The sequence below is a fragment of the Methylophilus sp. QUAN genome (assembly GCF_015354445.1).
In the GTDB taxonomy this organism is placed as follows: domain Bacteria; phylum Pseudomonadota; class Gammaproteobacteria; order Burkholderiales; family Methylophilaceae; genus Methylophilus.
Genome location: NZ_JADKYT010000002.1, coordinates 576,715 through 634,385, shown reverse-complemented (window position 1 = coordinate 634,385; position 57,671 = coordinate 576,715). Strand labels below are relative to the sequence as shown.

Sequence of the window (57,671 nt, the reverse complement as noted above, 5' to 3'; positions counted from 1 at the left end):
GCCACCACGGCGCTGGGCGCGGTATTCATCCAGTGGCTGTGATTTGACATAGCCGGTGTGCGATAGCGTCACTACTACATCTTGCGGTGTAATCAGGTCTTCTAGCGACAAATCTTGCGTGTTTTGCTCAATTTCGGAACGGCGTTTATCACCAAACTGTTTCTGGATTTCGTTCAACTCTTCGACAATAATCGCGGTCACGCGCTCTGGCTTGGCCAGGATATCCAGCAAGTCAGCAATGATATCCATCACTTCTTTATACTCATTGACGATCTTGTCCTGTTCCAGGCCAGTCAGGCGTTGCAAGCGCATTTGCAGGATTTCCTGCGCCTGCACATCAGACAACTTGTAGCCTTTGGGCGTCATGCCAAAGTCCACTGACAAACCTTCAGGACGTGAGGCTTCCATGGCCGCACGTTTAAGCATTTCCTCAACCACTGGTGAGTTCCAGCTACGCGCCATCAATTCTTTTTTCGCTTCTGGCGGCGTTGGCGCAGCTTTGATGATGGCAATCATCTCGTCCACGTTCGCCAGCGCCACAGCCAGGCCTTCCAGCACATGGCCGCGGTCACGCGCCTTGCGCAGTTCGAACACCGTCCGGCGTGTCACCACTTCACGGCGGTGGCGCAAGAAGGCTTCCAGCATCTGTTTCAGATTGAGCAAGCGTGGCTGGCCATCCATCAGCGCCACCATGTTCATGCCGAAGGTATCTTGCAGCTGCGTCTGCTTGTAGAGGTTGTTTAAAATGACCTCTGGCACTTCGCCGCGCTTGAGTTCAATGACCACACGCATGCCTGATTTGTCAGACTCGTCACGCAGGTCAGAAATACCTTCAATTTTCTTCTCGTTAACCAGTTCAGCGATTTTTTCAATCAGTGTTTTCTTGTTAACCTGATACGGTAACTCATCAATAATGATGGACTGGCGGCCGCCTTTTTCCAGGTCTTCAAAGTGGGTGCGGCCACGCATCACGACACGGCCACGACCAGTGCGGTAGCCCTCTTTGACGCCTACCGTGCCATAAATAATGCCTGCGGTCGGAAAGTCTGGCGCCGGGATAAACTCAATCAGTTCATCGACGCTGATTTCAGGGTTTTTCAGCAGCGCAAAACAGGCGTTCAGCACTTCATTGAGGTTGTGTGGCGGAATGTTAGTCGCCATCCCCACCGCGATGCCTGAGCTACCGTTAATCAGCAGGTTAGGAATACGCGTTGGCATGATCAGCGGTTCTTGCTCACTGCCATCGTAGTTAGGGCCAAAATCAACGGTTTCTTTTTCGATATCCGCCAGCAATTCATGTGCAATCTTGGACATGCGGATTTCTGTATACCGCATCGCCGCCGCATTGTCGCCATCCACAGAACCAAAGTTACCCTGGCCATCAACCAGCATATAACGCAATGAGAAGTCCTGCGCCATACGCACAATCGTGTCATACACCGCGGTATCGCCGTGCGGATGGTACTTACCGATCACGTCACCGACAATACGGGCAGATTTTTTATAAGGCTTGTTGTAGTCATTAGACAGCTCGTGCATGGCGAACAGTACGCGTCTGTGCACAGGCTTTAAACCATCACGCACATCGGGAAGCGCACGCCCCACAATCACGCTCATGGCGTAATCGAGGTAGCTGCGACGCATCTCGTCTTCTAAGCTGATAGGCAGGGTTTCTTTAGCAAATTGATCTGGAGACTGACTCATTCTTGACCCAATTTATAGTTAAAAGTTATCACGCGATTTTAGCATATCTAGCGTAATCTGGCTTGCCAAATCGCGGCTGCCAGGCCAATTAACCACACAGCGCCAACATATGAGCCGCCAGAAAAAACAATGGGGAGCAAAATTGCTCCCCATGCAGTGATGATTGCCGTCAACGATGCGGCATTAAGCGCGCGTCAACAGCTGCAAGTCTGCCTTCAGGTCCTCTACATGTTCCAGGCCAACAGCAATCCTGACCAGATTATCTTTAATGCCAGCCTCAACCCTGGCTTCGGCGCTCACGCGACTATGCGTGGTCGTTGCCGGATGCGTGATGGTAGATTTTGCATCACCCAGGTTGGCCGTGATCGAAATCAGGCGCGTGGCATCAATTAACGCCCATGCCGCCTCTTGCGCCGTTTGGCCCGCCTTTGGTTTAACCTCAAAGGTGACAATGCCGCCACCCAAGCGCTGCTGTTTTTGTGCCAGCGCATATTGCGGATGTGACGGTAAACCCGGGTAATAGACGCGCTCAACGCCAGGCTGCTGCTCCAGCCACTGCGCCAATGCCAGTGCACGCGCGGCATGGGCCTCCATACGCACTTGCAAGGTTTCCAGCCCCTTGACGAACACCCAGGCATTAAAGGCGCTCATGGTGACACCTGCCGTACGCAAGAAGCCATAGACCGGCTCAATCAATGCTTTGCTACCCAGCACCGCACCGCCCAGCACTCTGCCCTGGCCATCGATATACTTGGTCGCAGAATGAATCACAATATCCGCCCCCAACTTAAGTGGCTGTTGCAAGGCCGGTGTACAAAAGCAGTTATCCACCGCGAGGTAGGCACCTGCGGCATGCGCCACTTCTGCCAGCCTGGCAATGTCGCCCACTTCAGTCAGTGGGTTAGAAGGGGTTTCTGCAAAAAATAATTTTGTATTTGGCTTGGCAGCGGCTTTCCATGCCTCCACATCGGTGAGTGACACCAGGGTCACTTCCAGCCCCCAGCGTTTGAGAATATTGGTAAACAGCTGCACGGTGGTGCCAAAAATGCTGCGGGAGGCCACAATATGGTCGCCTGCGCTGCAAATGCCCATAATGCAAGCCAGGATCGCAGACATGCCACTGGCAGTCGCCACGCACTGCTCGGCCCCTTCCAAGGCAGCCAGTTTATCCTGAAACATGGTGACCGTCGGATTGGTAAAACGCGAGTAAATATTACCTGGCTCGGTGCCACCAAAACGCGCTGCCGCCTGTGCCGCACTATTAAAGCGAAAACTGGAGTTTAAAAACAAGGCTTCAGAGTTTTCACCAAACTCGGTGGTGAGTGTACCAGCGCGCACCGCCAGCGTTTCCAAATGGTATTGGTCGTTCATGTTTCCTCAATCTTCTGTCCGGGATACGGACGGCAATAAAAAACCCGTTTCAGCATTGCGCTAAAACGGGTCTTTGGGGCTCTCGCTTTAGCGGTATTTATAATGCGCTCGCAAGCTGAGTTTGGCTTCGTTTAAAGTTCGCCACTCAAATCAGCGCAATTTCATTAAACGCCTTTTGCCGGCGCCTGTCAACTTCTAATCGGCCCCTACCAGGTCTGTAGATAACAGGTTTAAATCCAATTGCGTGGTCGAATTTGGCGGCAATTGCTTTTTATTCATATCACTGCGCGCAGACTCAATGCGGTTCAAATAAGCCGCATCAATATCGCCAGTGACATATTTACCATCAAAGCAGCTGCAGTCAAACTCAGTCATGTGCGGATTAGACTTGGTGATGCTTTCACGCAAGGCATCCAGGTCCTGGTAAATCAGCGCATCAGCACCAATTTCAGCACAAATTTCCTCATCAGTACGATTGGTCGCCAACAACTCATGACGGCTAGGCATATCAATGCCATACACATTCGGGTAACGCACCGGTGGCGCCGCAGAAGCGAAGTAAACCTTGTTCGCACCGGCATCGCGGGCCATTTGCACGATTTGTTGCGAAGTCGTGCCACGCACAATCGAGTCATCGACCAGCAGCACATTCTTGCCTTTGAACTCAATGCCGATTGGGTTCAGCTTCTGGCGTACGGATTTTTTACGCAATGCCTGACCAGGCATAATAAAAGTACGGCCGATATAACGGTTTTTGATAAAGCCTTCACGGTAATCCAGGCCCAAAGCAATACCCAACTGCAATGCACTTGGACGGCTGGTGTCCGGGATAGGAATCACCACATCAATCTGTTTATCGGCCCATTCACGCTTGATTTTTTCAGCCAGCAATGTACCCATATCCAGGCGTGTCTGGTATACCGATACACCGTCAATCACAGAGTCAGGACGTGCCAGGTAAACGTATTCAAAAATACAGGAAGTCAGTTTTGGATTGGTCGCACATTGACGGCTGAACAGGTTACCGTCCATATCGATAAATACCGCTTCACCAGGCTCCACATCACGCAACATGGTAAAGCCCAATACATCCAGCGCCACGCTTTCAGAGGCGACAATATATTCGGTGCCCTTGTCAGTCTCCTGCTTGCCGATCACCAAAGGACGAATACCATGTGGATCACGGAAGGCCAGCAAACCGAAGTTGGCGATCATCGCCACCACGGCATAAGCACCTTTACAACGTCTGTGCACACCAGCCACGGCATCAAACACCATGTCACTGTTAAGCAAGGCATTTTTAGAGGTGCTTTCGATTTCATGTGCCAACACGTTCAACAACACTTCAGAATCAGAGTTGGTATTGATGTGACGTAAATCTTGCCTGAACATTTCAGACTTGAGTTGCTCGGAATTGGTCAAGTTACCGTTATGGCCCAACACAATACCAAATGGTGAGTTTACGTAGAACGGCTGCGCTTCAGCCGCGCTGGAGGAGCCGGCGGTCGGATAACGTACATGGGCAATACCCACATTGCCGATCAGGTTACGCATATGGCGGGTGTGAAATACATCTTTCACCAGGCCATTGTTTTTGTGCATGTGGAAAGTGTTGCCATCACAAGTGACGATACCAGCGGCATCCTGACCACGGTGCTGTAATACCAGCAATCCGTCATACAACAACTGATTCACCGGGTTCTTGCCTACAATACCGATAATTCCACACATAGCGACATCCTATCAAACACTTGATTACAAATTAAATGGCAGACTCATCTACCCGCTGATGATCCAAATGCACGTGCCTTGCAATACTAGATGGCATCCACGGCAATAATTTCAAGACCAACGCTTCTACTGGCGCACTGAATGTTGCGTTCGTCCAGCGCGGATCCTTGGGTAAATCGGTCATGGCAGCCAGCATCACCAGGATACACACTACCAATACCCCTTTCACAATCCCGGCCAAACCGCCCAACACCCGGTTAAGTCCACCCAAGCCCACTGCCTTGATTAAAGTGGTCAGCAACAAGGCCAGCAAGGTGCTCACGAACAGTACCAGTAAAAAAACCACTAAAAAAGCTGCCATGGCTTTCACTGCATCGCCAGGTATCTGCTCAGGCATATAACTGATGACTTCGCCATTAAAGCGGTTTGCCAGGTAAAAAGCCAGCACCCAGCCCAGCACAGAAAACAACTCACGAATGGCGCCACGCATCAGCCCGACCAAAATGGAAAAGCCGATAATGCCCAATACCAGATAATCAAAAAACGTCATGGCCGACATCAGGACTTGCTGGCGACAATACCGCTAAACCCGGCCGCTTCCAGTTTTTTCAATGCGGCAGCGGCATCATTACGTGTGGCATAAGTACGTGTGCGCAAGCGTAATTTCTGGCCAGCCGCATCCACTTTTTCAGTGGCCGATTCAAACCCAGCCTGCTTCAGCTTGCCTTGCAGGTTTTCCAGGTTCTTCGGGTCAGAAAACACACCAAACTGCACAAAGAACTTACCCGTTTTTTTATCGGATGCAACAGACTCTTCTTTAGCCTCAGCCTTGGCTGCCGCAACTTTGGGTTCAACTTTGGGTTCAACTTTGGGTTCAACTTTGGGTTCAACTTTGGGTTCAACTTTGGGTTCAACTGGTTTCACCGGGGTTGGTGCGATAACAGGTTTGGCTGGCTCTGCCTTGGCCAATTTTTGCGGTGCGGCAGGGGCTGCGGGGGCAGTAGCAGTAGCCTCTTCAATGTTAGCCTCAGGCACTTCCTGGGCGTTGGTTTCTGGGGTGTTGGCAGCCGGGGCGGCCTCATTGTCCAACACCACTTCATCGTCAGGCAATTCAAGAATAGGCTCGCGATTAGCCTGGCGGTTGACGACTGTAATTTCTACGTTATCGTGGCTGGATTCGACTACTCTGTCCTTGAGCACGAAGGGCAATATGATTAACATCAGCACCACCAGCGTGATCGCACCTACCAACCGTCTGCGGGCCGTTTTCTTGAGCAACAGTTCGTTGTCTGTCAAAGCATCTCTCGCCATAATGTTTTGAAGTTCTCACTCAGTTCTATGTATACGCCAGGAGCGCAATTACGCAGCCCATTGATCAGGCGTTAATTCCAGTATCGCAGCTACAGTGAAGAATGAGCCGAACACAATAATTTTATCATTTTTTGCTGCTTTTTTATAAGCTGTCCGCAATGCGGTTGGCAAATCTGCATGCAGGTGAATATGTGTCTGCGGCACTTTCTGGCTTAAACAGGTATGCAAATAATCAAGCTCTGCTGCTCGCGGATGCTGGATAGGGGCAATATGCCAGGTATCAATCACGGGGTGCAGGATATCCACCACACTGGCAATATCTTTATCAGACAGCATGGAGAAGACGGCAACCACCTGGCCACCATCGGCACTCAGGCGTTGCAAATTATCGCGCAGTGCACGTGCGGCATGTGGGTTATGCGCGACGTCCAGTATCAGATCAGGCGCTTGCTGTATATATTGAAAGCGGCCTGTGACTTCTGTCCCGGTTAATGCCTGCAATAGCTGATCTTCCGTGACTGGCAATGTTGCCTGTAAGGCACGTACGGCAAAGATGACGCTGGCGGCATTATTCCACTGGTAATGGCCGAACAGGCGCAAGGTGCCGATATCCAGCCGCCCCAGACTATCCCGGTAGTGCGCGTGTTGCGCATCGGAAACATCCATCTGGTAGTCCACGCCAAAACGGTTTAACTTGACGCCCAGTGATTCGGCATAGGCCAGCAAGGAGGCTGGCGGAGCCACGTCGCCGCAAATGGCAATCTGTGGCTGGCGGTAAATACCGGCTTTTTCGTGGCCGATTAACTCGCGGGTATCGCCAAGAAACTCCATATGGTCGAGATCGACATTGGTCACGATGGCACAATCGGCATCTACAATATTCACCGCATCCAGGCGGCCGCCCAAGCCAACTTCGAGAATAACGACATCCAGCGGTTGCTGTTCAAATGCCCACAACGCCGCCAACGTGCCCATTTCAAAATAGGTCAGCGTGATATCACCACGCGCCTGCTCCACGGCAGCAAAGGCGTCACAGAGCATGGCATCGGTAATCACATTGGCATTGAAGCGAACACGCTCCTGATAGTGCACCAAATGGGGAGATGTGTAACATCCGACCTGGTAACCGGCAGTGCTGTAGATACGCTCCAGCATGGCACAAGTAGACCCTTTGCCATTGGTGCCGCCGACGGTGATCACGGTAAACGGAAATTGTAGCTGCAGACGTGCTGCCACTGTTTGCACCCTGCCCAAGCCCATCTCGATGGATTTGGGGTGCAGGGATTCAATGTAGCCGAGCCAATCCTCAACGGTTTGGGGAAGCTCGGGTATCACAGGCGGCATCAGGCAGCTTTGGTAATATGCAGGAAATTGGACAACAACTGGCTCAGCTTGGCGCGCATTTCACGACGGTCAATAATCATATCAATGGCACCGTGCGTCAGCAGAAACTCTGCACGCTGGAAGCCTTCAGGCAAAGTTTCGCGTACGGTCTGCTCAATCACGCGAGGACCGGCAAAACCGATCAAGGCATTTGGCTCAGCCACAATCACATCACCCAGCATGGCAAAGCTGGCAGATACCCCACCCATGGTCGGATCCGTCAACACAGAGACATATGGCAGGCCCGCTTCAGACAGTTTGGTCAACGCAGCACTGGTTTTAGCCATTTGCATCAATGACAGCAAGCCCTCTTGCATACGAGCACCACCGCTGGCAGAGATACAGATAAACGCAGCTTTGTGCTGGATGGCGTCTTGTACACCACGTACAAAGCGCTCGCCCACCACTGAGCCCATGGAACCGCCCATAAACTTGAATTCAAACACGGCCGCCACGACCGGCACGCCTTCAATCGCGCCGCGCATCACAATTAGCGCATCTTTTTCCTTGACGTCACGCTGGGCAGATTTCATGCGCTCGGCGTAAGATTTGCTGTCTTTAAATTTCAATGCATCCACTGGCGTGACATCGGCACCAATTTCAACGCGGCCTTCTGCATCCAGCAGCACATTCAGGCGGTCACGCGCACCAAGGCGGTGATGGTGGCCGCACTGTGGGCACACTTCCAGGTTGGCATCCAGGTCAGTACGGTAAAGTACCGTCTGGCAGGCATCACATTTATGCCACAGGCCTTCTGGCACGTTGCGCTTTTGTACTGAGCCAACAGCCCGTTTAATTTTTTGTGGAATCTTGTCTAACCAGCTCATAGTTTCTCCTGCTTTTATATTGCGATATTCTGAAGACATGAATAAACAGTCCTATACAGAGTCAATCGCAGTACGTAATTCTTTGGTTAATGCCTGCACATTGGCAATCAGGTTAGTGGCGTCAGAGCTTTCAATCGCCAGCACCATGCGGCTACCGACCACAACAGCATCCGCAATCGCCGCCACTTCACGCGCTGTAGCTGCATCCTTCACGCCAAAGCCAACGCCAATCGGCAAGCTGGTTTGTTGACGTATCTCTGCCACGCGTTTTTTGACCTCGACAATATCCAGGTTAGCCGCACCTGTCACGCCTTTGAGTGACACATAATACAGGAAGCCTGTTGCCTGCTTCACGATCAACTCGGTACGTGAAGGCTCGGTGGTCGGGGACAACAGAAAAATACTGTCGATATCGGCGCTGGCCAACTCCTGGTTAAAGCTTTCGCACTCTTCAGGTGGATAATCCACAGTCAGCACGCCATCGACCCCAGCCTCTTTCGCCAAGGCAACAAACTGGCTGCTACCCATGGCTTCAATCGGATTGGCATAGCCCATCAGGACGATAGGCGTTGTTTGATTGCTGGCGCGAAACTCTTTAACCATGCCAAGTACTTTGCGCAGACCCATTTTGTGTACCAGCGCACGCTCACTGGCGCGCTGAATTACCGGACCATCCGCCATCGGGTCAGAAAACGGCACACCGAGTTCAATCATGTCGGCACCGGCCTCTACCAAGGCGTGCAACAAAGGCACAGTATGGTCAGGATGCGGATCACCGGCTGTAATGTAGGGAATCAGTGCCTTTTTACCTTGCGCCTTGAGTGTGGCGAATACAGATTGAATGCGGGACATAAGAATGCTTTTTTAATTAATTCAAATAATGACAGTGGATTTGCAAGGCATGACTATGCGTATAAAGTCGACAAGCGCAGTCATGCTAGCCAAGGTCACAGAGTAATATTCGCCAACCGTGCCACGGTGTTAATATCTTTATCACCACGGCCAGAGAGATTCACCAGCACGACTTGGTCAGGAGACATGGTTTTAGCCAGTTTTTCCGCATGCGCCAAGGCATGGCTGGACTCCATCGCCGGGATAATGCCTTCAGTACGGCACAGGTTATGGAAAGCCGTCATGGCTTCCTCATCCGTGATCGCCACATATTCGGCGCGCTTGATATCTTTTAACCAGGCATGCTCAGGGCCCACGCCTGGGTAATCCAGGCCTGCAGAAATAGAGTGCGTTTCAATGATATTGCCATCTTCATCTTGCATCAGGTAAGTACGGTTGCCGTGCAGTACGCCAATCGGGCTATTTGCGGTTAAAGGGGCCGCATGCTGGCCAGTGCTCAAGCCGTGACCGCCCGCCTCAACCCCAATCAGGCGCACACCCTCAACGTCGATGTATGGGTAGAAAATGCCCATGGCATTGGAGCCGCCGCCGACACAGGCAACGATGGCATCTGGCTGACGCCCTATCATTTCCTGCATTTGATCTTTCGCTTCGATACCAATCACTGCCTGGAAATCGCGCACCATCATTGGATAAGGATGTGGACCGGCCACGGTGCCGATAATGTAGAAAGTATTGGAGATATTGGTCACCCAGTCACGCATGGCTTCATTCAATGCGTCTTTCAGGGTTTTTGAGCCACTTTCGACGGGCACCACAGTGGCACCTAACAGTTTCATGCGGAACACATTTGGTGCCTGACGCTTGACATCCTCAGCGCCCATATAGACCACGCACTCCAGGCCCAGGCGGGCAGCAATCGTCGCGGTCGCTACGCCATGTTGCCCCGCACCGGTTTCCGCAATCACGCGTGGCTTACCCATGCGCTTGGCCAGTAAGGCCTGGCCAATCGTGTTATTGATTTTGTGCGCGCCGGTATGGTTTAAATCTTCGCGCTTGAGATAAATTTGTGCGCCACCGACTTTATCAGACAGACGTTTAGCATGATAAATCGGGCTTGGGCGGCCAACGAAGTGCTTCAGGTCATAAGCAAATTCAGCCAGGAACTCAGGATCGTGACGATATTTCTCATACATCACCCGCAGTTCTTCCAGGGCTTCCACCAGGGTTTCTGCGACAAAAACGCCACCAAAAGGGCCAAAATGACCGCGCTCATCTGGCATGTCATACATTTGCATGCGTTACTCCGTCTCTCGTTTGTTACTCTAACCGCCCATGACGTGCAGCATCACACTGCACCACCTGCTGCATGAATGCAGCTATCTTTTGCGGGGACTTAATCCCCTTTTGTGCTTCTACCCCGCCACTCACATCCAGCGCATAAGGACGTACCTGATGCGCGGCCTGTGCAACATTTTCCGGATTCAAACCACCGGCCAATATCACCGGCTTTTGCAAACCAACAGGGATCAGCGACCAGTCAAATGCCTCGCCGGTCCCACCCACTGCTTTTTCAGAGTAAGTATCTAGCAGCAAGGCTGAAGCTGACGCAAAATCAAGCTCGCATTGTACCAAATTTACCCCTGGTTTGACGCGGATTGCTTTGTAATATGGCAGATTAAATTGCGCGCAATAGTCTGCTGACTCATCTCCATGAAACTGTAGACAATCCAGGTCTGTGCTCGCGATCACTTGTTGCACGTCTTCAGCTGACGCATTCACAAACAGGCCGACTTTACTCACAAAGGGTGGCAGTGCCGCCATGATTACTTGCGCCTGCATCGCCGTCACCGCACGCGGGCTAGGCGCATAAAACACAAAGCCCAACGCATCCGCGCCTGCAGCAATCGCTGCCAATGCATCTTCCAGGCGGGTGATCCCGCAAATTTTTACCCTGGTTCTTGTCATATGATTAATTACTCTCTTCAACCCCAGTGCGCCTCACACACTGGCAATTGCCAGCTGTCGTCGTACTCTACACCGGTAAAATACAACCCATCCGGCATAAACGTAGGCGGTGACAGGCGCCTGTCTTTATATTGCAGCAAGTCAGCAAATGCAGCCGGACTTAACTTGCCCTGACCGACATACACTAAGGCGCCCACCATATTGCGAATCTGGTGCTGTAAAAAGGCGTTGGCCTTGAAACTGAAAATGATGTATCGCCCATGTTGCGCGATGTCAGCGCGATGCATCGTCCGTATCGGCGTACTGGCCTGGCATTCACTGGCACGAAAAGCGCTGAAATCATGCTCGCCAATCAAGCCAGGCATGGCTTGTTGCATTAAGGCGATATCCAGTGGCCTATGGTACCAACCTACTCGCCCGTGTTGACTGGCGGGCGCCACAGCATGATTGTGCAACACATATTGATAACTACGCGCACGCGCACTAAACCGCGCATGAAAGTCTGCAGCTACTTCAGTGGCCCACAATATACGCACCCAGGCAGGCAGGTGCGCATTGGTGCCACGCACCCAGGCGCTCAATGGTCTGACAACTGAAGTTTCAAAATGTGCCACTTGCATCAATGCATGCACGCCTGAATCCGTACGGCCAGCAGCATGCAAGCGAACTGTTTCGCCACCCACCTGCTTAATGGCATGCTCAATAGCATCCTGTACGCCTGCGGCATTTGGCTGACTTTGCCACCCTTGAAAATAGGCGCCGTGATATTCAATGCCAATCGCAATTTTCATGGCGCCTAGTATAAGGGCTGTCTGTCATTACGCCAAATCAGGCTACACTGCCAACGAGGGACAGTTGAAATGAACAAGGCCGGGAACCCGGCCTTGATTTATGCTAATTTTGTCAATAATTCACTGGCTCGTTGCCGCTGACGCTCACCGCCTTCTGCGATGACCTCATCAATCAACTCCTTGGCACCGACCAGGTCTTCCATGTCGATATAGGCCTGAATCAGGTCGAGCTTGGTATTCACCTCTTCCGGCTCATCTGTTATCGCCTCGGTACTGACTGAGGCACTATCGGCCATATCCAGGGAGATTTCAGGGAAAGCAACATTATCGGCCGCCGCTTCTACGGCTGGTGCTTCATTCAATGCCTTGTCAGCAGAGCCCAGGCTGATTTCTTCGATTTCCAGCGCATCATCTGCCGCTTGTTCACCAATCGCATCATTCGGGCCACCCAACTCCAGTGACAACTCAGGCAATGACTCAAACACAGCATCCTCGCTGGATAAAGTTTGCTCACCGGTCGTTGTTGACAATGGCTTGTTGCCGGCAACATCTACCCCTTGCGCGCCCTCATCCAGGTTCAGCGATGGCAAATCTAATGCTTTAGGTGTCAATGCAAGATCAGCATCCCCATTTAAAGCATCACTGCCCTGATCTTCCACTGAATCGGGCTCTACCACAGAGGCTGGCTCCACCTCAAAACGCAAGACATCCGCATCGCTCACTGGCTCTGCGGAGAATGCAAGGCTGGCGTCACCCACCTCTGGCAGCGTTGACTCCGCCACTGGGGTATCTATCTGCAATGTATCAGTATCGCTGATCACAGGCGATACGTCCGCACTGGATTCAATTGTGATTTCTTCTGTCGCGGTACGCACTGAGCTTTCAGTAGACACTACTGGCTCACTACTCGCCGCTGCCACCGCTTCAGACGCACCGTCAAACTCCAATGCCGGCGCCTCAAAGTTAAAGTGATAGGCATCCTCTTCATTCTGCGTTTCTGTCACTGGCAATACGCTTGACTCGGTTGCAGCCGCAATCTCATTGGCAGCGACTGGCGTGCCTTGGTAAAGCGTATTGTCTGGATCCAGCTTTTGCCCCATGGCACTGACTTTTGACCAGGTCGCATCTGCCGTACCAGCTTTGGCATATACCTCACCAGCCAGCGACTCAAACGCAACCTTATTACCGGTGGTCTGATAAATTTCCAGCAACTTCACTTTGAGTTCCTGGCGCTCAGGATCTTTTTGAATCGCATCTTTGAGGATTTCCTCAGCCTGGGCATCACGACCATACGCCATGTATACCTCGGCCTCAGCAATCGGATCCACATCATGCGAATCGATCATGCCACCGACACCACTCTGCGAGAAGTCGGTCAAAAAGGAGGTGTCGCCAGAAGCCGCGGCCTGCGTATCACCGAACACAGTGTTATTTTGCATTTCGGTCGCTGGCGAGGTCACGATCGCATCTTCAAACGTATCAATCTGTTTTTTGCGGCGGATACGGATCAATGCCCAGACACACAGCAGCACCGGCAAAGCAATCAGCGCCAGTGGCAACACCGGGCTGATATTTTTCAGGCGCTCAAACAACACATGCATAAAGGAAGGCTGCTGCACAGGCACATCTGCGGCAGGTTCTTCAACAAGTGCCACCGGCTTGGCTGGTTCTGCCGCAGGCTTCTCTGCAGCCACTGGTGCAGGCGGCACCTTAGCGGCTTCAGCAGGAGTAGCCTCAACAGGTTTTTCTACTGCAGGCGCAGACTCAACTTTTGCTTCGGCTTTAGGCTCGGCAGCGGCTTGCGCAGCATTCTTCTCTGCCTGCGCCATCGCATTGTTCTTCATTTCCATCAGCTTCTTCATGTCCGCGACTTGTTTTTCAAGCGCGGCTGCACGAGACTGTTCTTCTTTGATGGCATTTGCCTTGGCAGTCGCATCTTCTTGCGCTGCGGTTGCGGATGTTTTGGCTGCTGACTTATCAGCTTGTGTTGTTGACTTCTCATCACCAGCCGACAGTTTCAATACATCTTTCCCTGGCTTGGCTTGCGGCGAGGGTTTCGCCCCTGCGGCACCAATCTTGCCTGCGGATTGCTGTGTATTGCCACCACTTTGGCTGGCTGCGCTTTCCTGGACGACTTTAGCCAGTGAATTTTTATAGGCTTGCCAGTTGGTCGCATGTTCCGCGATCAGGCTTTTCGCCTGTGGACGGCTAATGCTATCCAGGGTTGCCTGGTCTGGCATACGCATAATCTTGCCGACCTTGAGGCGGTTCATGTTTTTACCATCAAACGCCTGCTGATTTGTCTGGTAGAGTGCAGCAAGCATTTGTTCAACGCTGACATTATCAGGTTTCATTTGCCTGGCAATGGCATAAAGGGTATCCCCACGCTCAGTGGTCAATGCATTTTCTGCGTTTGTTTCTTCGGCAACCGCTGGTTTAGTCGCAGGCTTTGCAGCCGCTGGTCTGGGTGATGCAGGCTTCCTGGCCTCTGGTACAACAGCCTGGCTAGGTTCGGGCACCACTGCTGCTGGAGGTGTACTTGGCGCAGGCGCTGCCTGACCATTGACTGGCAAACCAGCAGACTCGGATACATAATTAGAGTTAAACCCAGGCGGATCCAGCAACAGGGTGTATTCTTTAACCAGTCGACCAGTCGGCCAATCGACCTGAATCAGCATATCCAGAAAGGCTTCGGTAATCGGCTGGGAGCTGGTCAGCTTGAGGATGGGCTGACCTTTGATGTTATTAGCCACTTCAATCTTGATAAAGGGATAAGAGGCAGGCTTTTCCAGCATCTGGTCCTGATAGACCTGCTCGCTCGCCAATGCTGCCTGGATGCTATTGAGCTCACTTGGCGTGACCGCCAGCAACTCAATTTCCGCATTGAGCGGTTCCCCCAGTTTTGAGCTTGAAACCATGCCCCCCAAACCAGCGGCATGCGCCGAAAGGGCAGTACTCAAACTCAAGGCAAAGGCTATTTTTTTTAATTGAAATTTACTCACCGATTAACCCTTATTCATTCATGGCGTTTGTCAAAATAGCATCATTCAGACAGCCACGCAAGCGCGCCCAGGCGGCTTGTGAGCAATAAATACACCGTTTTGAAGCTATAGTAACCATTAAACAGGATTATATAAAAAGCAAAAGCCCGAAAAGACCATGATTTCATTAATAAATCATGGCTTTACGGGCCGCTATTTAATCAAATACTTAAGCTTCGACCAAAATTCTCAACATACGGCGCAAAGGCTCTGCGGCCCCCCACAACAACTGGTCACCAACAGTAAAGGCCGACAGGTATTCACCGCCCATGGCCAACTTACGCAAACGACCAACCGGGGTCGTCAATGTGCCGGTAATCGCTGCCGGTGTGAGCTCACGCATACTGATTTCACGCTCGTTAGGTACCACTTTGGCCCACTCGTTGGCTTCGGCCAACATTTGGTTGATTTCGTCTAAAGGCACATCCTTGCGCAGCTTGATGGTCAGCGCCTGTGAATGACAGCGCATGGCGCCGATACGCACACACAGTCCATCAATCACGATCGGATTCGCTTCACGGCCTAAAATCTTGTTGGTCTCAACGCCGCCCTTCCACTCTTCCTTGCTTTGGCCATTACCCAGGTCTTTATCAATCCATGGGATCAGGCTGCCAGCCAGTGGCACGCCAAAATTGGATTGTGGTAAATCATCGCTACGGATGGTATCCGCAACGGTTTTATCAATCTGCAAAATCGCAGAAGCCGGATCCGCCAACAAACCAGCGACAGAAGCATTGATCACGCCCATCTGGCTAATCAGCTCACGCATGTTCTGCGCACCCGCACCTGAAGCTGCCTGGTAAGTCATGGATGTTGCCCACTCCACCAGGTCGGCTTTAAACAAACCATTGAGCGCCATCAGCATCAATGACACGGTACAGTTGCCGCCTATCCAGTTTTTACCGCCATTGGCCAAGGCGTCCTTAATCACATGCATGTTCACCGGATCCAAAATGATCACGGAGTCTTGCTCCATGCGCAAGGTAGAGGCCGCATCAATCCAGTGGCCGTTCCAGCCTGTTGCACGCAATTGCGGAAACACTTCGCTGGTGTAGTCACCGCCCTGACAGGTGACAATGACATCCATCTGACGCAATGCATCAATATTTTTGGCATCTTTCAGCGCAGGAGAATCCTTGCCCACCTGAGGTGCAGCGCCACCTGTTTGCGAGGTGGTGAAAAACTGCGGCTCGATATCCGCAAAATCATTTTCCTGCATCATGCGCTGCATCAGCACGGACCCAACCATGCCACGCCAGCCTACAAACCCTACTTTTAACATAGTGACTCGATATTTCAGCCGGTATACCCGGCATTAAAATTGATTATTTGGAAGATTTCTGAACAGCTTCACCCGCTTGTTCAATGTCTTTACCCATACCATTAATGGTGTTGCAACCTGCCAACACCAACACCGTCAATACTAATGTCACCCATTTCGCCATCTTGTTCTCCCAATGACTAATCTCTGAAATTACCGAATTTTAAAGGAAAATCGGTAATACTTTTTTTCACAAACGCTATCGCCTCTTGCAGCACATCGCGCTTGGCGCCATTCACACGCACAGTGTCGCCCTGAATCGTCGCCTGTACCTTCATACCGCTATCTTTAATCAGCTTGGTGATTTTTTTGGCTAGGTCGCTATCAATGCCATCCTGCACACGTAAATCCTGCTTCACCTTATTACCAGAGACCTTCTGCACATCCTTGTGTTCCAGACGTTTGGAAGACTCGGGCTCTTTCTTTTCCATGGATGGCAACAGAATATCTTTCACCTGATCCAGCTGGAAATCGTTATCACCAAACAGGGTGATGACTTTGTCTTTTTCGTTGAAATCAATTTTGGCCGACGTGCCCTTGAAGTCATAACGATTGGTGATCTGCTTACTGGCAGCATCAATCGAGTTCTTCAAGTTCACCATATCGACTTCAGATGTAATATCAAAGCTTGGCATATTTTAGACCTCAAAAGCGACGGCAGGACAAGGCGTAAGCGCGCAGGCAGTACATTCAGTACGACAAGCGCTTGCAACGCGGTCCTGCCGAGCAGTCACATTATTCGAAGTGGCAGACGTAGTCGACTGTTTCTACAACCTCAATGTCAAAACTGGAGTTACCAGGCACCGTGAATTTCTCACCACCCTTATAGGTTGTCCAGTTCTCTTCGTCTTTTTGACGTACTTTGCAGACACCGTCATTAATTTCCATCAGCTCAGGTGAGCCGGTGTTAAAGGTCAGAGTGCTAGGGAAAATCACGCCCACGGTACAGCGCGTACCATTAGGGAACAATACGGTGTGGCTGACACATTTGCCATCGAAATAAACGTTGGCTTTCTTTTTTACGCTGACATTATCAAATTGCGCCATTTTAAATTCCTAATTAATTCCAGTTACTACAATCATAGTTACGACTATATCTTAAAACCAAGCGGACGGCATGCACAGTCATCCGCCCGCGCAGCTAGTGTTACATGGCGGCGACGATCTGGTCACCCATCTCGGAACAGGATACACGCTTAGTGCCCTCTTCATAGATGTCACCCGTGCGGTAGCCAGCAGCCAATACCTTTTTGACTGCGTTTTCAATGCGGGTTGCCGCTGCTTCGTTATCAAAGCTGTAACGCAACATCATGGCAGCCGACAAGATGGTCGCAATCGGGTTCGCCAGATTTTTACCAGCGATATCTGGTGCAGAGCCGTGTGATGGCTCGTACAGGCCTTTTTTGCTTTCATTCAATGAGGCAGATGCCAGCATGCCGATAGAGCCGGTCAACATGGAAGCTTCATCAGACAAGATGTCGCCGAAGATGTTACCGGTCACCATCACGTCAAATTGTTTTGGGTTGCGGATCAACTGCATGGCGGCATTGTCGACATACATATGGCTCAGTTCCACTTCCGGATACTCTTTCGCCACATCAATGACGATTTCTTTCCAGAACTCGGTGGTTTCCAGCACGTTGGCCTTGTCTACGGAACATAGCTTCTTGCCACGTTTCATGGCAATTTCAAATGCCACATGCGCAATACGACGCACTTCAGGCTCGCTGTAAATCATGGTATTAAAGCCTTCGCGTACGCCCTGCTCGTTAGTACGCATGCCACGTGGCTGGCCAAAATACACGTCACCAGTCAATTCACGCACGATCATGATATCCAGGCCTGCCACCACTTCTGGTTTCAAGGTTGAGGCATTTGCAAGCTCGGGGAACAATACGGCTGGACGCAAGTTAGCGAACAACCCCAAATCCTTACGAATCGCCAGCAAGCCACGCTCAGGACGCAAAGGGCGATCCAGAGTATCGTACTGCGGGCCGCCAACTGCGCCTAATAATACGGCATCAGCTTTGCGACAGATGTCCTGCGTAAACTCAGGATATGGATGACCGTATTGATCATACGCCTGGCCGCCCAGTGGCGCTTCAGTAAAGGTCATGTCCAGACCTTCTTTTTTCAAGACTTCGAGCACGCGCAAAGCTTGCGCAATAATTTCCGGGCCGATGCCATCACCAGGCAACACAGCGATATTTAATGCCATTTAAAAATTCCTTTTATGTTTTGATGTGCCCTCTTTAATGTGAGAGGACACGTTCCATTAAGCAAATAACCAGGGCTGGCTTTGTTTGTGCTTTTCTTCAAAAGTATGGATCTTATCTGCATGCTGCAAAGTCAGGCCGATCTCATCCAGGCCGTTGAGCAGGTTGTGCTTACGGGTAGGTGTGATCTCAAAACTGAATGACTGGCCAGAAGGTGTAGTCACCGTTTGTGCGGCCAAATCTATATTCAGCGCATAGCCCTCATTGGCCAGGCACTCTTTGAACAGGCTATCCACTTGTTCAGAAGAGGCTACAATCGGCAAGATGCCATTTTTGTAGCAGTTATTAAAGAAAATATCGGCAAAGCTAGGCGCAATGATCACACGGAAGCCTTGGTCTTCAATCGCCCAAGGTGCATGTTCACGGGAGGAGCCACAGCCAAAATTGTCACGGGCCAGCAACACTTGCGCGCCTTGATAACGCGGCTGGTTGAGCACAAAGTCCTTATTCAATGGGCGTGTGCTGCAATCCATGCCTGGCTCACCATAATTGGTGTAGCGCCACTCATCAAACAGGTAAGGACCAAAACCGGAACGCTTGATCGACTTTAAAAACTGCTTTGGAATAATGGCGTCGGTATCGACGTTAGCGCGGTCAAGCGGGCAAACCAGGCCATTTAAAGTAGTAAATGCTTTCATAGTGTTCTCCTCTTACGCGCTACGCACGTCCACAAAGTGACCGGCAATCGCAGCGGCAGCAGCCATTTCCGGGCTCACCAGGTGCGTACGGCCACCCGGGCCCTGACGGCCTTCAAAGTTACGGTTAGAGGTAGAGGCGCAGCGCTCACCTGGGCTCAAACGGTCTGAGTTCATAGCCAAACACATGGAGCAGCCTGGCTCACGCCATTCAAAACCAGCCTCAATAAAAATCTTGTCCAAGCCTTCGGCTTCGGCCTGGCGTTTTACCTGGCCAGAGCCTGGCACCACCATTGCCAGCTTGATATTGCTGGCGACTTTTTTGCCTTTGGCAACCCCGGCCGCAGCACGCAAATCTTCAATACGTGAATTGGTGCATGAGCCAATAAAAATCTTATCCAGCTGAATCTGGTCAATCGGCGTATTGGCAGTCAGGCCCATATACTTGAGGGCGTTTTCGATACTGGTGCGCTTGGTGGCATCAGCCTCTTGCGCTGGATCAGGCACCGTCGAGCCAATCGGTAACACTTGTTCTGGTGAAGTGCCCCAGGTGACTTGTGGCGCAATCTCAGCACCATTCAAGGTCACCACGGTATCAAACTGTGCATCAGCCTCAGACTTCAGTGTGCTCCAGTAAGCCACGGCTTTGGTCCAGTTGTCACCTTTAGGCGCATGCAAGCGGCCTTCAAGGTAAGCAGATGTTTTTTCGTCCGGCGCCACTAGGCCTGCGCGTGCACCGGCTTCAATCGCCATGTTACACAGCGTCATACGGCCTTCCATGGACAAGCCACGGATCACTTCACCACCAAACTCAATCGCATAGCCAGTACCACCAGCAGTCCCGATTTTGCCGATAATCGCCAGCGCGACGTCTTTCGCTGTCACGCCTTTACCTAACTGGCCATCGACGCGTACCAGCATGCTTTTGGATTTCTTGGCCACCAGTGTTTGTGTCGCCAACACGTGTTCGACTTCTGAGGTACCAATACCATGCGCCAGGGCACCGAAAGCACCATGCGTAGAGGTATGGCTATCGCCACAGACCACGGTCATGCCAGGCAAGGTTGTACCATTTTCAGGCCCGATGACGTGGATAATGCCCTGGTCTTTGTTTTTAAACGGGAAATACACCAAAGCGCCAAACTCTTTGATGTTATTGTCCAGGGTTTCCACCTGCAGACGCGAGATCGGGTCTTCAATGCCTTTATCCCAATCTTTGGTCGGCGTATTGTGGTCAGGGTTCGCCACAATACTGGAGTTACGCCATGGCTTGCGGCCAGCCATGCGCAAGCCTTCAAACGCCTGCGGGCTGGTGACTTCGTGTACCAGGTGACGGTCGATATAAATCAAACAGGTGCCATCAGATTCTTCATGCACCACATGCGATTCCCACAATTTGTCGTACAGCGTTTTGCCTGCCATGACAGTTCCTTTCTTACCACGCAAATATTGATAAAACTCGCGCAGAATACCTAAGTTTTAATACCCTTACAAGAATATAGTTTATACTAGTATTAAGACTAATAGGATAAACAAATCAAATGGATACGAGACGGCAGGAACTGGCGGAATTTCTACAAGCCATGCGTCAGCGTGGCACCCCGGAAGAATTCGGATTCCCTTCTGGCTCACGTCGCCGCACACAAGGTTTACGCCGCGAAGAAGTCGCACAGCTGGCCAGCATCAGTGCGACCTGGTACACCTGGATAGAGCAGGCACGCGACGTCAATGTGTCGGCCGAAGCGCTGGACAGGCTGGCTACTGCGCTCAAACTCAGCAAGTCTGAACGCAGTTATTTGTTCGACATGGCCGATAGGCGTGATCCACAAGCACATCAGAACGAAGTTGATACGGCCCCGGAAACACTGGTTGCCATGCTGGAGCAGATGCAGATTCCCGCCTATGTCATGGGCCGCACCTGGGATATGCTGGCCTGGAACCAACCAGCGCAAGCCTTATTTACCGGCTTGTTGGACATCTCCTGGCCAGCAACTCAGCGCCCTAACCTGCTGCGCTTTGTATTTGCCAGTCCGCAAGCCCGGCAGTTTGTCGTCAATTGGGAGATGCGCGCACGCCGCCTGGTGGCTGAGTTCCGCGCAGACTGTCGCTCAAGGTTAGAGGAACCTGAGGTCAAGCAACTGGTCAGTGAATTAAGTACCGCCAGCGTTGAGTTTACGCAATTCTGGAAACAACACGATGTACTGGAACGACAAGGTGGACAACGTGAGTTTCAACATCCAGTGGATGGATTGATTCACTTTCAACAAGTGACCCTTAAACCCGTAGAGCAAGAACAACTCAAACTAGTGCTTTTGCAACCAACCAGCACGGCCAATTTGTGAGAAAATGTTAATGAAACACTAAATCACCTGAAACGTTATGAAAATATATGCACTTATCTTGATCGGCGCACTCAGCTTACACGCGCATGCGGAAACCGCCATGACAGCGTCGGAAAATAAAGAATCAACAAGCACAGCACCAACAAGTACGGAAACACCCAATACCTGGTTTGGACAACTTAAAAACCATCTGACTGAGGTATGGCAAAAATCCGATCAAACCGACTTATATGTCCCGCTGGTGACCTATCACAACAGAAGCATGTACTCGAAAGAGAAGATCGACTCTTTTAACGAGCGGCCATGGGGACTGGGCATCGGCAAGTCATACCGCGATGCTGATAGCAACTGGGATGGTTACTATGTGATGGCATTTAAAGACTCACATGACGACTGGGAACCCATTGTCGGTTATGGACATGTCAAAAATCTGGTCGGCCAGGCCAATGGCTTAAATGCCGGCGTGGGATTAACGGCCGGGTTCACAGCCAGAAGTGATTACAACTACAAGCCGCTGCCTGTGCTGCTGCCGATTGCAGCCATGGGATACGATAAAGTGATTGTCAACGCCACCTATGTGCCTGGCACAAAGGGCAATGGTAATGTGCTGTTTATGTGGTCAACGGTGGCATTTTAACTGGCGCGCAGATTAAACGCGGATCAGTTTATATTCAATCGCATCTTTCAGCGCCAGCCATGAGGCCTGAATAATGTCAGAAGAAACGCCCATGGTGGCCCAGGTGGTTTGCTGATCGGTAGACTCAATCAATACCCTCACCTTGGCCGCAGTCGCCAGGTTAGAGTCCAGCACGCGCACTTTGTAATCCACCAGCTTGATGTCCTTGATAGCCGGATAAAATGGCTCCAGCGCCTTACGCATGGCTTTATCCAGGGCATTGACCGGACCATCACCTTGCGCAGTGGCTGCCGCATCCTTGCCTTTGACGCTCAAATGGATGCTGACAGACGAGTTCAAACCATCTTCCGAAGGCTCGTAAATATTCACTTTGTAATGTTGCAAGCTGAAAAAAGGCTCAAACTTGCCCAGCAATTTTTGCATCAGCAAATCAAAAGAGCTTTCGGCATTTTCAAACTGGTAGCCTTCGTGCTCCAGCGCTTTGAGATGCTCCAGGATATTGACTGCAGCGTCAGACTCTTTGGTCAAAGTAGGATCTATTTGTTGCAATTTGCGCAAAATAGCGCCGCGCCCCGCCACCTCAGACACCAGGATATGGCGCTCATTGCCGACCGTCCCGGGGTTAATATGCTCGTAAGATTTAGGGTTTTTATTCACCGCATCAATATGCATGCCGCCCTTGTGTGCAAAGGCATCATGACCCACATACGGCGCTTTATCGTTAAATGCCACATTGGCCACTTCACTGACAAAACGCGCCGCCGCCGTCAACTCAGACAATTGCGCCGGTGACACACACTCCAAGCCGAGTTTGAGTTGTACATTCGGGATAATCGATACCAGGTTGGCATTGCCACAACGCTCACCAATGCCATTGATGGTGCCTTGCACCTGTACTGCGCCTGCCTGCACGGCGGCCACTGAGTTTGCTACGGCCATTTCGCAATCGTTATGGCAATGAATACCGATTTGAACAGACGGGAAACGCTTCACCACGGTCTCTGTGATCGCAAACACTTCGTTCGGGAAAGTGCCGCCGTTTGTATCACACAAAGCCAGCACATCCGCACCCGCCTCTACCGCGGCTTGCAGCGTCTGCATGGCGTAGTCCGCGTTGGCCTTGTAACCGTCATAAAAATGCTCGGCATCGAACACCACCTCTTTGCCCTGCACTTTTAAATAGGCAATGGTGTCGCTGATCATCGCCAGGTTTTCCTGCAAGGTGGTGCGCAGGATATCGGTGACCTGGTAGTCCCAGCTCTTACCAAAAATGGCCACGGCTTGCGTGTTGGCAGACAGCAGCGACTGCAAGTTTTTATCTTCGGCGGCCGAGATACCAATACGGCGCGTGCTGCCAAATGCAATAATTTTGGCATGCTGCAAATGCAACTCGCCGACGCGTGCAAAGAATTCCAGGTCTTTAGGATTAGAACCCGGGTTTCCCGCCTCGATATAGCCTATGCCCAACTGATCCAGACGCTGGACCACCTTGAGCTTATCTTCTACCGAAAAGGAGACACCCTGCGCTTGCGCGCCATCACGTAGCGTGGAGTCATAGGCAATGACGCGTCGACTGGCCATAAAAATTATTTTTTACGGTTGTGCAGGTTCGCTGCAATACGCATACGCAAGGCATTCAACTTGATAAAGCCGCCGGCATCGCGCTGGTCGTAAGCACCTTTGTCATCTTCAAACGTGGCAATGGTTGAATCAAACAAGGAGTCTGTCTTGCTGTCACGGCCCACCACAATCACATTCCCTTTGTAGAGCTTGACGCGCACCCAGCCATTCACAGTCGCCTGTGTATGGTCGATCAGCGTTTGCAAGGCAACACGCTCAGGGCTCCACCAGTAACCGTTGTAGATCAGGCTGGCGTAACGTGGCATCAAGTCATCTTTCAAATGCGCCACTTCGCGGTCCAATGTGATGCTTTCAATCGCACGGTGTGCCTTGAGGATAATGGTACCGCCAGGCGTTTCGTAGCAACCACGTGACTTCATGCCCACATAGCGGTTTTCCACCAGGTCCAGACGACCCACGCCATGCTTACCGCCAATACGGTTTAATTCGGCCAGAATCTCGTGTGCCTTCATGGCTTTGCCATTCAAGGCCACGATATCGCCATTTTTGAACTCAATATCCAGGTACTCGGCAGCATCAGGTGCCTTTTCCGGTGACACAGTCCAGCGCCACATATCTTCTTCAGCTTCAGCGGAAGGATCTTCCAGGTGACGGCCTTCATAAGAGATATGCAACAAGTTGGCATCCATGGAGTATGGGCTACCACCTTGCTTATGTTTCATCTCGACTGGAATGCCGTGTTTTTCGGCATAAGCCAGCAATTTCTCACGGGACAACAAATCCCACTCACGCCATGGCGCAATAATCTGGATATTCGGGTTGAGTGCATAAGCACCTAACTCAAAACGGACCTGGTCGTTGCCTTTACCGGTCGCCCCATGCGAAATGGCATCGGCTTTGGTTTCATTGGCAATTTCAATCAGGCGCTTGGCAATCAATGGGCGTGCAATAGATGTACCCAGCAGGTATTCGCCTTCGTAGACCGTATTGGCACGGAACATCGGGAACACAAAGTCACGCACAAACTCTTCACGCAAGTCGTCGATATAAATCTCGCTCACGCCGAATTTCTTGGCTTTTTCACGTGCAGGCTCCAGCTCTTCGCCCTGGCCCAGGTCAGCCGTAAACGTCACGACTTCACATTGATAGGTATCTTGCAACCATTTCAAAATCACGGAGGTATCCAGACCGCCGGAATATGCCAATACCGCTTTTTTAATATCGCTCATCTAATTATCCCAAACTGAATTCATCTGGCTTGTGAAATCAAGCCACTTTTCCTAACAACAAATATTCCATGAGTGCCTTCTGCGTGTGCAAGCGGTTCTCCGCCTCATCCCACACCACACTTTGCTTGCCATCAATCACTTCGGCAGACACTTCTTCGCCGCGGTGCGCTGGCAGGCAATGCATAAACACCGCATCGGCCTTAGCCACTTTCATCATGTCTTCATCGACTTGCCAGTCAGCAAAATCTTTACGACGCTCTTCGTTTTCGGCTTCAAAGCCCATCGATGTCCACACGTCAGTGGTCACCAAATCTGCATCACGTGCCGCTTCCATCGGATCAGCAAAAGACTCAAAGTGCGAGGTGCCATACAAATTGGCGCGCTCAGGCTCAACTTCATAGCCCGGCGGCGTAGAGACATGTACATTAAAATCGAGTACTTCTGCCGCTTGCAACCAGGTATTGCAGACGTTATTACTGTCACCAATCCAGGCCACGGTTTTACCTTGAATCGACCCACGATGCTCGATAAAAGTAAAAATATCAGCCAGAATCTGGCACGGGTGGTATTCATTGGTCAGGCCATTGACGACGGGCACGCGCGAGTTTTGTGCAAAGCGTTCAATGATGCTTTGCTCAAAAGTACGAATCATAACGATGTCGCTCATGCGTGAAATCACTTGTGCCGCATCTTCTACCGGCTCACCGCGACCCAATTGCGAGTCACGCGTATTGAGGTAAATCGCTGAGCCGCCCAATTGCTGCATACCGGCTTCGAATGACAAGCGCGTACGCGTGCTGGCTTTTTCAAAGATCATGACCAATGTGCGGTCAACCAGCGGCCAGTATTGTTTGTAGTCTTTAAACTGCGATTTAATCCATTTGGCACGCGCAAAGATATGTTCAATCTCGTCGCGCGTCAGGTCATTAAATTGCAAAAAGTGTTTAATACTCATAGTGTGTTGGGCGCCTGTTAAATCAAGCGCTTGCCTTTAAAAAATTCAATATCAGTGGCGTCAGTCTGCTGACCAGTTCATCCGCCTCTTGCTTGTTCATCACCAGAGATGGCAGCAAACGAATGACTTTTTCAGAAGTCACGTTAATCAGCAATTTAGCCGCCAGTGCCTGCTTGACCAACTCTGCACAAGGCCTGTCCAGCTCAATGCCTATCATCATGCCAGCATTGCGGATGTTGACAACACCAGCCTCGCCTTTGAGAGACGCAGTGAATTGTTCGCGGATGTAATTACCGACTGTGTCTGCATTTTCACGCAGTTTTTCTTCGGCAATAATATCCAGCGTCGCCAAACCAGCAGCTGTCGCTAACGGGTTACCGCCAAAAGTAGAACCATGCTTGCCTGGGGTGAAGGTTTCAGCCGCAACGCCACGCGCCACACAGGCGCCAATCGGCACGCCTGAGCCCAGGCCCTTGGCCAGGGTCATGACATCCGGCACGATGCCAGTATGCTGGAACGCAAACCAGCTACCGGTTCTGGCAATGCCGGATTGCACTTCGTCCAGCATCAGCAACCAGCCATTGGCATCACAAATCTCGCGCAAGCCTTGCAAATAGGCCTTGAGGCTGGCCGGAATATGCACGCCGCCTTCACCTTGCACGGGCTCGACCAGGATGGCAACCACATTGTTTTTATGTGAAGCGATGGTTTTCACTGCTTCAATATCATCGAACGGTACACGCAGGAAACCACTCACCAATGGCTCAAAACCGGCCTGTACCTTGCGGTTACCCGTTGCTGACAAGGTTGCCATGGTCCTGCCGTGAAAGCTTTGATCCATGACAATGATTTCGGGGTGGTCTATACCCTTGTTGTGGCCATACAGCCGTGCCAGTTTGATGGCCGCCTCGTTGGCTTCACAACCAGAGTTACAGAAAAACACGCGGTCCATGCCGGACAATTCAGCCAGTTTATCGGCCAGCGCAGATTGCTCCGCGATCTGGTAAATATTGGAGACATGGATCAACCTGGCAATTTGCGCATTGAGCGCAGCCACAAACTTTGGATGGGCATGGCCCAAACCATTTACTGCCACGCCTGACAGCGCATCCAGATAGCGATCACCGGCAGTGTCTGTCAGCCAGACGCCCTCGCCTTTGACAAAGGTCACAGGCTGTCTACCATAGGTGTTCATTAAGTGTTCCGAATGCATTTCAAACCCTTTTTCAAAAAACAAAAACGGCGGCTTAAGCCGCCGTAAACGCCTTAAACCCGCTAAAAACCTAATACTGCACGATGACTGAGTCCATTGGCCATAAAGAACAGCATGGGCAAGGAGAGCATCAAATTGGTACGTGATGCCAGCATGGCCACACGTCGCGCTTTATTTTTTGCCACATCATCAGCGGCAACCATACCCAGAATCTTTTTCTGGTTGGGCCAAATCAGTACCCAGACATTAAACAGCATAATCGTACCCAGCCAGGCACCCACACCTATCAACTCAAATCCGTTACGCAATACAAAAGCATCAACAAAATGCGGCCCCAGCAAAGCCGCACCGGCCAGCCAAGTCACGACAGCCGACCAGCGAAACCATAACAAGGCGCGTGGGGCAATATGTTTATTAATCCCGGCGGCTGTTCCATCCGCAGCGGCAGCCTTCAGGCCGGCCATTTGTACCAGGTTAAAATAATAAAGCAGGCCGACCCAGGTAATGCCTGCCAGAAAATGTATCCATCGTGCGAATGCTGGTACCAGTTCCATGGATCAGCCCCCTGCCACAATGAAATTTTTAAGGAAAAAAACCAGAGCCAGGGTTAACAGCAACCCTGAAATGACGGACCCGACAACTGATTCCAGCGGATTTTTCATACGCACCCCAATCATGTGTTCCATAGTGAGCCTGACTACTTGCCACGTTTAGGGGAAACTTGCCGCATTACAACACCCGCATCAAAACACAATGAGGCTTGCGAACTGTTTGCCCTAACTTCAAGTCAGGATTCGTTTTTTTCTAGTTTTAAACCATTTCTGGTGAATGTCAGAGATTACCGCAAAAGCCTTTTGTTGACAAGTTCGTGCAATCGCGATTGCAGCGGCTTTGCAGGCGATTCAATGTCGTCTATGCAGCGTGTTTTTCGATTTATATTATAATGCGCGGCGGCATTATGATTGTGCGTTTGACATCCAGGCGCCTCAACACGGGGGAATCACAAACCATGGCAACAACTGATCTCGATGTATTGTTGGTTGGTGGCGGCATTATGAGCGCTACGCTGGCAGTTCTGCTACATCGGCTCGACCCAACCCTGCATATTTGCATGGTAGAGCAACTCGATGATGTTGCCCTCGAAAGTTCAGATGCATTGAATAATGCCGGGACCGGTCACGCCGGTTATTGTGAGCTCAACTATACCCCCAAAGATAAACATGGCGACATTCAGATTCGTCGTGCACTTGAAATTAACGCGGCATTCGAGGTCTCCCTGCAATGCTGGTCCAGCCTGGTCAAAGAAGGCGTATTAAATGCGGCTGATTTTATTCAGCGCGTGCCGCACTTAAGTGCTGTTTGGGGCGAAAGTGATGCTGCATTTTTACGCAAACGCTTTGAGGCATTACAAGCGCACCCGCTATTTGCCGAGATGCAATGGAGCGACCAGGCCAGTCAATTAAGCGACTGGATGCCGCTGATGATGGCCGGTCGCCAGCCTGCCGAAAAAATGTCTGCTACCCGTGTCGCACATGGTTCGGATGTGAATTTTGGCGCCCTGACACGTCAACTGGTTGCCTATTTAAAAACACGCCCGAACTTCACCTTACTAACGCAATCGCGCGTCACCAAACTCAAACAACAACAGCAACGCGAACAAAGCAGCTGGCAAGTGCATATCCAGCATTTAGCTTCAGGCCATACACAAACCTATCAATCCAAATTTGTCTTTTTAGGTGCTGGTGGCGGCGCACTGCCTTTGTTGCAACAATCTGGCATTCCGGAAGCACATGGCTATGGCGGCTTCCCGGTCAGCGGCCAATGGCTGATTTGCAACAATCCCAAACTCATTAACACCCATCATGCAAAAGTCTACAGCCAGGCGGCTGTCGGCGCGCCACCGATGTCCGTGCCGCACTTGGACACGCGTATGATACAAGGCCAGCCAGCATTGCTGTTCGGCCCTTATGCCGGGTTTACCACGCGCTTCCTTAAACAAGGGTCGCGCTTTGACCTGGCCAAATCGGTCAAACTGAAAAATATCAAAAGCTTGCTCGGGGTTGGCCGCCACAATCTCGACTTAACCAAATACCTGATTAAAGAAGTCTTTCAGAACCACGAGCAGCGCATGGAATCCTTACGCGTGTTTTTACCTGAAGCAAATGGTGCTGACTGGCAGTTAGCGCATGCCGGGCAACGCGTACAAATTATCAAGCGCTGCCATCAACACTGGGGCAAGCTCGAATTTGGCACCGAAATTGTTGCCAGCGCCGACGGCAGCTTAGCCGCCCTGCTTGGCGCTTCACCTGGTGCTTCGGTTAGCGTAAAAGCCATGCTGGATGTGTTGCAACGCTGCTTTGCCAGCCGTATGCAAAGCAGCGAATGGCAAGACGCACTGAAAGCGCTGATTCCTTCTTTTGGTGAATCACTGATTGACGATGCCAGCTTACTCGCCCGCGTGCGCAGCGACACATTAAGCACCCTGAACTTGGGCTAGACCATGGCATATCATCGTATTGCCACACACACCCGGCAATGTATAGAAAATGAAAAAAATGGAATTTCATAGGCCGTGTTGCGGTCATGTATGAAATGATTTCGATTGAAAGCTCCCTGTTTATGCGTTCTTTTTTGCCAGACTCTTTAACATTTAAAATGCTCGGCGCTGGATTTGCCGCCCTCTTGTTACTTGGCTGCCAGGCAACCGATGCCAAAAAGGCGCAACCGGTGACACCTAACTTTGGTGCCAATGTCATCATTCTGGATCCAGGCATGTCGCCGGACGCGATCCAAAACAAACTGGGCAGCCTGTTCAAGCAGCAGGAAGCCAACCAGTTTGGCCCTGAACGCTATGCCGTCCTATTCAAGCCTGGCGTCTACCACAACAAAGTCAAACTCGGCTTTTATACGCAACTGCTGGGCTTGGGACAGTTTCCTGATGATGTGATGCTACAAGGTGGCATCCAGGTTGAAGCCCGCTGGCATGAAGAGGATGCCACGCAAAACTTCTGGCGCAGCGTAGAAAACCTTTCGGTGACCCCAGACAATGGCACCATGCAATGGGCGGTGTCACAAGCTGCGCCCCTGCGCCGTATTCATGTACGCGGCAATATGTTGCTAGACGATAATGGTGGCTGGTCCAGCGGCGGCTTTATTGCTGACAGCCTGATTGATCAGCAAATCAACTCAGGCACGCAGCAACAGTGGTTGACCAGAAATTCAACCGTTGGCAGCTGGACCAATGCCAACTGGAATATGGTGTTTGTGGGCGTTAAAAATGCACCAGATGGTGAGCACTGGCCTACCCCGCCTTACACGGTGGTCGAGAAAACGCCACTTGTGCGTGAAAAACCCTTTCTCACCATAGACAGCACAGGGGCTTACCAGGTATTCGTGCCTGCCTTGCATACCGACACGCAAGGCATCTCCTGGCAACAAGCACACGTAGCAGGTGAAACTTTGCCGCTGTCGCAGTTTTATATTGCCAAAGCGGCGGTTGATACTGCAGACAGTATCAACACCGCGCTAAGCAGCGGCAAGCACCTGCTGCTAACACCAGGCATTTACACGCTGAACAAGCCTTTGCAAGTCACACAGCCGAATACCGTCGTCCTGGGCTTGGGCATCGCCACGCTGAAACCGGTGGCGGGTAATGTTGCCCTGTCGATTGCCGATGTGGACGGCGTAAAACTGGGCGGCGTGTTATTCGACGCCGGTGAAAAGAATTCTGACGTTTTGCTGCAAATAGGCGATCACAAGGGCACGGCCAGTCACGCCAACAACCCCACGACCTTACATGATGTATTTTTCAGGGTAGGCGGCGCGGCCGTTGGCAATGCCACGCACAGCGTCATCATCAACAGCAATCATGTGATTGGTGACAACTTGTGGGTATGGCGCGGCGATCACGGTAACGGTATTGGCTGGGCCAGCAATAAAACCAAGCACGGTATCGTCGTCAACGGTGATGATGTGACGATGTATGGCTTGTTTGTAGAGCACTTCCATGATTACCAGACGGTGTGGAACGGCGACAATGGCGCGGTCTATTTCTACCAGAGCGAAGCACCTTATGATGTGCCTGATCAGCAAAGCTGGATGAATGGTAGTGTCAATGGCTTTGCGTCTTACAAAGTGGGCGATCACGTCAAAAATCATACGGCCATCGGCATGGGAGTCTATTGCTTCTTTAACGAAAACCCAGAAGTCAAACTCAATAGCGCGATTGAGGCTCCGATCAACCCCAACATTCACTTTAGCCACGTCACAAGCGTTTCACTAGGCGGGACGGGGGAGATTACGCATGTGCTGAATGCGATTGGTGAAACTGCGAAACCTGGTCACGAAGTGTCACGCATGCCATAAATACAAGCGCAATATAACTAACTGTAGTTTAGGCATCTTCCGTCCCAAGTAAATTATATTTTAAGCAGTTTTCTTTGGCGCAGAGTCTAAAAACAGACTAAGCTGCAATACAGTTGGAAAACTCACCGCTCGTTTACACGCCATCATTGGGATGGCTACTAAAAAATGGGAAGCCGAAAAGAGCTATATGTACGACTCAATCAAAGACATTTATATCCCCGTCTCATCAATCATTCTGTCGATTGTGGTTGCGTACGTAACAGCTGTTTATGCGATCCGTCGGGAGTCCAGCCAAGGCAGACTCCGGATGCTCGAACTCGTTCGTCGCTACTTTCTAAATGTCGTCAACGCCTTCGACCAAAATACGAAGCTGATCAAGAACGATACAATGGCGAAGAAAATGTATGTGAGGGAATTAGAGGCAATCCTGAAGGAACTCGGCGACTTAGTTGCCCATCCGTACTTCTCTGTGCTAATCGCGCGTTATCCACTGTTATCAAAGCTGCTGATTCAAGCTCGCCGAGAGTTGGTCGAACATGAGGTTCAGTCGTCCTTCGCCATAAATTTGGGAACGATTACAGAGTTTTGGCGACTTCACTCAATCCTAAGCAAGGATTTACCAAAGATCACGAACTCAGATCTAGACAAGACAATTATTTCGCTGGCGAACGCTTTAAAGCTTCAGGACTGAGTGTCATTTTTATCGAATGTTTGCATAGGAACTGCCCCAGTTAATCAATACCACCTATCCCTGCTGCCCATACAACCGCTGATACACACTACCCGCCTGTTGTACCAGCGTCTCATGCTGTCCTTCTTCGATAATGCGACCACCGTCAAATACCAGCACACGGTCAGCCTCTTTCACCGCCGATAAGCGATGGGCAATGATAATGGTGGTGCGTCCACGCAAGAATGTGCGCATGGCTTGATGCAGTAAAGCTTCAGTGTGTGTATCCAGCATCGAAGTCGCTTCATCCAGAATCACGATTTGCGGTTGCTTGAGCATCATGCGTGCAATCGCCAGCCGCTGACGCTGGCCGCCAGACAGGCGTACGCCGCTGCGCCCCAGTTGGGTGTCCAACCCTTCTGGCAAATCACGGACAAATTGTGCTAACTGCGCGACCTCCAGCGCTTGCCACAAAGCATTATCCGCATAAGACTGGTCCAGACTCAGGTTTTGCCGCACGCTATCGTTAAACAGCATGGGTTGTTGTAACACCACGCCCAGATGCTCGCGGATTTGTGCATAGCCCAATTGTTCAATGGCCTGGCCGTTGAACAAAATCTGACCACGACTGGGTGCATACAAACCAAGCAGCAATTGCACCAAGGTGGATTTGCCTGCACCCGATACGCCCACCAGCGCCACCTGTTCGCCCGGTGCAATATCCAGACTCACACCCTCTAGAATCGGGCTGCCTTCACCATAGGCAAACGTGACCTGCTGCAAACGAATCGCCGCCGGGCTATGTGTGGTAAATCCGTTGACCTGTGCGGGATAATGCGGCTCTTCGTCAGCGGCCAGTACCTGGTTAATCCTGCCCAACGCGGCTTTGGCGGCGTAATAAGATACTTGCACTGACAACAACTCTTGCACAGGCCCCATCATGAACCATAAATAACCAAACACCGCGATCATCTGCCCAACAGACAGGTTGGAAAACACCACCATCAGCATTGCCACTGCGCGAAAAATTTCAAAGCCAAACAGAAAAACGCCAAACGATAACCGTGATAAAGCATCTGATTTCCAGCCGGAAGCCGTCGCCGCAGCCCTCACCGCTTCGGCAGCCTGTTTGGCTTTATCCAGAAAACGTTTATCGCTGTTGCTGGCACGCAGTTGCTGCATGACTTCCAGCGTTTCCGTGACAGATTGTGACAGCATTTCAAAGGCACTATTTTCACGCTGCTTCCACACTTTAACCTTTTTACCCAGCACCATGGTCAGCCCGATTACAAACGGGTTCAACAACAGGATAATCAGTGCCAGTTGCCAGTGCATCCACAGTAAAACGACGGCCACACCGATAACACTGAGGACCGCCACCAGTACTTTAGCAATGGTTTCCCCGAGAAACTTGTCCAGTGTTTCAATATCCGTCAGCAAGCGTGCCGTGATCTGGCCTGCGCCCAGGCTTTCATAAACCTGCATGCGGATACGGGAGAGTTTGTCTAACAGTGTCTGCCGCACGCCCAGCGTCACCTGCTTGGACAGGCCGACAAAAATACGCGTGGTGGCGACGCCCAGCAGCACACTACCCAGACGCAAGCTCATGGTCAGCAGCGTCACCAGCAGAATGATGGCAATCGGCCCCAGCGAATCCGCCGGCAGCAGCCATGTCATGAATTGCGTGAGCTTGCCGGGCTGATGGAGTAGTACTTCATCTACCAGCAAGGGCATCAGCAAGGGAATAGGCACCGCCACAACGGCGCCCATAAACGCCAGCCACTGCCCCAGCCACAAGCGCCGGGATTGCAGACGTAGCTGCTGCCACAAATCACGCAAGGTCAACATCACAACGACCGGAAATTAAGCTTTGCCGCCAGCCAACACACGCTGACGACGAATCTCATATAAGGCAATACCACTGGCAACACTGACGTTCAGGCTTTGTACCGAACCGAACATCGGGATAGTGATCAGTGCATCACAAGTTTCCTGGGTCAAACGGCGCATCCCATCCCCTTCAGCACCCATGACGAGTGCGATCGGGCCTTCCAGCTTGGTGTTATGCAAGGAGCCAGGGGCATCCATGGTGGTGCCGACGATATATACCCCAGCCTCTTTCAATTCGCGAATGGTGCGGGCAAGATTGGTGACTGAGATAAACGGCACAGTTTCTGCCGCACCACTGGCGACTTTACGCACAGTGCCATTGAGGCCAACAGAACGATCTTTAGGCGCAATAATCGCGTGTACGCCCATGGCATCGGCCACGCGCAAACAGGCACCCAGGTTATGCGGGTCCTGCACGCCATCTAGAATCAGGAAAAATGGTGGCTCATCGAGGTCTGACTCGAGCACATCGTGGATATCTTTGTACGGCATAGGCGTTTCCACCACACGGGCGATGACGCCCTGATGGCGGCCATGCGCACCAATAAAGCCGTCCAGACGATGACGCTCGGCCTGAATAACACGAATATTTTGCGACTTTGCCATGTCGAGTAAATCGCGCATACGCGCATCGACACGGTCTTGATCAATAATAATTTCCTGAATGCTGCTGCCATGCTGACGCATGCGACTCAACACCGCATGAAAACCAAACAGAATGCGGGTTTCTGACATAGTGACTCCTAATTTTTCTTAATGACTTTTGCCAACTCATCTGCAAAAGATAAAACACGAATCGCGCAGGCCCAGCAACATTTTAATATTGCTACGCACTGCGCGAATAAATAACAAACTAACCTCAGGCGCTATTATCGTGCTTTTGCCTTGGGTTTGCCTTTATTTTTTTGTGCCGAGTGGCGACCTTTATCCTTGGCTGAGCGTGATTTTCCTGCTGTCGCTTTGCCTGTCGTGGGCTTATCGCCCTGGCTACGCGGTAATTTTGCACCGGCACTGGCAGGTTTGGCTTTTATGGTCGCAGGCTTGGCCCAAGCCGCTGGCGCTGCTTTAGCAGGCGTATTCAATCCTGCCGTTTTAGCAGACCGGCCTCTTGTACCAGCCGTCTTCTCGTCATCAGCGGATAATCCACCCTCCACCTCTGCCGAGCCTTCTACGGCGCCAACCAGCGTAAAGTCGATACGCGAAGTCTCCAAATCAACCCGCACCACTTTCACGGTTAAACGATCACCCAGGCGGTAACGTACACCTGTACGCTCACCCACCATTTCGTGGCGGGCCTTATCATGAATGAAATAGTCATTGCCGAGGTCAGTCACGTGTAACAAGCCTTCAACGTAGACCTCATCCAGCGCCACAAACAAACCAAAGCTGGTCACACCAGCCACCGTGCCGCTAAATACCTCACCAACCTTATCCTGCATGTAAAAACACTTCAGCCAGTTGGTCACATCACGCGTGGCATCATCGGCACGGCGTTCGGTCATCGAGCAATGCACCCCCAGTTGATGCCAGTCTTTGGCTTGATAACGTTTGCCTTCTACCACAGCCTTGATGGCACGATGCACCAGCAAGTCCGGGTAACGCCGAATCGGCGAGGTAAAGTGGGTATAAGCCTCATAAGCCAGGCCAAAGTGGCCGACATTATCCGGGCTATACACCGCTTGCTGCATAGAGCGCAACATCACGGTTTGCAACAACTGAGCATCTGGCCGTGTCTTGATACGCTGCATGAGTTTGGCATAGTCTTTGGCACTTGGATTCTCGCCGCCGCCTACACCAAAGCCAAACTCGCCCATAAACAAGCGTAAGGCTTCCAGTTTCTCAGGTGTCGGGCCTTCGTGGATGCGGAACAAACAGGTTTGTTCATTTTTCAGCAAAAAGTCGGCCGCACAGACGTTAGCTGCCAACATACATTCCTCAATCAGCTTGTGCGCGTCATTGCGCACTACAGGCACGATCTTGTCGATCTTGCCATTATCATTAAACACCATCATGGTTTCGGTCGATTCAAACTCCACCGCACCGCGTTTTTCGCGCTGGGTCAGCATCAATCTGAACAAGCTGTTTAAATTTTGCACATGCGGTAACAGCCAGGCGTATTCTTCTGCCAGTGCAGGGTCTTCGCCCTGCAACAAGGCCGCGACCTTGGTATAGGTCATGCGCGCCTTAGACAGCATGACAGAAGGATAGAACTGGTATTGCTTGACCACGCCCTGGCCATCGATCTGCATATCGCACACCATGCACAAGCGTTCAACATCCGGGTTCAGTGAACACAGGCCATTAGACAACGCCTCTGGCAGCATAGGGATCACGCGGCGAGGAAAATACACCGAGTTGCCGCGGTCGTAAGCATCTTTATCCAGCGCATCGCCAGGCTGCACATAAAAACTCACATCGGCAATCGCCACCACCAGACGCCAGCCTTTGCCTTGCGGCTCAGCAAACACGGCATCATCAAAGTCGCGCGCCGTTTCACCATCAATGGTAATCAATGCCAGGTCACGCAGGTCCTTGCGGCCTTTGTAATCCTTAGCTTGCACGGTTCTGGGAAAGTCCTCAGCCTGCTTGACCGCTGCAGGATTAAACTGGTGCGGCAAATGATGCTTGCGCAAGGCAATCTCAATCTCCATGCCACTATCAGCATAGTTACCCAAAATCTCTACAATCTTGCCCATCGGGCTGGAATGCGAAGAGGGATACTCCGTCAACTCAACAGTCACGATCTGGCCGACCTGTGCATCCATATCCAAATGATAAGGAATCAACACATCCTGGCTGATGCGCTTATCCTCTGCGGCAACAATCGTCACGCCTTGCGCCCGAATCACGCGACCGACCAATGTTTTGTTGGCACGCTCCAGTACCTCAACCAGCTTGCCTTCTGGGCGGCCCTTACGGTCCACACCTGCCAGGCGCACCATGGCACGGTCACCATGCATAACCATGGTCATTTCCTTGGGGCCGAGGAAAATATCTTCTGGATTCTTGGTTTTATCGTCGGGGACTAAAAAACCATAACCATCGGTATGGCCAAACACGGTGCCTGCAATCAAGTGAATCTTATCTGGCAGGCAAAATGCGCCCTTGCGATTCCGCATGAGTTGGCCATCACGTTCCATGGCCCCCAGCCTGCGGTTAAAAATATCTCGTTCATCATGGCTGATGTCGAGCAACACATAAATCTGGTCGGCACTCAGGGGAACACCCTGATCTGACAATAACTGCAACACCAACTCGCGACTTGGCAATGGTGTTTGGTATAACTCAGCTTCACGCTGGGCCTGCGGGTCATTTGCACGCAGGGATTTTTTCGTTTTTCTGGTTGACAATATTTATTCTTCCTTTAAAATGCACAGCTTCTTTAGCCCAGATGGCGAAATTGGTAGACGCGCTAGTTTCAGGTACTAGTGTTTAACGACGTGGAGGTTCGAGTCCTCTTCTGGGCACCATCAAGCAGCTCACAAGCTGCGCCAAATTAGACTCCCAAGCAACTGATATTTTTTGTGTACAAAAACGTGTACCGAAAAGATTTTGCCTGGCTGTTTTTTGAATCAACATGAAGCAAGTTTAACACCCTTTCCACTTCATTCCTGATTTAACGAAAATTTCTCTTTCTGACACTCTTGGCTACAATGCCACTCCAGTACCTTTAGTTCCATCATGTAAAATTCACTGAATGGACTGACTCTAGGCCCCCAATCTTGCGTTAACTGGTAAATATGCTCATAAAAATACATCCTGATGCGATTTATGCCATATTAGCTGCCATTCTGTTTGGCTTGGCAACTCCTGTTGCCAAGCTTCTAGTCAGAGACGTTTCACCACAAATGCTTGCAGGTTTATTGTACGCAGGCAGCGGGTTTGGTCTATTTATACTGTACGGCATCACTCGACTGTTCAAACGCAGTCATCAAGAACAAAACGCCATCCAGTTATCTGACTTGCCTTGGCTAGCAGGCGCTATCATCTCTGGAGGCATGCTTGGGCCAGCATTACTCATGCAAGGACTGCTATCAACGCCAGCCTCCATGGCTTCACTATTGCTCAACCTTGAAAGCGTACTGACAGCAGCGTTCGCCTGGTTCATATTCAAGGAGCATTTTGATAAACGTATCTTTATTGGGATGGTTTGCATCGTTCTTGGCAGCCTGCTGTTATCGTGGCCAAAACAGCTGAATGCCGCTTTTCCATGGGGAGCCTTGGCGATTGCAGGTGCTTGTGCCTGCTGGGCAATTGATAACAATCTCACTCGCAAAATATCGGCCAACGATGCGTTACAAATTGCCTGTATCAAAGGCTTAGCAGCTGGTTTTGTGAACTTAGTGATCGCGCTCAGCCTTGGTAACAAGTTCCCCGGTTTACCTATCGGCATAAGTGCCGCCACTATTGGCTTTATGGGTTATGGGGTCAGCCTGGTACTGTTTGTCATTTCCTTGCGCCACATCGGCACAGCAAGGACTGGCGCATATTTTTCTGTGGCCCCGTTTGCGGGCGTCATTTGCTCTTTTGTGTTATTACATGAACAACCAGATGCTTTATTCTGGGTGGCAACAGGCTTCATGATGATTGGTGTATGGCTTCATTTAACCGAACATCATGCACATGCGCATCATCACGAAGCATTACTACATAAACATATTCATACTCACGACGAACATCATCAGCATATACATGACTTCGATTGGGATGGGATTGAGCCTCATGTACACCCGCATCAACATACAACATTAAGCCACAGCCATCCGCACTTTCCTGATATACACCATCAACATAAGCACTAGCCAAATAAAATCGCAGAATAATGCATAGCCAGCCACTGGATTCAGGTTTCAATGTCACAAAGCAGGCTTGTTCGTCTAATTTAATAAGTAATAAAACGGCACTGTGCAGATTATAAAAACACACGATTGATTTAATGGCAGCGCCTCCTTAAGCCATTTTGACACGCTAATCAGTGCGTTAAGTACCAACTATACCCCCCTCCCTTAAAATTAACTTGTTTTAATTTAAGTTTATAATTAACATTAATTAACACTTCACCCATGCAACAAAGAAGTGTATTACGTCAGAAAGACACGCGATTCAACTGCGCGTAGCAATGACGTTTAAGACAGTTCAGCAAGTAGTCGCATACATCTGCAAGCTGAATCAATGTTAATTTTTCAAAAAGGTAAATTATGGCTATCAATCAACTTTCTCAAGCTGAAACACAAAACGTTTCTGGCGGCTCACAATTTTTCCCCGGTTACGCAACCGGCCCTTTTATCATGGGCAGCGTGTTCAGTTACTTCAATCAGCCTGGCCTCAATTACGGCCCTATTTCATGGTACCAAAGCGGTTATCACGGTGGCTACAATGGTGGTTGTACACCGCAACCTTGTCCATGCACACCTCCACCTCCTCCATGTGGCTCATGCTCACCAAGCAATCACGACCACTAAGCGAGCAGTACGATTGATTGAAGCATGCTAGGTCTGCAATAAGAACCTGCTTCAGGTAACCACTTGTATTCGCTTTACATGCTGGTAAAACAAAAAGCCCCCTGCATTTAGGGGGCTTTTTATAATCTCAAGGTCAACTACATGCGGCGACGTGAAAGTGCCATGAGCGCTCCCAGGCCGAGCATCATCATCAAAGATGCAGACGCCTCTGGCACCGGGGTCACCGTCAGTGATGCATAGGAATGTCCAACCGTAATGCACAAGTCGGTAGTGGCTGACAGGTTAGCAACGCCTAGCAGACCCAGTGAGTTAATGCCAATATCATCCAGCGTAATGCTTAAGGCATTGGTTTGCACTGCGCAACTGAATGTTGCGCCATTGCAATTGCTGGCTACCACGCCATCTGCCCAGTATTTACTTTCATTGGCCCAGATGGAAGCATGCCCCAGCGGCCCGAGATCCAAATCAACGCCGCCCGAGGCTGCTGCTGCCAGGTCAATCGAATGTCCCAGAATGCTCAGACTGGCACCCGTAAACGTGCTATCCCCAGTTGCCGTGAACAAGCCCGTGCTTTCATTCACCGTGACTGTGGATATTGAACTGATTAAATCGGCTTTCAGCGCCAGCGCGCTAGACACATGAAGATCCAGATTCTCAACACTGCCAGTGCCGATGGCGCTATTTGATCCAGGCGCAGGATAGTTTTCAAGATAGGCCCCAGAAGCTGAAAAAGTGGCTGATCCCGCTTGCGTCGGCATCAGCAGTGCCAAGATCGGGTTCAAGTTAGATAACACACCATTACCAGCCCCACTTGTGCTCAAGCCGAGGCTCAGCGTTGAGTTTGTTTGCGTTGGGATCGGTGTACCCGCGCTTGCGACACTGATGTCACCGAGCGCGACCGGCGTTTTAATACCAACAGTTGCCGTACCCACCGTCACTGGACCGACAGGGAAGAAGTTGGTTGTTGCCGCCACATGGGCACTTAAATCCAGATACATGCCATATCCATCTGCGGCATCGGCGCTGACAGTCACTGGTGCAGCAGATGCAACGCTGCTAAAGGCGAATAAAACGGCGGTGGTCATCAGGGAATGCTTCATCATCAATACTCTCCTAAACAAAAATAAAAACAAACGTCAATACAAATATTAACATTTGTTTGTCTTTATGTTTACATTTTTTATCAATCAAAAGGAGACTTAATGTCTTACTGTGATGAATGCACCCTGTATTCAAAAATGACAATTAATCCGCTCTGGGATGGTTTATTCTCAAGGCGAACGCTAGCTTGATGCTTCAAAGCTATTTCCTTGACGATTGCCAGGCCTAGGCCCGAGCCTGTCACCTCTGATTGCTCTGCACGATAAAAGCGGTCAAATACTTTTTCCAGGGCATCAGGCACTATTCCTGGGCCACTGTCTTCAACTTCTAATCGCAGTCCATCCGTTAATGCTGTGAGCGACAGATTAATCACCCCATGTGCAGGCGTGTAATGTATGGCATTGACGATAATATTATTCAGCAGCACTTCAATCTCGCCTGGCAGGCCAGTCATCGTCACTTCATCGGCACGCGTGAAGCCAATATCAAGCTGTTTCTTGCGATAGAGCGGACTTAAATCATTTAACACCTTGATCAGCAAAGGATTTAAAGCAAAAGATTGCATCTCTTGCTGCCTGGCATCGGGATCCACTTTCGCCAGGGTCAATAACTGGTGTACCAGGCGCTCCATGCGTGCAACACCGCCCTGTGCCTGTTGCAGACTATGCGCTAGTGCCGCCTGATCATCATGCTGCATGGCACTGATTTGCAACTTGAGGGCCGTCACCGGCGTCCGCAGCTCGTGTGCTGCATCGCTGGTAAAGCGTTTTTGCATGGCAATGGCATCACTGACTCTTTGCATCCAGCGATTCAGGGCCTGAATAATCGGCTTCAATTCATCGGGGGGCTGGGCAATTGCCAATGGCTCCAACTGGTCTGCACGCCGTGCATCAATTTCAGAAGACAGCTGCAACAAGGGTTTAAACGTTTTGCGGATGACCAGCAGCGCCCCCAAAATCAGAAACGGGACAATCAGTAATTGCGGCAGAATCAAGTGAATGGCGACTTCACGGATGGTACGTTGCCTGAGTTTAAAGTCTTGTGCGACAACGCAAGTGATAGCTCCTCGCTTGGCAACAAATACCTGCCAGCGTTTTTGATTCACCGATTGTGTTGATAGCCCGTCCCGTGACGTATTGACGTCAAACGCACGCTGGTGCGACTGGTAAATCACTTTGCCTTGCTGCTGTAGTTGAATCAGGTAATCCTGCTCACCACGCACCTTGGATGGAATATTATTTTTGGCTGTATCATAGCGTGTTGTGAGGTTGGCAATCTGGTCGCTACCGATCATGGTCTCGGCCAAATGCTGCAGATTGGCATCATAAAGCTCGCCCAATTCGTCCGCTGTTGACTGGTAGGATAAAAATGACAGCAAGCCAATAATGCAAACAATGGCAATCGACAGGTAAATGGCCAGCTCGGCCCGGATGGAACGCATCATGATTTTGGGCCAGGAAATGCGTAGCCTATGCCACGGACAGTTTGAATAATCTCTGCGCCAAATTTTTTGCGTATGGTATGGACATGCACTTCCACCGCATTACTATCGACTTCGCCACCCCAGCCATACAGCCGCTCTTCCAATTGTGTTTTTGAAAAAATCATGCCGGGCTGCGACATCAGCGTATGCATGATGGCAAACGTCTTACTGGACAGTCGCTGGCTAATATCACCCATGCTTAAAGTATAACTGGCGATATCCAGCACCACGTCATTGACCCGTATCTGGTTGGAATGGCGCTCTTCTTTGCGCCTGAAAATAGCGCGCAGCCGGGCTTCAATTTCCTCTACAGAAAAAGGCTTTAATACATAATCATCAGCGCCTGCATCCAGGCCTTGAATACGGTGTTCAATAGCATCCCTTGCAGTAATAATGATGACAGGCAGCACATTGCCTGCCTTTCTTAACGCAGATAACAACGCCATGCCTGACTTTCCAGGCAGGCCAAGGTCAAGCAACATGGCATCAAATGTTTCACCAGCCAGCGCCGCCTCTGCCTGCAAAGCATCTGGCGCCCAGTAAATCGCATGCGCGCGCATGGCCTGTTGCAGGCTTTCAGCAATCATGCGGTCGTCTTCTACCAGCAATAACTTCAACGGCTTATCCTTTTACTTGAATGCTGTCATTCTAACCATACTAGCTTAAGGTATTCTTAAAAAACGGCTTAAGTTTGCCTTAAGAAAACACGAGCATGATGCAACCCTGTCATCATTCACAGGGATTTATCCATGCCCAATCATTTCAAGCAAGCAGGATGCATGAGTATCGCATTGCTGCTGGCTGCCTGCCAAACACCACAAACGCTGCGGCCAGCACAACTCGTCGACAATATTGTTGCCGCAGACTCAACGCTGCAAGCCAATCGCGGCCAAGACCAGGCAAGCAATACAACGACCTTATCTGAATATGAAGCGGTGTTGCTGGCACTGAAGCAAAATCCTGCATTCAAGTCACAGCTAAGTGAGCTTGATATGGCCAACGCAGATGTGCAACAGGCTAATCAAATTGCCAATCCGTCTTTATTTTATGCGTTTAGTGCGGCCAACAAACCTTACCGCTATGCCATCGACTTTCCAATTGAAGCCATTTTTCTACGACCGATCCGCGTCAAGCAAATGCAAGCACAGGCACAGTCGACCCAGTATCAGTTGATGCAATCTGGCTTCACCCTGATTCGCGATACCCGCCTGGCCTACGCACAAGCCGTGATTGCCAATGAGAAGCGTGACCGCCTGAAACAGGCCTTGCAGCTTAACCAGACGATTGCCGAGCTGACCCATACCCGCGAACAGTTGGGTGATATTAGTGCGCAAGAAACCTTGTTATCACAGAATGAGGCGCTGCTTGCTGCCAGGGACTTACAGGCGGCCGACATCGATGTGCAACTGGCCCACACCCAGTTAATGCATATGCTGGGCTGGATGGAGGGCGAAAAAACACTCTCCCTCAGCACACAACTACTTCCGGCCTGCAGCGCAGTCGACATTGCACAACTAAAAGCGACAGCACTCAGCAGCCGACCGGATATCCTCGCAGCTAAAGCCAATATGGCGGCCGCCAAAGCCAAACAACAACTTAACGCATACAACTGGTTGGGCACGGCAGTCGTGGCAGATGCCACCAGTGGTCAAACCAATGGCCATGTGCTGGCGCCCGCCATCAGGACCACCTTGCCAGTGTTTAACCAAAACCAGGGCCAACGCCAGCGCGCGGATGCCGAGTTTGAAAAAGCCCAGCATGACGCGGAGGCCATCAAAATGAAAGCATCGCTGGAAATCAATACGGCACACCTTAAATACCAGCGCGATTGCCAAGAGTGGCAGCAATTGCACAGCCAACTGCAACCAAACGCTCAGCAAACCATAGAGTATGCAGAACGCGCCTATCACGATGGCGATATTGCCTACTTAACCGTCCTGGAAAGCAGCAAACGCTACCTCAGCCTGCAACTGCGTGAAGCGCAGTTAAAAGCCGACCTGGTCAGTAGCTGGTCAGACTTGATGCGCAGCACCAGTCATGCCCAGCCACGTCCCTGATTCCCTATAGAAAGTGATTCCTCATGCACATTACCCACCACTTGTTTAACCGACACCAGGCACGTGCCTTGTTATTAGTGACTGCGCTATTCGCATCTGGCTTGGCCAACACCGCGGAGAAGAGCATCTCTGAAAACCAGTTGAACCAGGTCAGCCTGCCCGCCGAAGCGATTAAAAAACTGGGGCTGACCACCAGCCGCATCACGCTTGCCCGCCAGTCCAGCACGCTCAGCTTTCCGGCACAAACCAGCCTGGCACCAGAAGCCCTGGCTGCTTACAGCATGCCCATGAGTGGCTATGTCGTGTTCAACGCAGGCAAACCATTGCAGGTTGGCAGCCAGATCAAAGCCGGGCAAACGCTGTTTACGATACAGCCAGTTGTCACGCCCGAAGCCAGGTTAAGCCTGATTACCAGCATGGCCGATGCAGAAGGACAATTACAGGCGGCAGAAAAACAACTTTCTGCGCATATGCTGACGCTCAACCGTGCCAAACAATTATGGCTACAGCGTGTCGGCAGCCAACGGGCCGTGGATGACGCACAAGCGAATGTAGCGATTGCAGAAACCAATGCACGTACCGCCATGCAAAAACGTGATTTGTTAAAACAAGCGGTAGAACAAGGCTCTGCAGGCAACTACACCATTAAAGCCGCCAACGATGGTGTGATCAGCAACCTTTACTTTAGTCCGGGCCAGCTCATGGTGGCTGGTGCCAAGCTGGTCGATATTGCGCAACAGGGCCGTTTGTGGGTCACTGCCTATGTACCTCATGCACAAGTCGGCCAACTCAATCTCGGTGCCGAAGCCTGGCTGGCGGGTGTACCAGGCATCTCGGCGGATTACGCCCTGAAACCCGTTGCAGCCCCACAGGAAGGCGATGCCCTGACAGGCACGCGCAAACTGGTTTATACCTTGCAGGCCAAGGGTGACATCGTTCCTTTGCAGCGGCTCACCATCCAGATTCCACAACGCGCTGGGGAGCAAGCGCGAGCCAGCGTGCCCTGCGCTGCCACGGTTGTCGATATCTATGGCAATACCTGGTTGTATTCGCAGTTGGATGACACCCATTTTAGCCGCCAGCAGGTATTTATCGCCCGCGCCAATGCGCAAGCATGCGTCCTCTCTGACCAACGCCTGGTCGGCAAGCAGGTTGTCACCCAGGGCGCCCAGGAACTGTTTGCCGTTGAAACCGGCTACACCCACTAAATACAACAGGATTTAATATGTTGAAAAGAATGACCATGCGCGCCATCAGGGCCCGCTACCTGGTGATGGTACTGGCAACCCTGCTCATGCTGGCAGGCTATAAAACCATCCCCGAGACGCCGATGGATGTATTTCCGGAGTTTGCGCCAGTCAAGGTCGAAATCCAGACCGAAGCCCCGGGCCTTTCCAGTGTAGAAACCGAACAACTGGTCTCTATCCCGCTTGAGCATGCCATGAACGGCATTCCGCATATGAAAACCTTGCGCTCAAAATCGGTACTCGGCTTATCCTCTGTCCTGATGCTGTTTGAACAAGGCACCCCGCTGGCCGAGGCCCGTCAATCGGTACAGGAAAGACTGTTACTGGCCGGGCAACGATTGCCTGCCAGCGCCAAGCCTCCGGTCATGTTGCCGCCGTTATCATCCATGTCCCGCGTACTGAAAATAGGCTTAAGCAGCAAACAGCATTCTGTCGCCGAACTCAGTACCCAAGCACTGTGGACCATACGCCCACGCCTGATGGCTATCCCTGGCGTTGCTAATGTGGCCATTTGGGGGTTGCGCGACCAGGAGTTGCAAGTCCGCTTTGACCCCGTCAAGCTGGCACAGCACCAATTGACTGCTAACCAGGTCAGCCAGCGCCTGATATCGGCGATTCGCCCTGACAGCGGCGGCTATCTGGATACTGCTCAGCAACGGCTGGCCGTCGCTTATGACAGGCCCACACTGGACAAAGAAGCCTATCTGCACATGACAGTAGGCTGGTCCAATGCTGGGATCCCGGTTAAACTGGAACAGGTGGCGGACGTGGCCTGGGGTCACGCTTTGCCGATTGGCGATGCCGTGATTAACCAGGGTGACGGCCTGTTGCTGATTGTAGAAAAACATCCTGACGCCAATACACTGAGTGTCACCCAACACATAGACCGTGCGCTGGCCGAACTAAAACCTGCCTTGCATGGCATTCACGTAGATGCGTCTATTTTCAGGCCAGCGACATTTATTGAGCAGGCACTGCATCACCTGAAACAGGCACTGGTATTAGGCATTGGCCTGGTGGCAATCATCCTGTTTTTATTCCTGCGTCATCCACGCGCAGCCATCATCAGCCTGGTGGCGATTCCCCTGTCGCTGGTCACTGCCATCCTGCTGTTGACCTGGCTACAGGTCAGCATCAACACCATGGTGCTGGCTGGGCTGGTGATTGCCTTGGGCGAGGTCGTTGATGACTCCATTATCGACCTGGAAAATATTTTGCGCGCCATCATGCTGAATCGGCAACTGGCACAACCCAAATCGCTGATCAAGGTCATTGCACAAGCTTCCTATGAAGTCCGTGGTTCGGTCATTTATGCCACGCTGATTGTCATGTCGGTATTTATCCCGGTTTTTTTCCTGCAAGGAATCGCAGGTGCTTTCTTCAAACCACTGGCTTATGGCTATTTGCTGGCAATTTCAGCCTCTTTACTGGTCGCACTGATTGTGACGCCGGTACTGGCTTATTGTTTTCTCAATCATGGCAGCCAACCATCTGAGCACACCCCCGCGATGCCAGCACGCCTGCAACAATGGCTGCAACGCCGCCTGGAAAGTCCCAGAACCATCATCGCCAGCGCCTGCCTGTTTTTGTGTGGCATGTTGGCTACCCTGCCCTTTTTGGGGACTGAATTTTTGCCTGCGTTTAAGGAAACTGACTTTCTCATGCACTTTGTTGAGCGCCCAGGCACTTCTATAGCACAGATGAAGGCGATGACCCTGCGTGCCAGCCATGCATTGATGCAGATAGATGGCGTACGCAACCTGGGTTCGCATATTGGCCGCGCCGAAGTGGCTGATGAAGTCGTTGGCCCTAATTTTGGTGAACTATGGGTGAGCATCTCGCCCACCGTGGACTATGCCGCGACCATGCAGAAAATCAACCAGGCCATTGCTGGCTACGCAGGTATTTTTACCGATGTGCAAACCTATTTGAAAGAACGCACCAAAGAAGTCATGTCTGGCAATAGTGCCAGTATCGTCATCCGCCTGTTCGGCAATGACCTGGATCATCTACGCGAACAAGCCGAACGCATCCGGTTATCAATTGCCGATATTGACGGACTCGTTGATCTCAAAGTCGAATCGCAGGTTTTGATTCCACACATTCATGTCCGCTTGAAAGCCGCTGCTGCCGACCATTATGGCCTCACCGAAACAGACATCAAACAGGCGCTGGCCTTGATGACACAAGGCCAATTGCAAGGCGAAGTGTATGTCGGCCAGACCCGCTTTAATGTCCGCTTGATCAGCCAGACGCCGGCACAGGATAGCGTACAGGCACTGCGGCAGATGGTCATTCAAAGCGCTAGTGGTGCGGTGATGGCGTTAGCAGATGTTGCCGATGTCTATGTACAGCCGACGCCAAACGAAATCAAGCGCGAAGGTGCCTCAAGAAAGATTGATATCGCCGCCAATGTGGCTGGCAAGGATATCGGCATTGTTGCGCAATTGGTAGAAATGCGCGTCAAGCAACTAGCGCTGCCTGACGGTTATTATGTCAAGTTTATGGGCGAATACACCGAGCAGAAAACGGCCAGCCTGACCCTGGTGATCTACGCCCTGCTCGCATTACTGGTGGTGTTTTTACTGATCCTGATGAGCCTCAACTCGCTACGCCTGACGGCCATCCTGTTCGCCGTGCTACCTATTGCCGTCGCAGGTGGGCTGGTCGGTATTTGGTTGATTGGTGGCGTCATGTCCTTAGGCGCCATGATAGGCTTAATCGCCGTCATGGGCATTGCAGCACGCAACGGTATTTTGCTGATCTCCCGCTACCAGCAGCTCAGACTGATAGCTGGCATATCGGCGCCTCAGGTATTGCTCAACGCCGTATCAGACCGTTTCCGCGCCATCAGCATGACCACGCTGGCAACCACCATGGCCTTATTGCCGATTATTCTCAAAGGCCCGGTGTCTGGCTATGAAATTGAGCACCCTCTGGCGGTGGTGGTTTTTTGTGGTTTGCTGGCGGCCATGGTCGTCAACCTGGTGTTACTGCCTGCACTGATCCTGATATTTCACTCAGGCGAGCATACGCAGCAGGCTTAACCGTGTGATTAACCTGGCTTTTTGCTGGTAATCAGGCAGGCACATAATGGTACCAGTGACAGCAACACGGCCAGCATGATAAATGCATTCGGCAAGCCAAGCTGTTGCGCCACAAAGCCGATGAGGGCAGGCCCGAGCAACACGCCTGAATAGCCGACAGTGGAAATGGCAGCGACCGCCAGGCCGGTTGGCATTTCGGTTTGTGCACCGGCAAGCCTGAATAAGATAGGCGCCGTGTTGGCGGCGCCTGCGCCTATCAGCACAAAACCACCCAATGCCATGGGCAGCGTATGGGCAAACACGGCGACCACCATCCCGAACACAGCAATGGCACCGCCCCACAATAGCAATATACGGTCACCCAGGCGCTGACTGAGTGCACCCCCCCAAAAGCGGCCACTCAACATGGCAATAGAAAACACAATATAAGGCAGGCCGCCCTGCGCTGTAGGTACCAGGCCTGACTCAGTGATCAGCAAGGCGCTCCAGTCCAGCATGGCGCCTTCGACTAAAAAGGCAATACCGGTTAATAAAGCCAGGACGAGCACGATACCTCTGGGCACTGAGAAAAACTGCCCATGCTCGCCCTGGGTGGTCTGTGCCAAGCGTGGCCAGGTCACAAGCATCAACAGGACTAACAAGATGGCAGCGATCAGCGCACTGCTGGCAGTGCTCATATGCATGGCCAGCATCAAGGTCATGATGGCAGACCCGGCAAAACCACCAACACTAAACATGGCATGAAAACCAGACATGAGGGAACGCTGAGACGCTTTCTCAACCTCAACCGCATGCAGGTTCATGGAAACATCCAGCGAGCCCAGCGAAGCACCAAATAACAATAAAATCGCGGCAAGTTGCAGTGTGTTTTGTGCAAGCGGCAACAACAGCACCGTGACCGCCAGTGAAAAGCCACTGAGTGCAATGATGGACCTACAACCATAGCGGGCGCTGATCGCCCCCGTTACCACCATGGCCAAGACCGAGCCTAAGCCCAGGCATAACAACAAGCTGCCTAATACGCCAGCATCCAACTGTAACTGCGCACGCACAAAGGGAATTAAAGGCGCCCAGCAAGAAAGGCCAAACCCGCCGACAAAAAATGACAGCCGGGTAGCTAACCTGGCTGCATGACTATCTAAAGCAAACATCTAACCTCTGAAGAAAATCCAGTCATCCCGGCAATAGTAAAAAAATATGTGCGCTGAGTTGACAAAACAAGCAAAACACCCACTTGGAACCGCGCCCTTGCTCGAAGTTCAAAAAACGCACATCTGAGCAAAGGCTCATTGAATCATGTACTTACCGACTTTACCAAGACGCAATCCACCATGTTATCCACAGATTTTGTGGAAATACACAGAGATGGCAAGCAGCAAGAAGACAGAAAAAAAGCTGTGTATCACTACACAGCTTTTTCAGTATGACGGCGCAATTAACGGTTATTGAAAAAACCGATATTCATCACACGGTCATTCACAAAAGTCACTTCAGTTTCTTTATACGTGTTTTTGTCATCGTATCTCACCAGGTTTTTGTAATACCACATTTCAACCTGCACCGGCTTGGAGTTATCTTGCTGCTTGCCCATGTTGCCTATCATGTTATTGGCATTGCTTGGCTTGACTGACTGCTGCTTTTTAAACGGTTGGCCCAGCTTTTCGATGACCAGTTTTTTTGGCTTGCCGCTAAAACCGCTGATAAACTCGTTTTCATCATAGGTCTTGCCAGCAAACGCGGCAGTGGCTGCGAATAGTAATGAGGTGGCGACCATCGCAGCGGACATTCTTGCGTATAACTTCATGTTTAATTCCTGTTATCCAAAATCAAAATAGCAAATTATTTTTTATGTGAGTATAACGCTTTATCACTGATATCGGTTGACTGTGGGCAGTCTGCATATTCAAACGCGTATTAAAAATCAATGCGCATGCCGTCATAACCGACTTGCACATTGGCGGGCATCCTTGCCTGTAACGCTTGGTATTCCAGCTCGTGTGTCATGTGTATCAAGACATTGCGTTTGGCGCCGATACGCGCAATCAAGGCCAGGGATTGCTCGACGCTGATATGGGTCGGATGCGGCTGTTCGCGCAAACAGTCAATCAGCAATACGTCCACGCCCTGCAACAAGGCATAAGAGCTTTCCGGGATCTCAGAAACGTCTGTCATGTATACCAGATTGCCAATACGGTAGGCATAAATACGAATTTTGCCATGCATGACAGGGATAGGTGTCACCCATTGTCCGGCTGCTTCAAATGGTGCCTCGACCACATGGGCGGCCAAAACGGGTAAGTCCCAATATTGCGGAATGGGATCGCGCAAGGTGTAGCCGAACTTTTCCTGGATATGTGCAATAGACTCAGGGTAGCTATATAGCTGAATCTGGCTACGGTTAATCTGGCAAAATGCTCGCAGATCGTCAATGCCATGCAAATGGTCCGCGTGCGTGTGGGTATACAGCACCGCATCGACACGGCGCATGTTTTCCCGCAAGGCCTGCTGACGTAAATCCGGGGAAGTATCAATCAGGATGACGCGGCCATCATCTAGCGTCACCATGCTGGAGCAACGCGTGCGTTTATTGCGGGCATCTGTTGAACTACACGTGGCACATGTACAACCCACGGCAGGCGTGCCTGCGCTGGAGCCTACGCCTAAAATGGTTAATTGCATGACTGTGCGTGTTTGAACAGAGTGAAGAAGTTGGCCGTGGTAGCGTCTATCACCTGCTGCAATGGCACATCACGCAAACGCGCAACCTCTTCGGCTACATGGCGTACATAGGCTGGCTGGTTGGTTTTACCACGGAAAGGGATGGGCGCCAGGTAGGGAGAGTCGGTCTCGACCAGCATTTTATCCAAAGGCACTTTTTGCGCCACGTCTTTTAAGGCTTGCGCATTTTTAAAAGTAACGATGCCAGAAAAAGAGATATAAAAGCCCATGGCGATTGCTGCCTGCGCCACTTCCCAGCTTTCGGTAAAGCAATGCATCACCCCGCCCACCTCAGCCGCGCCCTCTTCCTGCATGATACGCAAGGTATCTTCGGCGGCATTACGGGTATGGATAATCAGCGGCTTACCGGTCGCTTTCGCCGCGCGGATGTGGGTACGAAAACGCTCGCGCTGCCATTCCAGATCGCCAGTGAGGCGGAAATAATCCAGGCCGGTTTCGCCAATGGCAACCACGCGGCCATGATCAGCCAAACTCACCAGGCCATCTACGGTGGGCTCCTGAATATCTTCATAATCAGGATGCACGCCGACTGAGGCGTAAATATTCGGGTATTGCTCGGCAATCGCCAGCACTTCGGGAAACTTATCCAGCGTGACTGACACACACAAGGCATGCCCGACCTGGTGACTGCGCATGTTCTCAAGCACCTGGTCCATATTCTGGACTAGTTCTGAAAAATTAAGATGGCAATGCGAATCAACTAACATGTTTTCAACCAAAACTCATTCAAAGCTGTTAAATAAGCGCTATATCGTATTCGAAGGGCGGCTGGATTTGAGTGCAGCGCCAAGAATCGTCTCAATGCGTTTCTTCGCCTCCGCACCACCATCCTTGTCGGTAAACTGGATGCCTATGCCTTGTGGCTTGTTATTCGCTGCCTGCGGCGTAATCCAGATGACTTTACCCACCACCTTGAGCTTATTCGGGTCATTAAGCAAGGTCAGCAACATAAAAATCTCTTCGCCCATTTTAAATGGCTTGCTGGTCGGAATAAACAAGCCGCCGCCTTTGACAAAAGGCATATAAGCGGCGAACAAGGCTGCTTTCTCGCGAATCGCCAGCGACAAAACACCGGGTTTTGCGGCGGCGGGTGGTAGTGTGTCTGTCATTGCCCAAGCTCCAGAATATTTACCTGATTAGCCATCAAACCACCTGGCATTAAGCAAACATTTTTTTATATTGCAATAATAACTGCTCCAGCTGTAACTCCTGATTGAGTGGATGCTGTGCCGTTATTCTAAAACGATTTAGCTGTTGTTGAAACGCCAGTAAACGCGACATATTGACCGCGCCCGCCAATGCCTGCAATGGGGCGGCCTCACTCGGGTGATACCGCAATGGCTGCTGATGGCTGGATAACCAGACATCCAGCAACCATTTTTGCAATACCTGTATCGCCTGCTCCATGCCCTGCTTGATCAGCACTGGCACCGCTGCGGCAACGTCTATGCTTGCCCCGCCTGCCAGGTGCGGACGGAATTGCTGGTACCAAGCATGCCAGTCGAACTCATCCTGCTGTATGGTGGTTGGCGCACCGCCGCTGTAATGCCAGACCCATTCCGGGTTGGCCACAGACTGGGTTTGTAACCACTGCAAACCCTGCTCGCGGCTGGGTACCGGCATTTCTACCTGCATGCAACGGCTTAAAATGGTTGGCAACAAGGCCTGGCGCTGGTGCGACACCAGTAAAAACTGGGTACGCTGCGGCGGCTCTTCCAGGAGCTTTAGTAACGCATTGGAGGCAGCCACATTCATCGCCTCCAGTGGGTGAATCAACACCACACGAATACCATCGACGCGGTGGGAAGTCAGTGACAGATAGTCATGCAAGGCGCGTATCTGGTCGATAAGGATTTGCTGGCGTTTGCGCGTCTTCTTTTTGCCCGTGTCAGCACCATCATCGTCTTCTGGCGTGATCTCCTTAAAATCTGGATGCGCGCCCTCCGCCAGCCAGTGACAAGACTGGCACTCCCCACAGGCAAACCCCTGCTGCTGTGGCTGCAAGCAAAGCAACGCGGCAGCCATGGTCTGGGCAAAGTCCAGTTTACCAATGCCGGTTTTACCATGCAGCAATAGCGCATGGTGACGTGTCTCCCCCGCTTGCATCCAATGCGAGAACAAGGAATTTTGCCAGGGATAAAGCTTATTAATCATAAAGATGAAATGATTTCTTCAACTGACTTCTTTACTTCTTCAAGTGAGCGATGTGAGTCTATGACGCGAAACCGCTGCGGAAATTCAGCTGCCCTGGCCAGGTATTGCGCGCGCAACCTGGCAAAAAATTCAGCGCCTTGCGCTTCAAACTTGTCAGGCGTCCGTGCCCCGGCCAGGCGCTGCAAACTCACCTCAACCGGCACATCAAACAACAGGGTGACATCGGGCTGCAAATCACCCTGTACCCACTGTTCCAATTGCTGCATCTTGTGCAAAGGCAAGCCGCGTGCGCCACACTGGTAAGCATAAGAGGCATCAGTGAAACGGTCTGAGACCACAATCGCATCGCGCTGCAATGCGGGCAGAATAACTTGCTGCAGATGCTCGGCACGCGCAGCAAACATCAACAAAGACTCGGTTTCCACATGCATTTCTCTGTGCAACAGGATTTCGCGCAACTCTTCGCCTAATAGCGTGCCACCAGGCTCACGTGTAGACACCACTTCGCGGCCACGGCTGGCCAGCATTTGCAGTATGGTCGGAATATGCGTGCTTTTGCCTGCACCATCCATGCCTTCCAGCGTAATAAACAAGCCTGCCATTATTTAACCTTCCCCATGTACATCATTGCGCTAGTGTTTCTTTAATTGGTAAGCCCGCACGGCCTGGTTATGCGCCTCTAGCGAGCTGGTAAACACATGTCTGCCCTGGCCGTTAGCCACAAAATAAAGGGCGTTGGTTTTGGCCGGATGCAATGCCGCCTGGATAGATGCCAGCCCTGGTAAGGCGATTGGTGTCGGCGGTAAACCACTGCGCGTATACGTGTTGTAAGGCGTATCCGTCAGTAAGTCTTTTTTGGTGATATTGCCCTGGTAACGCGTGCCCATGCCGTAAATCACGGTAGGATCAGTCTGCAAACGCATGCCTTTACGCAGGCGGTTAATGAACACACCAGCAATTTGCGGGCGCTCTTCTTCCACCCCGGTTTCTTTTTCAACAATGGAGGCCATCACCAGCGCCTCGTACATGGAGCGATAAGGCAAGCCAGCATCACGCGTCTCCCAGGCCGCTGACAAATGCTGGGCCATTTTCTGGTAAGCCCGTTTGTACAAGTCGGCATCACTGCTCTGCGCATCAAGAAAATAAGTATCCGGAAAAAACCAGCCTTCAGGATGCATGCTTTGCCCACTCACTTGCTGCATCAATTCGCTGTCCGACAGCATCAGGGTGTCATGACGAATGCCTGGCATTTGTGCCAGCTTCTGCCTGAAGTCGGCAAAGGTCTTGCCTTCGATTAATTGCAGCTTAAATTGGTCAAACGTGCCGTGTTTAAGGATGTCGATGAGCGACATCACCTGCAATGGTGTATTCAAAGCATAATCACCGGCCTGCAATTGACCACCACTGCCCGTCAGTTTGACCGTCAACAGAAAGCTATACGGCTCAGTCAGCACGCCTGCGGCGACCAGTTGATCGGCAATGCCGCGCACGCTAGCACCGGCCGGAATCTGCAGGCCTATGGTTTCTGACGCCATCGGCAATGGCCTGATCATGAAAATCACCACCCAAACCGTCAATGCCACAACGCCCAGTATCAGCGCGGCAATGCCGTATTTCACACACTGCTTAATGAACAACATAGTTTAAATGCGCTCTTAACTCTTTGGCCCAATCATTGGTGGCGATTGCCTGCTCGTCAATCTGCGTCACCTGCAATACACCATAAACACTATTGGCAACCACCACCGCATCAGCGACCAGCAAGTTTTCCATAAACAAATTTGTCGAGACCACAGCCTGACCCTGCGTTTTATACCAGTCGAGGATTTTCTGTCGCATCACGCCCGCCACACCGCAATGATCCAGTGCCGGCGTCATCACCAAACCATCTTTGCTGATAAACAGGTTACCGCTGACAGCTTCAATCACCTGGTCATCGTAATCACGCAACACGCCATCGAAAAAGCGCGGATCTTTGAGTTCTGCCCGTGCCAGCACATTTTCCAGGCGATTCATGTGTTTAATGCCCGCCAGTAAGGGCTGCGAAGCCAAGCGTGTCTGGCAGGTATATAAAGCGACCCCTGTGGTATAGATTTCTGGGGCATATACCGGCAATGCACTGTATATCAACACCCTTGTCGGCTCGCAGATGGCAGGCGGTGCATATCCACGCGCACCGTCACCTCGTGTAATCATGATTTTCACAATGCCGTGCGATAACACTTCGTCGTCAGCAGAGGCCATCAAGTGCTTGAATTCCTGCATCAGCAACTCGGCAGAAGGACACACAATCTGAATTTTACTGCAATCGGCAACCAGCGTTTGATAATGCAATGGCCAGTCCTGCAACTCACCATCGAGCAGGCGCATGGTGCGGAAAATGCCATCGCCATAAGCAAAGCCGCGATTGGTTGGCGCAATGCCGGAGACCAATTTACCGTTGACGCAATAGCGGACTGAAGTCATGTGGTGCCAGAGAAAAGAGTGATGTCTAACAAGGCTGAAACCATACCATAAATCGCCCCTGGACGACGCGCTATCTGACGAAAAACCAGCCACGAGTCACGGCCTAAACCCTGAAATAAGGGATTTTTTAAAGTTTATTGTACTCATGCCGTTAACAAGATCAGCGGTAATGTATCCCTATTCTTTTTGACGAGGCATGGTCATGTCAGTTTCTAACATTCAAAGCAACGTCTCGGCATTGTTAAATAAAGCCTACAATACCGAAGCCAATGCAACGACCTCAGGCGACGCCATCAGTACAACCACCAAAGAAACAAAGTCCAGCAATGACAGCAGCCCTAACGCGTCAGCCAGCGCACAGGTCACCCTAGGCAACACTGGCACGGCACCTGAAACATACACGGCCAAAGGCTTAATGCAGCAATTACGTCAATACCAGTTAAGCAATGCATCGCTGATATTTGGCAACGGCGATGACACAAATGATGACAGCACAGGTTTGACCGGCTTGATGGGTGCATCATCTAGCAGTGCCTTAGAAAGCATGAGTGATGACTGGGTCAACACCATCAGTGAAAGCCCAGGCAAAGCGTCCGTCATGGTCGAGAGCAGTAAAAATAACTCTTTAAACACGATCCTTGGCAATTAAGTCTTAAGAGACGAGTCTTTAAACAGCATCATCAACGATTCATGTTTTCATCAATAAAGCCCGGTTCGCCGGGCTTTATTATTTTTATGGCAAGCCACGCACGCCACATATACAATTGTTAATAAATGATAACATCCTAACAATTGAAGGAACGCTGTGATGAAACCAAAAATCTTTATAGGCTCTTCGCGTGAAGGTCTCGACATCGCCAATGCAATACACGCCAATCTAACCCGCGATGCCGAATGTACCGTATGGAGCAATGGCGTATTTCAAATTTCCGGCACGACGATTTACAGTTTAATCAATGCCCTACGCAACTCGGATTTTGGCGTGTTTGTATTCAGCCCGGATGACCTGACCATTATGCGTGGCCAGCAGAACCCGGTGGTACGTGACAATGTGATTTTTGAATTAGGCCTGTTTATCGGCCGCCTGGGTGTTGAACGCTGTTTCTTTATCACCCCTGACCATGTTGCTGACTTGCGGCTACCCACCGACCTCATGGGCATTATGCCCGGCCAATATGAAGCCAACCGCCATGACAAAAACTGGCTGGCAGCCACCAATCCGGTCTGCATGCAAATCCGCGCCAAACTCATAGAGCTTAAATCATTTCAGGATGCCGCAGTGAACACCCCGCCAGCGACTGCAACGACCATGGCCTCAAGCTCTGGTCAGGAAGTTAAGCATGATCTCTCACATGATCACGCCGCCACTGACCAACACTTAGGGCTGGAGCCGCACGGCAAAGCATACGCACTGACCGGCAATACGCATAAACATAAAGAGGCGATTAAAGAAGCCGGGGCCAGCTGGAACAAAGGCCTAAAGAAATGGATTATTCGTGGCAGTGATAAAGCCAAATTTGAACGCCTGATTGCAGACGTAAACGACAGCACACTTTAGTGTGAGTGGTGTGGCTATTCCGCTTTAACAAAATGCCCGCGCGTTTTGCCACTGAGACATTGCAGCAAATCTGTGGAACGCAGTGCCAGGGCATAGCCGAGCACACCACTGCCAATTACCACGGTGTCATAACTGGCCACACTGTCATCCACTAACACCGTGAGGCCTGCGGGCAAAGCAATCGGCGGTACCGCGCCGACGACATAGCCGGTGGCTTCCGGTACTTCGTCATACTCCGCCATACGGCATTTACGCTCACCGAGC

Annotated in this window: 51 protein-coding genes and 1 tRNA gene (2 of these 52 only partly in view); 12 read left to right on the top strand and 40 right to left on the bottom strand. The window is 51.2% G+C overall.

Annotation, left to right across the window (positions count from 1 at the left end; genetic code table 11):
* The 19 genes from gyrA to leuC form a co-directional block, all read right to left on the bottom strand.
* On the bottom strand, window positions 1–1,704 hold the 5' portion of the coding sequence (gene gyrA / locus INP79_RS11485; RefSeq protein ID WP_194742043.1) for a DNA gyrase subunit A. 867 nt of this gene lie to the left of the window's left edge; only the first 1,704 of its 2,571 coding nucleotides appear in the window; it begins with the start codon at window positions 1,702–1,704; its stop codon lies off the left edge, out of view.
* 183 nt (window positions 1,705–1,887) lie between these two features.
* Complete coding sequence (locus INP79_RS11480; protein WP_194754379.1) at window positions 1,888–3,075, bottom strand: O-succinylhomoserine sulfhydrylase; 1,188 nt, start codon at window positions 3,073–3,075, stop codon at window positions 1,888–1,890.
* A gap of 195 nt (window positions 3,076–3,270) precedes the next feature.
* Window positions 3,271–4,806, bottom strand: a complete 1,536-nt coding sequence (gene purF, locus INP79_RS11475; RefSeq protein WP_194742045.1) for an amidophosphoribosyltransferase — start codon at window positions 4,804–4,806, stop codon at window positions 3,271–3,273.
* A gap of 31 nt (window positions 4,807–4,837) precedes the next feature.
* Window positions 4,838–5,356: a CvpA family protein gene (locus INP79_RS11470; RefSeq protein WP_194754569.1), complete on the bottom strand. Its 519-nt coding sequence runs from the start codon at window positions 5,354–5,356 to the stop codon at window positions 4,838–4,840.
* An 8-nt stretch (window positions 5,357–5,364) separates the two neighbouring features.
* Window positions 5,365–6,102 carry an SPOR domain-containing protein gene (locus INP79_RS11465; protein ID WP_228519897.1) on the bottom strand — a complete coding sequence of 246 codons (738 nt, stop codon included), beginning with the start codon at window positions 6,100–6,102 and terminating at the stop codon, window positions 5,365–5,367.
* A gap of 63 nt (window positions 6,103–6,165) precedes the next feature.
* Entirely contained in the window at window positions 6,166–7,461 is a 1,296-nt protein-coding gene (folC, locus tag INP79_RS11460; protein ID WP_194754377.1) for a bifunctional tetrahydrofolate synthase/dihydrofolate synthase, read from the bottom strand.
* Window positions 7,461–8,327, bottom strand: coding sequence for an acetyl-CoA carboxylase, carboxyltransferase subunit beta (gene accD / locus INP79_RS11455; RefSeq protein WP_194754376.1), 867 nt, complete (start codon window positions 8,325–8,327; stop codon window positions 7,461–7,463). Before accD ends, folC begins: the two co-directional genes overlap by 1 nt.
* A 51-nt stretch (window positions 8,328–8,378) precedes the next feature.
* Window positions 8,379–9,179: a tryptophan synthase subunit alpha gene (gene trpA, locus INP79_RS11450; protein WP_194754375.1), complete on the bottom strand. Its 801-nt coding sequence runs from the start codon at window positions 9,177–9,179 to the stop codon at window positions 8,379–8,381.
* Between the two features lie 95 nt (window positions 9,180–9,274).
* Window positions 9,275–10,477: a tryptophan synthase subunit beta gene (gene trpB, locus INP79_RS11445; RefSeq protein ID WP_194754374.1), complete on the bottom strand. Its 1,203-nt coding sequence runs from the start codon at window positions 10,475–10,477 to the stop codon at window positions 9,275–9,277.
* A 22-nt stretch (window positions 10,478–10,499) separates the two neighbouring features.
* The gene (locus INP79_RS11440; protein ID WP_194754373.1) at window positions 10,500–11,147 is read right to left on the bottom strand and encodes a phosphoribosylanthranilate isomerase; all 648 of its coding nucleotides are present in this window, start codon (window positions 11,145–11,147) and stop codon (window positions 10,500–10,502) included.
* 17 nt (window positions 11,148–11,164) lie between these two features.
* Window positions 11,165–11,938 (bottom strand): tRNA pseudouridine(38-40) synthase TruA, encoded by a 774-nt coding sequence (truA, locus tag INP79_RS11435; protein WP_194754372.1) that lies wholly within the window; start codon window positions 11,936–11,938, stop codon window positions 11,165–11,167.
* Between the two features lie 98 nt (window positions 11,939–12,036).
* Window positions 12,037–14,940, bottom strand: a complete 2,904-nt coding sequence (locus tag INP79_RS11430) for a FimV/HubP family polar landmark protein (RefSeq protein WP_194754371.1) — start codon at window positions 14,938–14,940, stop codon at window positions 12,037–12,039.
* A gap of 208 nt (window positions 14,941–15,148) precedes the next feature.
* Entirely contained in the window at window positions 15,149–16,261 is a 1,113-nt protein-coding gene (asd, locus tag INP79_RS11425) for an aspartate-semialdehyde dehydrogenase (protein WP_194754370.1), read from the bottom strand.
* A 43-nt stretch (window positions 16,262–16,304) separates the two neighbouring features.
* On the bottom strand, window positions 16,305–16,424 hold the full coding sequence (locus INP79_RS11420; protein ID WP_194742056.1) for an entericidin A/B family lipoprotein: 120 nt from the start codon (window positions 16,422–16,424) through the stop codon (window positions 16,305–16,307).
* A gap of 16 nt (window positions 16,425–16,440) precedes the next feature.
* A complete protein-coding gene (locus tag INP79_RS11415; protein WP_194742057.1) occupies window positions 16,441–16,935 on the bottom strand; it encodes a YajQ family cyclic di-GMP-binding protein in 495 nt (164 codons plus the stop codon).
* A gap of 100 nt (window positions 16,936–17,035) precedes the next feature.
* Entirely contained in the window at window positions 17,036–17,347 is a 312-nt protein-coding gene (locus INP79_RS11410) for a pyrimidine/purine nucleoside phosphorylase (protein WP_194754369.1), read from the bottom strand.
* A gap of 100 nt (window positions 17,348–17,447) precedes the next feature.
* The gene (gene leuB, locus INP79_RS11405) at window positions 17,448–18,518 is read right to left on the bottom strand and encodes a 3-isopropylmalate dehydrogenase (protein ID WP_194754368.1); all 1,071 of its coding nucleotides are present in this window, start codon (window positions 18,516–18,518) and stop codon (window positions 17,448–17,450) included.
* 57 nt (window positions 18,519–18,575) lie between these two features.
* Window positions 18,576–19,214, bottom strand: a complete 639-nt coding sequence (gene leuD, locus INP79_RS11400; RefSeq protein WP_194754367.1) for a 3-isopropylmalate dehydratase small subunit — start codon at window positions 19,212–19,214, stop codon at window positions 18,576–18,578.
* Window positions 19,215–19,226: 12 nt separating this feature from the next.
* A complete protein-coding gene (gene leuC / locus INP79_RS11395) occupies window positions 19,227–20,633 on the bottom strand; it encodes a 3-isopropylmalate dehydratase large subunit (protein WP_194754366.1) in 1,407 nt (468 codons plus the stop codon).
* A 119-nt stretch (window positions 20,634–20,752) separates the two neighbouring features.
* Here leuC and INP79_RS11390 point away from each other — a divergent pair, with 119 nt between their 5' ends.
* Together INP79_RS11390 and pagP are read left to right on the top strand one after the other, a co-directional pair.
* Entirely contained in the window at window positions 20,753–21,553 is an 801-nt protein-coding gene (locus tag INP79_RS11390; protein WP_194754365.1) for a helix-turn-helix transcriptional regulator, read from the top strand.
* Between the two features lie 37 nt (window positions 21,554–21,590).
* Window positions 21,591–22,190 carry a lipid IV(A) palmitoyltransferase PagP gene (gene pagP, locus INP79_RS11385; protein ID WP_194754364.1) on the top strand — a complete coding sequence of 200 codons (600 nt, stop codon included), beginning with the start codon at window positions 21,591–21,593 and terminating at the stop codon, window positions 22,188–22,190.
* 12 nt (window positions 22,191–22,202) lie between these two features.
* On the opposite strand, the gene cimA is transcribed toward pagP, so the two are convergent.
* The 5 genes from cimA to INP79_RS11360 all read right to left on the bottom strand — a co-directional run bounded on the left by cimA (window position 22,203) and on the right by INP79_RS11360 (window position 27,722).
* Window positions 22,203–23,771, bottom strand: coding sequence for a citramalate synthase (cimA, locus tag INP79_RS11380; RefSeq protein ID WP_194754363.1), 1,569 nt, complete (start codon window positions 23,769–23,771; stop codon window positions 22,203–22,205).
* A 5-nt stretch (window positions 23,772–23,776) separates the two neighbouring features.
* Window positions 23,777–25,000 carry an argininosuccinate synthase gene (locus INP79_RS11375; RefSeq protein ID WP_194754362.1) on the bottom strand — a complete coding sequence of 408 codons (1,224 nt, stop codon included), beginning with the start codon at window positions 24,998–25,000 and terminating at the stop codon, window positions 23,777–23,779.
* A gap of 37 nt (window positions 25,001–25,037) precedes the next feature.
* Window positions 25,038–25,955, bottom strand: a complete 918-nt coding sequence (argF, locus tag INP79_RS11370; protein ID WP_019882457.1) for an ornithine carbamoyltransferase — start codon at window positions 25,953–25,955, stop codon at window positions 25,038–25,040.
* A 22-nt stretch (window positions 25,956–25,977) separates the two neighbouring features.
* Complete coding sequence (locus INP79_RS11365; protein ID WP_370583261.1) at window positions 25,978–27,150, bottom strand: aspartate aminotransferase family protein; 1,173 nt, start codon at window positions 27,148–27,150, stop codon at window positions 25,978–25,980.
* An 80-nt stretch (window positions 27,151–27,230) separates the two neighbouring features.
* Window positions 27,231–27,722 (bottom strand): urate hydroxylase PuuD, encoded by a 492-nt coding sequence (locus tag INP79_RS11360; protein WP_194754360.1) that lies wholly within the window; start codon window positions 27,720–27,722, stop codon window positions 27,231–27,233.
* Window positions 27,723–28,111: 389 nt separating this feature from the next.
* Here INP79_RS11360 and mqo point away from each other — a divergent pair, with 389 nt between their 5' ends.
* The 3 genes from mqo (at window position 28,112) to INP79_RS11345 (ending at window position 32,224) form a co-directional block, all read left to right on the top strand.
* Window positions 28,112–29,665 carry a malate dehydrogenase (quinone) gene (gene mqo, locus INP79_RS11355; protein WP_194754359.1) on the top strand — a complete coding sequence of 518 codons (1,554 nt, stop codon included), beginning with the start codon at window positions 28,112–28,114 and terminating at the stop codon, window positions 29,663–29,665.
* An 86-nt stretch (window positions 29,666–29,751) separates the two neighbouring features.
* Window positions 29,752–31,533 (top strand): adenylyl cyclase, encoded by a 1,782-nt coding sequence (locus tag INP79_RS11350; RefSeq protein WP_194754358.1) that lies wholly within the window; start codon window positions 29,752–29,754, stop codon window positions 31,531–31,533.
* Window positions 31,534–31,684: 151 nt separating this feature from the next.
* Complete coding sequence (locus INP79_RS11345) at window positions 31,685–32,224, top strand: hypothetical protein (protein WP_194754357.1); 540 nt, start codon at window positions 31,685–31,687, stop codon at window positions 32,222–32,224.
* Window positions 32,225–32,278: 54 nt separating this feature from the next.
* On the opposite strand, the gene INP79_RS11340 is transcribed toward INP79_RS11345, so the two are convergent.
* The 3 genes from INP79_RS11340 to rnr form a co-directional block, all read right to left on the bottom strand.
* Complete coding sequence (locus tag INP79_RS11340; protein WP_194754356.1) at window positions 32,279–34,051, bottom strand: ABC transporter ATP-binding protein; 1,773 nt, start codon at window positions 34,049–34,051, stop codon at window positions 32,279–32,281.
* Between the two features lie 15 nt (window positions 34,052–34,066).
* A complete protein-coding gene (rlmB, locus tag INP79_RS11335) occupies window positions 34,067–34,828 on the bottom strand; it encodes a 23S rRNA (guanosine(2251)-2'-O)-methyltransferase RlmB (RefSeq protein ID WP_194754355.1) in 762 nt (253 codons plus the stop codon).
* 134 nt (window positions 34,829–34,962) lie between these two features.
* A complete protein-coding gene (gene rnr / locus INP79_RS11330; RefSeq protein ID WP_194754354.1) occupies window positions 34,963–37,443 on the bottom strand; it encodes a ribonuclease R in 2,481 nt (826 codons plus the stop codon).
* A gap of 35 nt (window positions 37,444–37,478) precedes the next feature.
* Between rnr and INP79_RS11325 the strand changes: the two genes are divergently transcribed.
* Both INP79_RS11325 and INP79_RS11320 read left to right on the top strand, forming a co-directional pair.
* Window positions 37,479–37,563, top strand: a tRNA-Leu gene (locus INP79_RS11325).
* Window positions 37,564–37,833: 270 nt separating this feature from the next.
* Window positions 37,834–38,895, top strand: coding sequence for a DMT family transporter (locus INP79_RS11320; RefSeq protein WP_194754353.1), 1,062 nt, complete (start codon window positions 37,834–37,836; stop codon window positions 38,893–38,895).
* Between the two features lie 797 nt (window positions 38,896–39,692).
* Here the strand turns inward: INP79_RS11320 and INP79_RS11315 are convergent.
* The 3 genes from INP79_RS11315 to INP79_RS11305 all read right to left on the bottom strand — a co-directional run bounded on the left by INP79_RS11315 (window position 39,693) and on the right by INP79_RS11305 (window position 42,756).
* The gene (locus INP79_RS11315) at window positions 39,693–40,658 is read right to left on the bottom strand and encodes a hypothetical protein (protein WP_194754352.1); all 966 of its coding nucleotides are present in this window, start codon (window positions 40,656–40,658) and stop codon (window positions 39,693–39,695) included.
* 104 nt (window positions 40,659–40,762) lie between these two features.
* Complete coding sequence (locus INP79_RS11310; protein WP_228519895.1) at window positions 40,763–42,100, bottom strand: ATP-binding protein; 1,338 nt, start codon at window positions 42,098–42,100, stop codon at window positions 40,763–40,765.
* Window positions 42,097–42,756 (bottom strand): response regulator transcription factor, encoded by a 660-nt coding sequence (locus tag INP79_RS11305; RefSeq protein WP_194754351.1) that lies wholly within the window; start codon window positions 42,754–42,756, stop codon window positions 42,097–42,099. Before INP79_RS11305 ends, INP79_RS11310 begins: the two co-directional genes overlap by 4 nt.
* Window positions 42,757–42,918: 162 nt before the next feature.
* Here INP79_RS11305 and INP79_RS11300 point away from each other — a divergent pair, with 162 nt between their 5' ends.
* Genes INP79_RS11300 through INP79_RS11290 form a run of 3 tightly spaced genes read left to right on the top strand, consistent with a single transcriptional unit; the run spans window position 42,919 to window position 48,490 of the window.
* Window positions 42,919–44,196, top strand: a complete 1,278-nt coding sequence (locus tag INP79_RS11300) for a TolC family protein (protein WP_228519894.1) — start codon at window positions 42,919–42,921, stop codon at window positions 44,194–44,196.
* Window positions 44,197–44,219: 23 nt separating this feature from the next.
* Window positions 44,220–45,404, top strand: a complete 1,185-nt coding sequence (locus tag INP79_RS11295; protein ID WP_194754349.1) for an efflux RND transporter periplasmic adaptor subunit — start codon at window positions 44,220–44,222, stop codon at window positions 45,402–45,404.
* A gap of 17 nt (window positions 45,405–45,421) precedes the next feature.
* Complete coding sequence (locus tag INP79_RS11290; protein WP_228519892.1) at window positions 45,422–48,490, top strand: efflux RND transporter permease subunit; 3,069 nt, start codon at window positions 45,422–45,424, stop codon at window positions 48,488–48,490.
* 8 nt (window positions 48,491–48,498) lie between these two features.
* Here INP79_RS11290 and INP79_RS11285 read toward each other — a convergent pair whose 3' ends face one another.
* From INP79_RS11285 to pabC, 9 genes are all read right to left on the bottom strand, one after another.
* Window positions 48,499–49,641: an MFS transporter gene (locus INP79_RS11285; protein ID WP_194754348.1), complete on the bottom strand. Its 1,143-nt coding sequence runs from the start codon at window positions 49,639–49,641 to the stop codon at window positions 48,499–48,501.
* Window positions 49,642–49,925: 284 nt separating this feature from the next.
* A complete protein-coding gene (locus tag INP79_RS11280; RefSeq protein ID WP_370583260.1) occupies window positions 49,926–50,294 on the bottom strand; it encodes a hypothetical protein in 369 nt (122 codons plus the stop codon).
* A 110-nt stretch (window positions 50,295–50,404) separates the two neighbouring features.
* The gene (locus tag INP79_RS11275) at window positions 50,405–51,169 is read right to left on the bottom strand and encodes an MBL fold metallo-hydrolase (protein ID WP_194754347.1); all 765 of its coding nucleotides are present in this window, start codon (window positions 51,167–51,169) and stop codon (window positions 50,405–50,407) included.
* Window positions 51,160–51,936 (bottom strand): TatD family hydrolase, encoded by a 777-nt coding sequence (locus tag INP79_RS11270; RefSeq protein ID WP_194754346.1) that lies wholly within the window; start codon window positions 51,934–51,936, stop codon window positions 51,160–51,162. Before INP79_RS11270 ends, INP79_RS11275 begins: the two co-directional genes overlap by 10 nt.
* A gap of 39 nt (window positions 51,937–51,975) precedes the next feature.
* Window positions 51,976–52,338: a PilZ domain-containing protein gene (locus INP79_RS11265; RefSeq protein ID WP_140003602.1), complete on the bottom strand. Its 363-nt coding sequence runs from the start codon at window positions 52,336–52,338 to the stop codon at window positions 51,976–51,978.
* A 49-nt stretch (window positions 52,339–52,387) separates the two neighbouring features.
* Window positions 52,388–53,383, bottom strand: a complete 996-nt coding sequence (gene holB, locus INP79_RS11260; RefSeq protein ID WP_194754345.1) for a DNA polymerase III subunit delta' — start codon at window positions 53,381–53,383, stop codon at window positions 52,388–52,390.
* Window positions 53,380–53,985: a dTMP kinase gene (gene tmk, locus INP79_RS11255; RefSeq protein ID WP_194754344.1), complete on the bottom strand. Its 606-nt coding sequence runs from the start codon at window positions 53,983–53,985 to the stop codon at window positions 53,380–53,382. Before tmk ends, holB begins: the two co-directional genes overlap by 4 nt.
* 30 nt (window positions 53,986–54,015) lie before the next feature.
* The gene (gene mltG, locus INP79_RS11250) at window positions 54,016–55,023 is read right to left on the bottom strand and encodes an endolytic transglycosylase MltG (RefSeq protein ID WP_194754343.1); all 1,008 of its coding nucleotides are present in this window, start codon (window positions 55,021–55,023) and stop codon (window positions 54,016–54,018) included.
* Window positions 55,010–55,849 carry an aminodeoxychorismate lyase gene (gene pabC / locus INP79_RS11245; protein ID WP_194754342.1) on the bottom strand — a complete coding sequence of 280 codons (840 nt, stop codon included), beginning with the start codon at window positions 55,847–55,849 and terminating at the stop codon, window positions 55,010–55,012. Before pabC ends, mltG begins: the two co-directional genes overlap by 14 nt.
* 202 nt (window positions 55,850–56,051) lie before the next feature.
* On the opposite strand from pabC, the gene INP79_RS11240 reads away from it, so the two are divergent.
* Window positions 56,052–56,498, top strand: coding sequence for a hypothetical protein (locus INP79_RS11240; RefSeq protein WP_228519890.1), 447 nt, complete (start codon window positions 56,052–56,054; stop codon window positions 56,496–56,498).
* Window positions 56,499–56,657: 159 nt separating this feature from the next.
* On the top strand, window positions 56,658–57,407 hold the full coding sequence (locus tag INP79_RS11235) for a nucleotide-binding protein (protein WP_194754340.1): 750 nt from the start codon (window positions 56,658–56,660) through the stop codon (window positions 57,405–57,407).
* 14 nt (window positions 57,408–57,421) lie between these two features.
* Here INP79_RS11235 and INP79_RS11230 read toward each other — a convergent pair whose 3' ends face one another.
* Window positions 57,422–57,671 carry the 3' portion of an aminoacyl-tRNA deacylase gene (locus tag INP79_RS11230; protein WP_194754565.1) on the bottom strand. 242 nt of this gene lie beyond the right edge of the window, so 250 of the gene's 492 nt are visible here — the last part of the coding sequence; its start codon lies off the right edge, out of view — the gene reads right to left on this strand; it ends in the stop codon at window positions 57,422–57,424.

Coding starts and splice junctions, on each gene's coding strand:
- INP79_RS11480 (WP_194754379.1), bottom strand. CDS start 3,075: ATGAACGACCAATACCATTTGGAAACGCTGGCGGTGCGCGCTGGTACA.
- purF (WP_194742045.1), bottom strand. CDS start 4,806: ATGTGTGGAATTATCGGTATTGTAGGCAAGAACCCGGTGAATCAGTTG.
- INP79_RS11470 (WP_194754569.1), bottom strand. CDS start 5,356: ATGACGTTTTTTGATTATCTGGTATTGGGCATTATCGGCTTTTCCATT.
- folC (WP_194754377.1), bottom strand. CDS start 7,461: ATGCCGCCTGTGATACCCGAGCTTCCCCAAACCGTTGAGGATTGGCTC.
- accD (WP_194754376.1), bottom strand. CDS start 8,327: ATGAGCTGGTTAGACAAGATTCCACAAAAAATTAAACGGGCTGTTGGC.
- trpA (WP_194754375.1), bottom strand. CDS start 9,179: ATGTCCCGCATTCAATCTGTATTCGCCACACTCAAGGCGCAAGGTAAA.
- trpB (WP_194754374.1), bottom strand. CDS start 10,477: ATGCAAATGTATGACATGCCAGATGAGCGCGGTCATTTTGGCCCTTTT.
- INP79_RS11440 (WP_194754373.1), bottom strand. CDS start 11,147: ATGACAAGAACCAGGGTAAAAATTTGCGGGATCACCCGCCTGGAAGAT.
- truA (WP_194754372.1), bottom strand. CDS start 11,938: ATGAAAATTGCGATTGGCATTGAATATCACGGCGCCTATTTTCAAGGG.
- asd (WP_194754370.1), bottom strand. CDS start 16,261: ATGTTAAAAGTAGGGTTTGTAGGCTGGCGTGGCATGGTTGGGTCCGTG.
- INP79_RS11420 (WP_194742056.1), bottom strand. CDS start 16,424: ATGGCGAAATGGGTGACATTAGTATTGACGGTGTTGGTGTTGGCAGGT.
- INP79_RS11415 (WP_194742057.1), bottom strand. CDS start 16,935: ATGCCAAGCTTTGATATTACATCTGAAGTCGATATGGTGAACTTGAAG.
- INP79_RS11410 (WP_194754369.1), bottom strand. CDS start 17,347: ATGGCGCAATTTGATAATGTCAGCGTAAAAAAGAAAGCCAACGTTTAT.
- leuB (WP_194754368.1), bottom strand. CDS start 18,518: ATGGCATTAAATATCGCTGTGTTGCCTGGTGATGGCATCGGCCCGGAA.
- leuD (WP_194754367.1), bottom strand. CDS start 19,214: ATGAAAGCATTTACTACTTTAAATGGCCTGGTTTGCCCGCTTGACCGC.
- leuC (WP_194754366.1), bottom strand. CDS start 20,633: ATGGCAGGCAAAACGCTGTACGACAAATTGTGGGAATCGCATGTGGTG.
- INP79_RS11390 (WP_194754365.1), top strand. CDS start 20,753: ATGGATACGAGACGGCAGGAACTGGCGGAATTTCTACAAGCCATGCGT.
- pagP (WP_194754364.1), top strand. CDS start 21,591: ATGAAAATATATGCACTTATCTTGATCGGCGCACTCAGCTTACACGCG.
- cimA (WP_194754363.1), bottom strand. CDS start 23,771: ATGGCCAGTCGACGCGTCATTGCCTATGACTCCACGCTACGTGATGGC.
- INP79_RS11375 (WP_194754362.1), bottom strand. CDS start 25,000: ATGAGCGATATTAAAAAAGCGGTATTGGCATATTCCGGCGGTCTGGAT.
- argF (WP_019882457.1), bottom strand. CDS start 25,955: ATGAGTATTAAACACTTTTTGCAATTTAATGACCTGACGCGCGACGAG.
- INP79_RS11365 (WP_370583261.1), bottom strand. CDS start 27,150: ATGAACACCTATGGTAGACAGCCTGTGACCTTTGTCAAAGGCGAGGGC.
- INP79_RS11360 (WP_194754360.1), bottom strand. CDS start 27,722: ATGGAACTGGTACCAGCATTCGCACGATGGATACATTTTCTGGCAGGC.
- mqo (WP_194754359.1), top strand. CDS start 28,112: ATGCGCGGCGGCATTATGATTGTGCGTTTGACATCCAGGCGCCTCAAC.
- INP79_RS11350 (WP_194754358.1), top strand. CDS start 29,752: ATGTATGAAATGATTTCGATTGAAAGCTCCCTGTTTATGCGTTCTTTT.
- INP79_RS11345 (WP_194754357.1), top strand. CDS start 31,685: ATGGCTACTAAAAAATGGGAAGCCGAAAAGAGCTATATGTACGACTCA.
- INP79_RS11340 (WP_194754356.1), bottom strand. CDS start 34,051: ATGTTGACCTTGCGTGATTTGTGGCAGCAGCTACGTCTGCAATCCCGG.
- rlmB (WP_194754355.1), bottom strand. CDS start 34,828: ATGTCAGAAACCCGCATTCTGTTTGGTTTTCATGCGGTGTTGAGTCGC.
- INP79_RS11320 (WP_194754353.1), top strand. CDS start 37,834: ATGCTCATAAAAATACATCCTGATGCGATTTATGCCATATTAGCTGCC.
- INP79_RS11315 (WP_194754352.1), bottom strand. CDS start 40,658: ATGATGAAGCATTCCCTGATGACCACCGCCGTTTTATTCGCCTTTAGC.
- INP79_RS11310 (WP_228519895.1), bottom strand. CDS start 42,100: ATGATGCGTTCCATCCGGGCCGAGCTGGCCATTTACCTGTCGATTGCC.
- INP79_RS11300 (WP_228519894.1), top strand. CDS start 42,919: ATGAGTATCGCATTGCTGCTGGCTGCCTGCCAAACACCACAAACGCTG.
- INP79_RS11295 (WP_194754349.1), top strand. CDS start 44,220: ATGCACATTACCCACCACTTGTTTAACCGACACCAGGCACGTGCCTTG.
- INP79_RS11290 (WP_228519892.1), top strand. CDS start 45,422: ATGTTGAAAAGAATGACCATGCGCGCCATCAGGGCCCGCTACCTGGTG.
- INP79_RS11285 (WP_194754348.1), bottom strand. CDS start 49,641: ATGTTTGCTTTAGATAGTCATGCAGCCAGGTTAGCTACCCGGCTGTCA.
- INP79_RS11280 (WP_370583260.1), bottom strand. CDS start 50,294: ATGAAGTTATACGCAAGAATGTCCGCTGCGATGGTCGCCACCTCATTA.
- INP79_RS11275 (WP_194754347.1), bottom strand. CDS start 51,169: ATGCAATTAACCATTTTAGGCGTAGGCTCCAGCGCAGGCACGCCTGCC.
- INP79_RS11270 (WP_194754346.1), bottom strand. CDS start 51,936: ATGTTAGTTGATTCGCATTGCCATCTTAATTTTTCAGAACTAGTCCAG.
- INP79_RS11265 (WP_140003602.1), bottom strand. CDS start 52,338: ATGACAGACACACTACCACCCGCCGCCGCAAAACCCGGTGTTTTGTCG.
- holB (WP_194754345.1), bottom strand. CDS start 53,383: ATGATTAATAAGCTTTATCCCTGGCAAAATTCCTTGTTCTCGCATTGG.
- tmk (WP_194754344.1), bottom strand. CDS start 53,985: ATGGCAGGCTTGTTTATTACGCTGGAAGGCATGGATGGTGCAGGCAAA.
- mltG (WP_194754343.1), bottom strand. CDS start 55,023: ATGTTGTTCATTAAGCAGTGTGTGAAATACGGCATTGCCGCGCTGATA.
- pabC (WP_194754342.1), bottom strand. CDS start 55,849: ATGACTTCAGTCCGCTATTGCGTCAACGGTAAATTGGTCTCCGGCATT.
- INP79_RS11240 (WP_228519890.1), top strand. CDS start 56,052: ATGTCAGTTTCTAACATTCAAAGCAACGTCTCGGCATTGTTAAATAAA.
- INP79_RS11235 (WP_194754340.1), top strand. CDS start 56,658: ATGAAACCAAAAATCTTTATAGGCTCTTCGCGTGAAGGTCTCGACATC.